This window comes from Bacillus litorisediminis (assembly GCF_022808645.1).
GTDB classification, from domain to species: domain Bacteria; phylum Bacillota; class Bacilli; order Bacillales; family JC228; genus Bacillus_BF; species Bacillus_BF litorisediminis.
The window spans coordinates 1-57671 of record NZ_JAKZKT010000012.1; the positions used below are offsets into that span (position 1 = coordinate 1).

Sequence of the window (57671 nt, forward strand, 5' to 3'; positions counted from 1 at the left end):
CTAATATAAACTTAACCAATTTGAACACCTGCCTGGTGAAAAAAATTAATCAGTCAAAAATAGCTGATAACCTTATTATATCAGGCATTATGAGCAAGTTTATAAAGGATTTCGCTACGGATTCAGGTTCTCTTGAATATAACCCAAAACACGCTAATGTAGCACAGACCAATCTTGAAAGAGCAGGACTCTCTGATAAAGTTCAAATCCTGACTGGTCCAGCTCTTGACTCATTGCCAAAACTTCAATCCATGGGATATGATGCATTCGATTTCATCTTTATTGATGCCGATAAACCAAATAACCCAAACTACCTCAAATGGGCCCTTCAGCTTTCAAGAGTTGGAACTGTTATTGTGGGTGATAATGTTGTTAGGGATGGGGAAGTTGTAAATCAGAACAGTCAAAATCCAAGTGTAATAGGTACGCGGCAATTCTTTGACTTACTTGCGAACGAACCTCGAATTGAGGCAACTGCTATTCAAACCGTAGGGAATAAGGGGTATGATGGATTTGCTATAGGGGTTGTAGTTGGAAATTAAAAGACCAAACGCAGGGATAAATAGTTAGTAAGTTGCAGGAATTTTCTGCAGCTTTTTTTATGTCAAAAATCACTATTTTATATGTCTTAATTCAAAAATAGGCGAATAGAATGGAATGGGCAATAGAACTATTTTTCTAAAAGGGGTATGGAGATGAAAATTTTACGTTTAGGTCATGCGATGTATTGCTTTACCAGTAATTCTGGTACAAAAGTATTGGTGGATCCCTTCTTTGATATGAATCCGGGGTGTCCCCCTGATTACCAAACGGAAGAATTCATGAAATCGATTCAGCTGGTAGCACTCACTCACGGTCATTTTGATCATACAAGCGGACTCCATAAGATTGTGGCGGCCAATCCTGACGTTCTTATTATTGCACAATATGAGCTTGCTTTGATTCTCCTTGGAAAAGGAATGAAAAATGTCATTCCTCTCAATGTTGGCGGACAATTTGAGTATGAAGACCTTGAACTAACAATGGTAACGGCCCGTCATACGAGTTCCTATGGAGAAACAATAGGAGCACCGATGTATGCTGGTGAATCGAGTGGATATATTTTGGATTGGAAGAATGACCATACTATTTATCATTCAGGCGATACTGCAATGATGAGCGATATGAAGTTAATCCAAGAAGTTTACAAGCCATCGATAGCTATTTTAGCTGCAAGTGGCCATTTTACAATGAATCCAAAAGAGGCAGCATATGTTGTAAAAAATTTATTAGATGTCGATGTGGTGATTCCTTCACATACTTTTCCATCTGAAAAAACGGCTTCTTCTAAAGAAACTTTACAAAGTTTGCTGACTTCTTTCCCGGTCGTTGAGTATATGATCGACCGGGATAATGAACTGCAAAAACTGTTAAAGGATTATGAACGAACTAGAGTGGATATCTTGAGGTATGGGGAAGAAAGAGTCTATTAATCTAATAAAAATATTGGCCGAAGCGGAATGATTTTTATTCTGCTTGGCTTATTTATTCAATAATATGAGTAAATATATTCTTTACAAATAGATTTACTCCTTATTAAGATGGAGATATATACCAAGTCAGTTAAGACCCTAAAAGGGAAGGAGTTAATCAAAATGAAACCCTATATATTCAGGCAATTACAATTTGTTCGCAATCAGACGCTAAAAGAACTGGCAGATGTGGATGATCAGTCTTCTGAAATTATTCCGGCTGGCTCGAACAATCATATTAAGTGGAATGCTGGACACATTTGTTTGGTACAAGAAAAATTTGCATTCTTTCATGCTGGTGAACCGATGCAAATTCCAGAAGATTATAAGGAACTTTTCAGTCCCGGCACAAAACCAAATCAAGATGAGAAATATCCGCCTATGAGAGAAATCATCCATTTGCTTGAAAATCAAATGGAACGAATCGAACAAGTGTTACAGTATCGTTTAGACGAAGAAGTAAGCAGTCCCTATACTACTTCAAAAGGAATGTATTTATCTAGAGTAGATGAATTTCTAAGTTTTTGCCTGTACCATGAAGGGATGCATTTTGAAAAGATTAAAATGATTAAGAAATTGATTTAAAGTTAGAACAGAAATACTATCAATTTTTAATAAGGTTTATGTAATGGTACAAGACGACTGCTATCAAACGAGCCATAGGAGTTTGATAATCTAAATTATCGGGCCGTAGCAATTGTTGCTGTCGGTCTGCTTGTTCTATACCATTGATAACAAAAAATAAAAATTAAGATAATATCAATGGCATCTCCGCCGTAATACATTAGCATTGCACCAGTTTTTGCCTGGTCGGCGGGCACTCCATTTGGCGGATGAGCATACATATATTTTGCTAAAATTCCGTGGGCTGCAAATGCAATAAGAAAGACAATTGTACGGAAAACAAAGCTATATCGACGATGAGTAGGTTCCACATAGATTATTGAGACTGTAAAAAGATATCCAGCAATGAACACATGGAAGTGTACGATTAGATGAATGAATGGATTATGGTGCATCGCATTAAATAATTCAGTTGTATACAGAACCCAAAGCCCGCCTATATTTAATATTGATGCAACCATCGGATGACTATAAACGTGAACAGGCCAGCTTTTTAAAAGCCGTGAAAGCTTTCTGGCAGTCCGAACAGGGAGTGTCCTTAAAAGCAAAGTGACCGGTTGTGAAACAACAATCAGAAGCGGGGCCAGCATTCCTAGAAGCAAATGAACGATCATATGGTAAACAAAATTAGAATGAGCCTGAACAGCTACTGGCCCTATCGCCGCAATCATGACTGAAAAAATACCTAAAAACCAACAAACCATTCGATATCCTGGCCATTTTCTATAGCTTGCATTCGATTTAATGACGGCCAAACAATAAAATATAAAAGCAATTAGTAAGGGAATAGTTAATATTAGGTCGTGTGGTGTTATTAAGTGATTATGTTTCATTTACGAATTTCCTACTTTCTAATTGACCCCCGTTTCGGGTCCCTTTGATGAGGATTACACCAATCACAATCATGGCAGCTGCGATGATATTCCACACCAGATCGTAGGGGAGGATATCTACGTTATAGCGGATTTGATGAATTCGCATGAATTTATGCTGGATAATTCCATCATACAATTGAAAACCCCCTCCCCCCAGTAAAACGCCCCCAAGCCATCTTTTGAGCCAAAATGCGCGGCTGTGGTGCAAATCCGCCATCATAAAAGAGGAACCAATCGTCGAAAACCAGCTAAATGAGTGGAATAATCCATCGGAAACTAACCCGATTTCAGTTGTAGACTTATCATAAAAATGATGCCAATGAAGCAATTGGTGAAATACCGCTTCATCAATAAAAGCGACTAAACCGAATCCAAATAGAATTCCTGCCCATAAATTTCTCCCTGGATACAACGTGTGATTCGGATTCTTTAGATCAGTTGTTTTAGCCCCCATACAAATTCCTCCAGCCAATTTGATACTGTAATCTCATCCCATTTTTTCCAATTGGAAATAGTTATAAACAAATCTTAGATGCTATATAATTTTGAATATTGCGAAACACCTATTTGATATAACACATAGAAAAAGAAGCTGAAGCAAATGACGGATGTTAATAAGAATAACAATTTTTTTACAGATATATGGTAACATAGGGGTATTAGGAAAGTATGTTACCTGGTTTATCATGTTAATAGTCTAGTTTAAAACATGAAAAAACCCTGGGATTTCCCAAGGTTTATACGGGGTCATTATCAGTATCTGTGTAGGATTCAATCGCTTGGTCAAGGGCGTTATATGCTTCACCAAAAGCTGCAGAAGAAGAAATGTCTCCAGCATTTTCGAGCTGAACTGTTGCATTTCTAGCATTGGTTAAGGAACGGATTAAATCGTCAATCATGGTCCCTTTGTCGCCATATTGTTCCTTAGCGGCCTGAAGTCTTTGGATGCTGCTGTCTAAATCAACGGATCCTGGACGATCATATGCCTTCTCTAATTCTTGCTTGACTTGCTGTAAAAGTTCCTTCATGATTTCCCTCATTTCTTCTTTTGTTTCCACTGGATAGTTTTTACATTCAGGTAATTTCTATACAACCTATTTTTTCGAGAGGTGTTCTATATAATATGAAGTTAAATCGAGGAAATCAGTACATAAGAGAGGTTTACTTACGCGAGGATTTAATCACTAGTTATAAACATTATCCGTTTAATCTTCCAGTTATCCGTCATTTTCAACACATTCTTTTTCATCCCAATGTCACCTATATTATTGGTGAAAATGGAATGGGGAAATCGACATTACTTGAGGCTATTGCAATTGCATTAGGCTTTAATCCTGAAGGAGGTTCATTAAATTTTCGTTTTTCGAACTTTGATTCACATTCTAATTTATTTCAATATCTCCGTACGGTAAGAGGCGTAAATAAGGCAAAGGATGGGTTCTTCTTAAGAGCTGAAACCTTTTATAATGTCGCAACCAATATTGAAGAACTAGACAGAGAGCCAGGGGGAGGCAGGAGAATCATTGATTCCTTTGGAAGCAAATCCCTGCATGAGCAATCTCATGGGGAAGCTTTTTTTGCAGCCTTTATTGAACGGTTCCAAGGCAATGGCTTGTACATTCTGGATGAACCTGAAGCAGCTTTGTCACCCTTGCGGCAAATATCAATGCTGGCCAGAATCCACGACCTTGTAGAACAAGGCTCACAATTTATCATTTCAACCCATTCTCCTATAGTAATGGCTTACCCTGATGCGAAAATTATCCAGCTTACAGAAGAAGGCATGAGTGAGACAACATTGGAAGATTCCAATCATTATTTCATTATGAAGCAAATTTTCGAGGATAAGGAGAGGTTACTGCATCATTTATTTAATTAAAACCTTAGGAACAGGTATAGGTATAAAAATTTACGGAGAACAACTGTCTTTATTTCTTGAAATAAGAAAAAAAGAAATCGTAAAGAGAAAGTATGATTGAAGAATTTGATAAAGATCCATTTCTTTGCCCATGTTGTTAAGTAGAGATGGAGTTAGTAGAGATTTAGATTGATTGCGGAAAAGAAGATGAGGTTCCTGAATATGTTGCCGAAAAGTTTGGAATGGATTTAGAGGATGACAAAGAAGTAAAAGTTCTATGCCTATACTGTGAAGTGCCACGCGACAAGCGAGAAATGTCCCAAGTGATTAACATACACTTGGGAAGTAATTAAGTCGCTTTAGCGATATGATTCCGCGTTAGGAAAGCATAAATTGTCAGCTCAGAAGTTGATTCGACGTAGTTGCCAATTATAGGAACCAAGTATAAGTGCAATAATTTACTAGGACCTTTCGTTTCTATCAGTTTTTAGTATTTTGTCACTTTTTCCTTGGAAACCAACAAGAAGACTCCCTTACTTCTTCGGCGTGGCTTGTTATTGCATGCATCCCGCCTTGAAAGGGTATATTGTTTGGAGGCAGTGTACCGAGACGTATCTCTTCTTCCAGCAAAGCTGCTGCGTTGTCATCGGGTTTATAACCGATCAGATCCTCCAGATAGCCGATATCGTAGTAGTTGGATGTGTTCGCCGAGGTTCCATACAGGCAGAGAAAATCGATAGACGGATCAGCTTCGATGCAGCAAACTGTCAGCTGGACCATATCCCGGGAGGAAATCCAGATGTGGGACGCTCTCTCAGAAAGAGGGCGGTCAGTTCCAGAAAAGTTGCCAATCCGGATATTAATCGAGGAGATGCCGTATTTATCGGCGTAATACCGTCCGAGCAGCTCAATATAGCATTTACTAAGCCCGTAAAAGCTGTCCGGCCGATAAGGGTCTTCAGGCTTGACCTGCTCCCCGACCCTATAAAATCCGGTGACATGGTTGGAGCTGGCAAAGATGATGCGTTTCACCCCGTTCTTGCGTGCCGCTTCGTATAAATGATACGCACCGGTCACGTTAAGGGGCAGTACTTTTCCGAGAAAGTCCTCTTTGTCTTTCGCCCACGCAAAATGCAGTACCGTATGCACCCCGATGGTCAATGCTTCAAGCCTGGCCGCGTCCGTTACGTCGAGCTGCACTACATTGTGATCCCGGTTAGGCTCGATGTCGGTGGCCAAGATGTCGTAAGACCCACTATTTTTCAGCGCCTTGTGCAGTAGGCGGCCAATTTTGCCATTCGCTCCGGTGAGCAAAAGTTTCTTTTTCTTTTGCGTATCATAATCGATCATATCGTCTAACCTCCGTATATATACTGTATATCGCCGTATTACCTTCCACTAAACTGAAATACTCTTAAAGAGAATCTTCCCCGAGCTATTCTTTATATAAATTAAATGCAAAATAAAACAATTTGAGTGGATAACTTCATCAAATATTTAAATAAATTTAAAAAAACATGCTGAAGGTTGTGTCCATACAGACAACTTAAGATTTATTTTTTTCAATCGCAGCGGAATAAAGATTTTCCAAACGTACCGCTACATGTTCAAACCCAAAATTTGATTCAACGAATTTCCTGCCAACTTTTGCTATTCTTTTAGCTTCTTGTTCATTGGATAATAAGAAGGATATGGCATCTGCAAAAGATTTTGGATTCGCATAATCTTCGATAAGGATTCCGTTTTTAAGATGTTCAAGAATCTCTTCGTTTCCGCCCCGTTTGGTTGTTATAACAGGTAAACCAGCACCCATGGCCTCATAATGGACTCTCGCTAAGGGCTCTTGCCATTGAGAACTGCATACAAATATATCACCAATTAAGTAATGCGATGGAATGTCACTTGGGGGGACAAACCCTGTGAAGATTACTTTGTTCTCTCCTAGTGATTCGGCAAGCTGACGAAGGCTTAATCCGTATTCGTCAATCATATCATTGCCAAACCATTTGCTCCCAACTATAACCAATACCGAATCAACGTATTTTTGGATTACTTGTTTCATTGCATGAATAAGAATATCTGGACCCTTTGTCTTACTTAAGCGTCCGACGAATAAAATTACATTTTTGTCTTCTACACCATATTTTTTTCGCAGTTTATTCCTAGTTTCCTGAGCTTCCTTATCCCATATAGGTTTATATCGATTTAAATCAATTCCTGAATAAACAACCTCAACCTTACTTTTAGCTAATGGAAACCTGGCAATGAGCGTTTCTCTGATATACTCGCTTATCGTCATGATCTTATCGACCGAGTTAATGGCCAAATTCCCCATTTCGGAGGAAATTTCCCCCTCCCGGAACATTTCATTATGAAGGCTAATAATGAACCTGCTCTCTGGCATAGCCGCCTTGTAAATTGGTAGATTGCGTGGGCGATTAAAGACATGGATAACATCATAATACTCTTTGTTTTTAGTTTTCTCTGACAGCTTAATCCCTACATTGTATTCGTAATTCTCACGAGGAACACGAATGTACTCGACCCCATTTACCACTTCATAATCAGGAAGGTCCGGGTCTGTTATACAATAGATAGTTAGTTGATGCTTTTTACTTAAATGAGGGGTTACTCCATCAACTAATACTTCAACAGCTCCCCCTCTTAGGGGGGGAACGGTCAGCTTGTCCGTACCAATCATTGCGATCTTTATAGGAAACAACTCCTTTCAAATGAGATTTGGTCAGGCAATATGAAAGCTTCAAACTTATTGCTAAAATATGTTTAAGTTACTATTAAGCAACGGCGAATCTACTAATAATTGTCCAAATAAATGTGGATTAGAGGAGATTAAGTGGTATGAATAGTTGCAAGTATTTAACCTAAAAGATCTATTTACGCGAATTTCAGGAATATGACTGGCAAGATGTACACAAGTATGCCTCCCAAGAAAGAGTTTGCCAATATCAGATCTGGGGTCCAAAATCTATTCATGAATTAAAAAAATGGCTCCCGTTTGCTCAGGAAGTACCGAAAGTTGAGGAAACTGAGCTTAATATAAGACAAGCTCATATCAATTATCTAAAGAGAGGAAAGTTATCGTTTTCTAATTTTTCATAAGAAAACCGAGGGGTTTGTTGGAGTTTGCAGTATTCAAGGGATGGATTGGAAAATTCCAAAGGTGATATTGGGTACTGGATTCATACTAAAAATTGTGAAATGGCTACATGACGGAAGCGGTTAGGGAGGTAACAACCTTGGCATCAACCAGCTTCATTTTAAAAGAATTCAAATCCAATGTGAATCTGTAAATCTAAAAAGCAGAGCTATTTCAGAAAAATTAGGGTAAAACTCCGCTCAGGTTTTCCTTTTAGGGTAACTCAAACTAATCTTGATATTCCTCCATACGAGACTGGAGTTTATTCCATTAATTTTTCTAGGGAAAGGAGAAAGCTGGATCCTCCAAATCCTTAATAGGGGGAGTGAATCTAACAGTCAATTGTAATGGTGAAAAGTGGAGATTAATGATAGTACTTGATTATTTACTAAAAGAGCAGAAGATGGATTTGCAATTTTGTCTTGGGAAGATAGCAGTTTGAGTATCAATTAATATACATGGGAATTCATCCCGAGAAAAGATTTTCTAAAGAGCGATTTTATTAATACCGCTGAATTTTTTCGTGAATATGGATGGTAGTTTGGTTGAATTAAAATATCCTTTATTTAAGCGCCTCCACAATCAGGAAGGCTTTTTTATTTATCTTTAAAAACGCAAATCTTGTCAATAATCTTCTGAAATATTAGAATTGTACTTATTGTTCCCATAGGTTATTTTTCACAGTTTCTTGTATAGTAGTATAAAATTTTTTATCACTACATAGGGGAAGGGTCAAAATGGAAATCAAAACAGTATCATTTATTGGATTAGGAGCTTTAGGAATTTTATTTGGCCATCATTTATCTAAAATACTGCCAAAAGAAAATGTAAGAATCATAGCGGATGAAAATCGGATTCAAAAGTATAAAAGTGAAGGTGTTTATTGCAACGGAGAACGTTGCAATTTTAACTATATGTCGCCTGAAGAAGAGTGTGAACCTGCAGACTTGCTAATCTTTTGTGTAAAGATAAATGGATTGCGCAAAGCAATTGAGGCTGTCAAAAATCAAGTTGGAGAAAATACGATTATTTTATCTGCCTTAAATGGGATTACAAGTGAAGCTATTATCGGTGAGACTTATGGCATGAACAACATTTTATATTGTGTTGCCCAAGGTATGGATGCAGTTAAGGTTGACAATAAGCTTGCATATGACAACATGGGAATGCTTGTTTTTGGTGATAAGGAACCAGACATCATTTCTGAAAAAACTAAAGCAGTTGCAGACTTTTTTGAAATAACGGGTGTTCCCTATCAGGTGGATACCAATATGTCTAAACGGTTGTGGGGAAAATTTATGCTGAATGTAGGGGTGAATCAAACCGTCGCTGTATACCAAAGCAATTACGGTGAAATTCAAAAAGAGGGCCTTGCAAGAGACATGATGATTGCGGCCATGAAAGAAGTCATTGCAATTTCTGAAAAAGAAGGTGTCTATTTATCAGAAGAAGACCTGCATTATTGGCTTGATGTATTGAGCACTTTAAGTCCAAACGGAAAACCATCGATGGCGCAGGATGTAGATGCAAAACGCTATAGTGAAGTCGAGTTGTTTGCTGGAACCGTGCTTGAATATGGAAAAAAACACGGGATTGCTACTCCTGTAAATCAGGAATTATATGACCGGATAAAAAAAATTGAAAGTGAATATTGATTTAAGAAAAATTGGAGTGAATCGTTCTTTTTGCAAAGAAAAAAGAAAGGGTGTTTAGTGAATCCTTGTAAGTCCCTTTTAGTGAATGGGTTTAAGTGCTATGGAGAAACTAATGTAAAAAGGGACGAAGTGCATGGGTGAAATTGAACAGAAATTAATTGAATTACAAAATGAATACGCTCAATTAGCTTTAAAAAACTGGTTCACTTCATCTTTGTTTACATGGGACTGGTGGTTCCTTGTTTAAGGTTTCATTGTACCATGGATCATTTTTTTTATCCTGTTAGACAGTAAAAGGGCTCTTCAAATCTGGTGTTTTGGATTAATCGTTATGGTTATCACCAGTTTTGCTGATGATCTTGGCAGTGAGATGGGGGCCTGGGTTTATCCGATTAAGCTTGTTCCATTTGGACTTTTGGCATATCCTTTCGATTTTACCATTATTCCCATAACTTTTATGCTGATTTATCAATATTGTAGTAAATGGAGAACCTATATTATTTTTTTATTTTTTACTGCCTTTATATTTTCATTTATTGGTGAACCCCTTTCTGTTTCTCTTGGTTTCGTTACATATGTAAAATGGAGATACGTATGTTCTTTTGCCTTCTATATTGTAACTGGATTAGTATCCAGGCTCTTTATAGAGAAAATATCAATGTAAAAGAAGAATAGGAGATGGTTAAACATGTGTGGGATTTGTAAGTAAGCATATTGAAAGGGATTCTTTATTACCAAAATACAGAAATGAACTTCTGCATAAAGCAGTAGCGGATTTAAGTTCAGATCCTCATGTTTTGGCAATTTATTTGCATGGCTCGTTGGCTAAAGGAAATGAAGACCTGTATTCAGATATTGACTTACACACCATCGTTAATCCAGAGAAGAAAGCCGATTTTATTAGGGATAAACGGAATCGATCAAGCAATTGGGGAGAGGTTTTATTTTTTGAAGGTAATTTAACATCACCAGTTATTGTGACTCACTTTCAATGTTTTGTAAAAATGGATAGCTGGTAGCATTCACCTGAAGAAATAGAACCTTCCATCTGGTTAAATGGGATTCAAGTTCTTTATGATCCTAAAAATATCTTAAACTATGTGGTAAAGGAATCAGCAAATATCGTTTATAAACCAACACCTGACGAGGTTGAATTTTGGCGAGGAAAAGTTCTTGCCTTAATACACGAAACCTACCGTGCCGTTATGAGAGGTGAACTCTACTACGCGTATTTTAACGTAGATCGAATCCGCTGGCTCATTGCTTATGGGTGGTATATGGAGATGGAGCAGCATTTAGATACTTCATATGGAGTTTGGTCCAAAGTTGAGGGGAAGAGAAGTAAATTAAGCAATCATCAATTGTCCTTATTAGAAAGTTGGGATTGCAGCAGAAACCCTAACGACATAATGAAAACTATCAAATATATGATTCCGGAATTCTATAGATTAAATAAAGCTCTGAGTAATTTAGTGAATATGAATGATAATGAAGAGCAAATTAAAAAAATTTTTCAATTAGTTATTTAAAATTTCAAAAGAAAATAAAGAGGGTAAAGTATTCATGCAGCCAGATGCTTTTTAGGGTTGAATCTTGTAGATTAATAGAGGAAAACAGTGGATAAAGCCGAATTAAATAGATGGTACATAATAAAATGTGAGAAAGCAGGTAATTAGATGGGAAGAGTGATTGGATTTGAGCTCAGCAGTCAGGAACCTGAAAAAGCAGTGAAATTCTATTCTGAAGTGTTTGGCTGGGAATTTGCAGAACCGCACTGGGACTATTGGGCGGCTACTACTGGGAATGATGAAAAACAAGGTATAAATGGAGGAGTAGGAAAGGGACCTATTGACCACCCTCATGGAACACGTATTCAAATTGAAGTAGATTCAATTGATGAAGCCATCTCAAAAGCTAAAGCAAATGGTGCCTTGGTTGTTCGAGATAAAATGGAATTCGACGAATTTTATTTGGCGTATTTAGTCGATCCTACGGGTCTGGGATTTGGTCTGATTCAGAAAAAGTAACTTTATCTTCAAAAAAAGGTCCTTTAGAGAAATTTACGTTAACCAATCTTTTGTAGGTACATGAAAAATTATTGTTAGACGGAAATTAAATCAAAGCAATGTTTAATAAAATGGAGCACCGCTGGCGAAGTGGTGCTTTTTTAGTTGTAAAAGTGACGTTTTTAAACTTTTTTAAATACATATAATTCGCAAAATATGGAAGTATAGAGATTAGAAAAATAAAAAAAATTTTTTCGTTTAAAGGAGGGAATGTCGTTGGAGCAAGATGGAAAGGTGATAAAACTGACGGCAGCTGAAATATCTCAACTTTGGTCTGCCTACATGAATGATTCAGCATCAATATGCCAGCTTACGTATTTTTTAGAAAAAGCCGAAGATCAGGAAATTCGCACGGTGATTGAACAAGCATTGAGACTGGCACAATCGCATATCGATAAGCTGACGGAGATTATGAATAAAGAAAATTTTCCGATTCCATACGGTTTTAAATTAGAAGAAGATGTAGATGTAACGGCACCCAGATTGTTTTCTGATTGTTATGTATTAACTTATCTATCTCAGATGGGCAAGATTGGTTTAAGTGCCTATAGTTTGGGAGTTTCCTTAGCAGACAGATCCGATGTCTACAGTTATTTTGCAGAGTGCCTAAAAGAAAGTACAGACTTGCATAGACAAGCAAATGAGGTTTTACTGTCAAAAGGTCTTTATATTCGGTCTCCTTACCTCGAAATTCCGGAAAATATCGATTTTGTTAAAAAACAAAGTTTTCTTTCAGGCTATTTTGATAAAAGAACATTGACTGCATTAGAAATCACTAATCTATTTGCTAATTTTGAGAGGAATGCTTTAGGAAATGCTACGCTTATCGGCTATAGTCAGGTAGCAAAATCTGATGAAGTAAGGAAATATTTCAAACGAGGGAAAGAAATCGCAAAGAAGCATTGTCATATTTTTGGAACAATTCTTCGAAATGAAGACTTGCCTGCTCCTACTACTTGGGATACTGAGGTATCTGATTCTACAGCATACACATTTTCAGATAAATTAATGATGTTTTATACAACAGCCTTAATTTCTCTGAGCATTGGATATTACGGCGCAAGTGTGGCCGGAAGCCCAAGAAGAGATATTGGCACCAAGTATGCCGACCTGACAAGGGATATTCTTTTATATGCGGAAGATGGAGTCAATATTATGATAAAAAACGGATGGCTTGAAGAACCGCCAAGGGCATTGGATCGGGATGAATTGGCGAAAAAAAAATAGTGTATATTCTGATAACCACCTGAACTGCCCTAATTCTTAAATTAGAGGCTTGAGAATACACGGTCCCAAGCCTTTGTCTTCGTGGTCATTATCTTTTAATCTTACTTAAATCTTCCATGAATATTTCCATACTTATAAGTTGGATTTACAAATTCATAAAGCTCTAGTGAAAGGGTGAGATACCTTTTTTCAAGCAGAGGGGAAAAGTGACCCTTTAATACTTCAAACATTTCGTCACAGGCAGCTTTTTTATCAACACTCGATCGTCCATTTCCAATCTTTAGTGTGACATGGACAAAAGCATCGTCCTCGGTGCCATCTGCGATTCGGTAATTAGTCAATTCAAAGGCTCTTGAACGGATTCCCCCGATCGGGAAGATAGTTGGACGGGCAATCAGAACATCATGAAGCTTTTTTAAAAGTTCTGGGATTTGAGCTTCATCTTTTATGTTGTCAGTGTATTCAACTATAATATGTGGCATACAATCAACCTCCCTATCTTTGAAAACAGTCGTCACTCACTATCGTATTTAGTAAACGGCCAATTCCTTCAATTTCTGATATTACTTCATCACCGGCATTCACTTTTGTTACGCCTTCAGGTGTACCGGTTAGAATAACATCTCCGGGATACAACGTCATAAAACTGCTTAAATATTCAATCAAGGAAGGAATATCAAAAATCATATCTTTAGTATTTCCTTGTTGCTTCAACTCTCCATTTACATATGTTCGAAGAGAAAGATTCATAGGATCTTTAATATCATCACGATCGACTAACCAAGGTCCAATCGGGGTGCCAGTGTCTCTATTTTTAACTCGGAGGTTAGGACGGTAATAGTTTTCAAGATAATCACGTATCGCATAATCATTGGCAATGGTATATCCGGCTACATAGTCATAAGCATTTTCTTTTTTTACCTTCTTAGCATATTTGCCTATTACTACGGCAAGCTCACATTCATAGTGCATATGGGTAGCATCACTTGGTTTCTTGGTTTGCCCCAAATGACCGACCAATGTATTCGGGCCTTTCAAGAAAACAAGAGGTTCCTCAGGTGCCTGAAATGTTAGTTCTTTTGCATGATCTGCGTAATTTAGCCCAAGGGTGAAGACTGTTTGTGGCTCAACTGGGGGAAGCCATACAACATGTTCCTGCTCAACGATCCGTCCATCATTTAGCTGCAGCTTTCCATTTACTTCGACTGCATCATGAATGGCCCCAAACACTGCCACTCTTGCCCGTTTCATAGATTTACACCCCCAATTAATTGTCCCTCGGAAACAATCCGATTTTCCAAAGCGCCGATTCCCTCAATTTCAATTCGAACAAGATCGTGATCTCGAACAACAGGAGCATTTTCCGGAACCCCAACTAAGAGTACATCTCCTTCATAAAGGGTCATAAATTCGGTGACATCTTGTATAAGCTGAGGGATCGGACGAATTAAATTAGCGGTATTATTTTCTTGTTTAAGTTTACCGTTTACATACACCCGAATCGAAAGTGCGTCTGGATTTAAAATTTCATGTTGTTCCACAATCCAAGGACCGATTGGGCAAAAACCGTCTCGTGCTTTTTGCTTGACGGCTGGTCGGAAATAGCTTGTATGGGGAACACTGATATCGTTAACAATGGTATAGCCTGCAATATAGTCAATCGCTTTTTCTTTGCTCACCCGAGTGGCCGTTTTTCCAATTACGATTCCTAATGCAGCCCCAACTTCAAGCTCTTCTAAATCAGAAGGAAGTGGGATATTTACCCCAGAGCCAAGCCATGTGTTTTTTGGTTTAATATAAAGAATAGGGGCTTTAGGAGGTTGGATGTAAGGCTCTTGAAAAAGTGTATCTCCTAAAGTCTCAATATTCCCCTGATAGTTTAATAGAGTTCCATACACAGTTCCTGAAGTAGGAACATCCCAGTTAACCTGATCCAATCTATAAGTTTTTCCATTTAATTCAAATTCTTCATTAATAGGATCTACAGAAGCCTGTATCATTTGTAATCTGCCCGCTAATCGAAATATAGCTGTGGTCAATTGGATTCACTCCTTATGACTTATTAGAAAAATCCTGTATAAAATCATATGAGATATAAAAGGATGATTCGAATTATTAGTAAAATTATGATTGATTATTTTTCTTAAATTTAGTAGACAAAGATTTAGAAAATGGACACTCCCAAGATTTACAAGCAAGTTTTTTGAGTCTCAAATGTTTTTAATAAAAATTGGGCACTCTTCGAAAGATACCGGTCTTTTAGCCAAATGACAGCTGATTCAGATAAAAGTGCAGAATCATAGATTTCAACGGTTATTGTTTTTTTAGTAGGAAACGTATAAAGAGTTGATTTTGGAACAAGGGTAACTCCTACACCAGCGTCGACCAGTGCCAAGAGCATCGCAGCATCCGGACAGTCACAAGCGATTGTCGGATAAAATCCATGCCGTTTACATTCATTAATAACCATTTCAAATTGTCCGAACCCGTTAATCCGATGAAGCAGCAATAATGGAAATTTTTTTAGTTCTTTCATCGAAATGGCTTTGGCAGAGGATAGCTGATTTTCCCATTGTTTCGGAACAACGGCAACATACGGTTCATTTGGAAGTGGAATCATGGAGAATTCCTGGGTGTTTAGCGGAAGTCGTACAATCGCAAGTTCAACTTCCCGGTTGCGAAGCAGTTCACTTACATAGAATGTGTCACCTTCACGCAATTGAAAGGATACATTTGGGTAGAGCTCCCGAAATTGCCTAATCTTATCGGGCAGATGGGAAAAACAAGTTTTGACAGAGCCAATGGCCAATACCCCGCGAAGTCCTTCGCCCGTTTCTTTTACTTCTTGTTTCGTTTCTTCCAATTGAGTGAGAAGATGACGGGCACGCTGGTATAGGAGCTTTCCTGCTTCCGTTAATTCCAGGCTGCGGCCATTTCTTTCAAGGAGGGTCACACCCAATTCTTGTTCGAGCTGTTTTAATTGTTGACTGAGAGGGGGCTGTGCCATATGGAGTTTTTTTGCGGCTCTGGTGATTTGTCCTTCTTGGACAATCGTACAAAAATAAAACAGCTGTCTAATGTCCATAGCAGACCTCCAATCCATATATATTTCATATGGAAAACCAACAAAATAGATATTTTTTATATAGAGTATCACATGATACAGTAAAAATGAAAGGGTTTTCATAAAATTTAAAATTATCATTCATTACAAAAATGAATAAAAGGAGTGCTTTGAAATCATGGAAAGATATGAGGAAGCAAAGCAAAGATTGAGAGGCTCAATCGCCCCTATTGTTACGCCGTTTTTTGAGGATTTTACACTGGATTTAGAGTCCCTTGAAAACCTGATCAGCTGGCATATTGAAAGTGGGAGCCACGGCATTTCAGTTACCGGTACGACTGGTGAACCAAGCTCGCTAACATTAGATGAACGGATTAGGGTGATGGAAAGGGCATTAAAGGCAGTGGATGGCCGTGTTCCTTTCGTCCCAGGAACAGGTTCAACCAACCATGAAGAAACCCTTTATTTAACGAAAAAAGCTGAGGAAATGGGCGCCGATGCTGCTCTCGTGATAGTTCCTTACTACAACAAACCTTCTCAACACGCTCTCTATAAACACTTTAAAGCAGTGGCTGACTCCGTAAGTATTCCCATCATTGTCTACAACATTCCTGGCCGTACAGGTACCAACCTCGAAGTTAAAACATTAGCTCGTTTAGCAGAAGATTGTCCGAACATCATCGGTGTCAAAGAATCAAACAAAGACTTTGAACATGTAAATCGCGTGTTATTAAATTGTGGCCGTAATTTCAACTTGTATTCAGGCATTGAGCTTTTATGCTATCCGATGCTTGCTATTGGCGGAGCAGGTTCTATAAGTGCAACAGCTAATATTGTACCTGATAAAGTGGCTGAACTCCATGATGCCTGGTTTAATGGCAATCATAAAAAAGCGCTGGAACTGCACTATGAACTTATGCCTTTAAATGATGTTCTCTTTAGAGATACGAATCCGGCCCCTGTTAAAGCCGCATTAGGCATGCTCGGAAAAATTAAACCTGTTTTACGATTGCCGATGGATTTACCTGCAAAAGAAATACAGGCAGAAGTGCGTCAAGTATTAAGCCAATATACAGAAGTTCCAGTAGAGTAAAAATCTTCATTTCGAAGGAGGGAGCATAAATTGCAGAATCAAATTATCAAGGGAGCGGACCGGTCTATACACAAGCAAGTAGAGGATATCAAACTCTATATCAATGGTGAATTTGTGGAGGCAAAGTCTGGAGGGACAATCGATAATATAGATCCTTTTACAAATGAAGTGATCAACCGAATTTCGGAAGGTCGTGCTGAAGATATTAAAGTTGCTGCGGCAGCGGCTAAGGAGGCATTTGAAAAGGGTCCGTGGGGTTCGATGAGGGTAAAAGAACGAATGAACTATATTTACCGGATTGCAGATTTAATTGATGAACATAGTGAAGAACTATCTTATCTAGAATCACTGGATACAGGGCTGCCAATCAGCCAAACGAAAAAAATGGCAGGACGGTCTGCGGAAAACTTCCGATTTTATGCCAGGATGGTTGAATCTAAACTTCACGGGGATGCCTATCCGGTTGATGGCGAATATATCAATTATACAATCTATCAGCCTCTTGGCCCAATTGGACTGATTACCCCTTGGAACGCACCTTTTATGCTGACAACGTGGAAGGTTGCTCCAGCTCTTGCAACAGGAAATACAGTCATTTTAAAACCAGCTGAGCTATCACCATTAACGGCTAATAAACTCGCAGAAATCATACATCAGGCAGGCGTGCCCAAAGGGGTATTCAATGTCGTTCACGGATACGGGGAAACAGCAGGGGCTGAACTTGTGGCACATCCTGATGTAAAAGCGATATCCTTTACAGGTGAAACCGTAACAGGTTCTACGATTATAAAAAATGCAGCTGACTCACTAAAGAAAACATCGATGGAACTTGGAGGGAAATCTCCTCTGATTGTATTTGATGATGCTGATTTTGAAAAAGCGGTCGATGCAGCCGTTTGGGGGATATTTAGCTTTAATGGCGAGCGTTGCACAGCCAATTCACGTGTGTTTTTACACAAAAATATCAAAGACCGATTTATCTTTGCTTTAAAGGAAAGAGTTGAAAACATTGTGATCGGTGATCCTTTGAACCCTTCCACACAGCTCGGGCCTCTAATCGATAAAGGACATTTTGAAAAAGTAAGCTCTTATATTGATTTGGCAAAGCAGGAGGGATGTGAAGTCATTCAAGGGGTAGTTCCAGCGGAATATTCCAAAGGGAACTTCCTGCCGCCAACCCTTCTCTTAAACGCAAAGAATGATATGAAGGTCTGCCAGGATGAAATCTTTGGTCCCGTGATGGCGGTGATTCAATTTGAAACAGAAGAAGAAGTGATTCAGGCAGCGAACGATGTGAAATATGGCTTAGCCGGTTATGTGTGGACCAATGATATTAAAAAAGGACATCGCGTGGCACAAGCGGTTGACGCTGGCATGATCTGGGTAAACTCTCACAATGTTCGTGACCTCCGGATTCCATTTGGCGGCATGAAGCAAAGCGGAATCGGCCGCGAAGGCGGACATTATGCTTTTGAATTTTACACCGAACCGAAAGTGATTCATGTTGCAATTGGAGATATTCATATTCCTCAGTTTGGAAAGAAAAAGCAAGAGAAGGATTGAGTGTGACGGATTTCTGATAAATAGTGCAGATTCGACGATAAAGACAGATAATTCGTTGAAAATGGTTGATAAACCCTACGAATTCGTTGATAAAACTAAAACTTGTTGAAAAACGCAATGGATCCGTTGATAAAAACTGAAATTCGCTGATAAACCAAAGAATCGGTTGATAAAAACAAAAATTCGTTGATAAACCCTACGAATCCATTGATAACCACTACAAATATGTAGATTAACGGCGAATTTCCAAGGAGGGAGAAACGAGTATGCCAGCCAAAACGGGGCAGCAATATATAGATCGCTTAAAAAAGGCGAATAACAACGTTTACATTCATGGAGAAAGAGTTCAAGATGTGACCGAACATCCGGCTTTTAAGAACGTTATTCAATCAATGGCTCATTTATATGACCTTCAATATGAAAAATCGGATAAAATGCTTTACACGTCTCCGACGACGGGGGATAAAGTAGGCATGACATTCCTGCAGCCTACCACAATTGACGAGCTAATCAAAAGAAGAGAAGCGATCCAAGAGTGGGCGTTAACTTCTGGAGGAATGATGGGACGCTCTCCGGATTATCTCAACGCTGAGGTAATGGCAATGGGAATGAACAATGAGATCTTTGCAGAGGCAGACCCAATGTTTGCCGAGAATGCTAGAAAGTACTATGAGTATGCCAGGGAAAATGATATTAGTCTGACACATACGCTTATTCATCCGCAAGTTAACCGCGCAAAGGCACAGCATGAACAAAAGGATGCAAATGTTGCGTTGCATTTAAAAGAAAAGACGAAAGATGGAATTTATGTAGATGGAATTCGCCTTCTTGCTACCCAAGGGGGTATTACCGATGAGATACTTGTTTTCCCGTCAACTGTAAAAAAAGCAGGAGAACTCGATGACCCTTATTCACTTGCGTTTGCGATACCGAATAATACACCCGGACTTAAATTTATCAGCCGTGAATCCTTTGATTATGGAAAAAGTACATGGGATCATCCATTAGCTTCTCGCTTTGAAGAAGGCGACGCAATCGTATCATTTGAAAACGTGTTTGTACCATGGGAACGGGTTTTTGTTTGCGGCAATTCATCGATTTGTAACCGTACCTTCCGTGAAACCAATGCCGTTGTGCATATGGCTCACCAAGTTGTAGCAAAAAATGTCGTTAAAACAGAATTCATTCTTGGCGTCGCCCTCTCTATCATGGATGCGATTGGAATTGAGGGGTTTCAGCATGTTCAAGATAAAGGCACTGAAATCATGCTGACCCTTGAAACGATAAAATCGCATTTATTTAGGGCTGAGCATAATGCGAAGCTTGATAAATCAGGAACTATGACCCCCGATTTTGATGCATTAAATGCTGCACGCAACTGGTATCCGCGGGTGTATCCAAGATTAATAGAAATAGTTCGTGTACTTGGGGCATCTGGATTAATGGGAATCCCGACAGAAGCTGATTTTCACCACGAGGAAATTGGTCCCATCATCCATCGCGGTCTTCAGGGGAAAAATCTCGAGGGCTATGAGCGTGTACAGCTCTTCCGTTTAGCCTGGGATTTAACAATGAGTGCTTTTGGAAGCCGTCAGACGCATTATGAATATTATTTCTTTGGTGACCCGGTCCGGATGGGAATGGCCTACTTTGAAGGGTATAAAAAAGAAGAGTTTAAACAACGGGTCAATGACTTCTTGAATCAAGGCAGCAATAAGCCTTTTTCAACTGTGTAAGGGGTGAAAAAATGAATTTTAATATCATACGTGCAGCTAGAGCAGTTTTGCATGTTACAGATTTAGAGGCATCCCGCAAATTTTATGTGGATACGCTAGGGTTTGTAGTAACTGAGTCCGATGACAATCATCTTTATTTACGCGGATTAGAAGAACAAAGCCATCACTCTTTATTATTAAAAAAAGCAGAAGGTCCTGCCCTTGAGGTCTTAAGCTACCGTGTCCACTCAGAAGCAGACCTCGATGTTCTGGCTGAATTTTTTACAGATAAGGGGTTTAAAACAAAGTGGCAGGAGGCTGGTACGCAAAAAGCAGTTGGCCGAGCCTTGCGCGTTGAGGATATTTCAGGGCTGCCGCTCGAATTTTATGCAAAAATGGATTCTGTTGAGAGATTGCTTCAGCGCTATGACCTTTATAAGGGAGCAAAGGTGCAGCGAATCGATCATTTTAACTGTATGGTTCCGGATGTAGAAAAGGCTTATCATTTTTATATAAAAGAATTAGGGTTTGCCTGCTCGGAATATACTGCTTCTGAGGGAGATCGGATTTGGGCTGCCTGGCTTCACCGGAAACCCAGTGTTCATGATGTGGCGTTTATGAATGGGAAAGGTCCGCGTCTTCACCATATCGGATTCTGGCTTAGTGATCCAATGAGTTTAATTCATGCTTGTGACGTGTTAGCTGCAAGCGGATATACGGAAAGTATGGAAAGAGGACCTGGCCGTCACGGGCTTTCCAACGCATTTTTCCTATATTTGCGCGACCCGGATGGCCATCGGATTGAACTGTATAATGGAGATTATTTAACGAGTGATCCCGATTTTAATCCGATACGCTGGGATATTAACGATAAAAGACGTCAAACCTTCTGGGGACATGAGGCACCAGATAGCTGGTTTAATGAAACAACTCCAGTTTTAGACCTAGAAGGTCAGTCATCAATCCCAACCTCAGAACCAACTCTGAAACAGCATAAACCTACCTTTGTTATTTAAAACCATATAAACTAAAATAAGCAAATATTAAAAACGGGATGATCTATTCAAAGGTCTTCCCGTTTCCCTTACAATCAAAATATATGGTTTAATAAGTACGGGGAGTGACGCAAATTGACCATTGAAAGAAAAAAATTATTTATTAACGGGGAATGGGTTGAGGCAAAGGAGTATCAGAGGCTAACATCCCCTTATACGAATAAAGTGATTGCGGAAATTCCAATGGCAGATGCTGATGAAGTAAATCAGGCAATTGAAGCGGCACATAAGGCACGAAAAGTAATGGCAAGGCTTCCGATTCATAAACGATCTGATATATTAGCTAAATTAGCACAATTACTTGAAGACCGATTCGAAGAGGCAGCTAAAATAATTGCTTTAGAAGCCGCTAAGCCAATCGAGACAGCGAAAGCAGAGGTAAAACGGACGATTCAAACGTATAAATTCGCCAGCTTCGAAGCTAACAGGATTGGCGGAGAAACGATTCCGTTAGACGCAGCTCCAGGCGGAGAAAATCGGTTAGCTTATACAATTCGTGAGCCACTTGGTGTGATTGGGGCGATTACCCCGTTTAATTTTCCGATGAATCTGGTTGCTCACAAAATTGGTCCTGCCATTGCATCAGGCAATACAATCGTTTTAAAACCAGCTTCGCAAACACCGCTCTCATCTTTTTTTATTGCTGAACTATTACAAGAGGCCGGTTTACCTGATGGCGCATTAAATATAGTAACTGGCAGCGGCAGTAAAGTAGGAGATCAGATTGTAACAGATAACCGTGTTAAAATGATTACCTTCACCGGCAGCCCAGCAGTCGGGATTGGTATCCGCAACAAAGCCGGATTAAAACGCGTGACACTAGAACTTGGTTCGAATTCTGCTGTGATAATAGATCAAGGCGTTGATCTCGATAAAATTATAGAGCGTTGTGTAACAGGGGCATTTAGCTTCCAGGGTCAGGTCTGTATTTCGCTTCAGCGCATTTACGTTCATGAAAAGGAATACGAGCGTTTCGTACAAAAATTCGTAGAAAAAACGAAAATGTTAAAAATAGGGGATCCATTTGACCCAGAAACTGATGTATCAGCCCTTATTTCTAAAAAAGATGTTGAGCGTGCTCTTTCCTGGATTGAAGAAGCGGTAGAGGGTGGTGCTAATGTTTTAACTGGTGGAACGGTTGAAGGAAATATTTTATTTCCAACAGTGCTGACGGATGTGGATGCTTCATTAAAAGTTTCGTGCCAGGAAGTCTTTGCTCCTATTGTAATTATCAATAAAGTATCCTCAATTGAAGAAGCATTTGACCATGTCAACGATTCCCGCTATGGACTGCAGGCAGGAATTTACACAGATCATATAAATTTAGCTCTCAAAGCAGTGGAGACATTAGAGGTCGGTGGTGTTATGATAAATGATATCCCGACTTTTAGAGTAGATCACATGCCATATGGCGGAGTCAAAGAAAGTGGAACAGGGAGAGAAGGAATTAGATACGCGATTGAAGAAATGACCGAGATGAAGCTGGTTGTCATCAATCGTAACTAAGGGGAGTGACCTAATTGGATGATCGTACTTTTAGAAACGCAATGGGGAAATTCGCAACCGGAATAACGGTTGTTACAACAGAAGTGGATGGAAACATCCACGGAATGACGGCCAATGCCTTTATGTCAGTTTCCCTCAATCCGAAACTTGTACTGGTATCGATTGGACATCATGCAAGAATGCATGACATTATTCAAAAAGCAGGGAAATTTGCTGTCAGTGTTCTGGCTGAAAATCAGGAAGAGTATTCTGTAATTTTCGCGGGACAAAAGAAAGATGAACATAGTATTCATTTCAAGCGTTTAAATAATATGCCTGTAATTGACGGTGCATTAGTGAATCTAACCTGTAACGTATATGACGCCCATTTAGCAGGAGACCATACCCTGTATATTGGTGAAGTAACAGATTTAACTATGCAAGACGGAGATCCGATTCTTTATTTTGGTGGAAAATACCGAAAACTAAACACAATTTAAAAAGGGTGGATAGCCACCCTTTTATTATACGTACTAAATCCCTTATAGCTTTCAAGATGCCAAAAAAGAGTTATATATTGAACAACATACCCCGAGGATATAAAATATTACTTGCAGTGTTTGCCTATTTAATGAAAGGGGGCTGGGATAATGATTTATATTTTGATAGTGCTTATAAGTTTTATTTGTTTAAAATTTTATAATAGATATGTTCCCATTTATGGGGTAAAGTGTTCTTCAACACAAGAGGTAAATGAAAGTACTACACAGATTATCGATGTAAGAGATTATAATCAAGCCTATAAGGATCCTGTGCATGGCGCCATTAATATCCCCATAGCCTATTTAAAGAGATATCATCATCAATTAAAGAAACATAAACTCTTTATCGTCGCGTCCAGTCCTTTAGAAAAAAATCTTAGTATCCGTTATTTAAAGAGAAGAGGTTACAAAATTTTAGGCTATAGATTGACTGATTGTAAATGTAAAGAATCGCTAAAACGTACATTTGCTTAGTTATTCAAGTTACTTAAGAAAGGGGCATATTATGCCTCTTTTTTTAGAAAGTACTCCTATAAAGTAAATACTGAATTGGAGGATTAATGTGAAAAAATTTGTTGTTTTATTAAAAAATAAAAAGCCAAATCAACTTACTGCTCAACTACTGAATAAACATGTAGATCATTTAAGAACATTAGATAAAATGGGGAAACTATTTCTATGCGGGCCATTTGAAGACAATAGCGCTGCCATACAAATTATTGTAGCTGAGAACTATGAAGAGGCTAAACAATGGGTGGAAAAGGATCCTTTCGTGGAGGAAAAGTACTATCAAACTTATGAACTGAATGAATTAATCGAAGCAAACGAACAAAACAATTGGCTACTGGATATTCCTCAAACAAAAGGTAATTTATCATGAAAAGAAAGGTAGCAGTATGTACGGAGGAAATATCTATCCTCCAAAAGCAGCCTGGTGCTGCAAAGGTCTTACGGAATGCTCGTCCAATATCATAATCTTGGATGAATATGCCTTGTGAATATCATAGGTGACACGCAAATCTTCGTAAAAGCGTCCAATAGAACGTGCATCTTCTATATTTTTCTTTGAAAAAATCCCAGATCTGTTGATAACAATATTTTCATATTTTTCTGCGAGTCTTTTTGCCTTTTTTAAAAATTTATAGGCATCACTCATTTTGATGACATCTCTGCCTTCTCGATAAAGAAATAAGATATCATCTTTTATAGCTTTTGACACGGACGCATTGATTTTTTCTATTTCATCTGGAACTTCATTCAAAATATATTGCTTTAGCATAATCAAGTCAGAATTTAAACGTTCGTTTAAGAAACAAAGATAGATTTGCAGCGTATTGTAGGCATCCCACATTGGATTATGCTTATCTCCAATAAACTCTTTTCCGTACAATTCCAATGCATTTTGTACTGAAAAATGTGCTTTCGTCACCCTTTTTGAAAAGATTGCCTGAAAGTCTACATATCGTTTCTCAATTTTTTGAATGGTTCGAGACGGCAATTCATTGCGCGCTGCGTCTATTTTTAATCTGGCTAAGTCGCTTTTGGACCACGAGAAGAACTGAGAGCGTTTCACTCCGCCGACCCAATATAAAAATTCAGCAAACACTTCTTTGAAATCCTGGGCATTGTTTAAATCATCATCGGTTATTCCCGTTAATTCTGTACAAAATGGAGTTAACTTCTTTTGATTTTGAGGACGAATAAAACGATCGAAATAAGAAATTTTCTGTGTTTGCAGATCATATTTAACTGCACCCAAACGGATCGCTTCCATCTCTTCAAATTTCATTCCCCGATTGGAACAAAGCATTTCAAAATCAAAGAAAATATATTGCTGTAGATCTGCCATGGTTTCTCCTCCTTTCCCAACCGCACATTATATCAGGAAAAGAAGCTGAAGAGAAGGCGTAATTTATGGCAATTCATGCTCTTTTTGTCTTTTACCAAGGCTGTTTTCGCATGCATTTGTGTGAAAACAGTCTTACCAAACATTCCTTTGCATTTTCTATGGGAATTCAAAGTTTTAAGTACTATTTCCTTAATTTAAGACCATAAACTAGGAACAAGGGGTGAAAGCAAATGACCGTACATGTTGTCCAACCTGGAGAATCCTTATGGCAAATTGCAAATCAATATCAGCTTCCGGTATCATCTATTGTTGAAGTAAATGGTTTACCTTCTGCGAATGCCATAATACCTGGTCTGGCGCTTTACATTCCAGACGAAGCAATTGTTCAGGTAAGACCTTATATGCTTAAAGCAGGAGATACGCTTTGGCAGCTGGCTAATCGATTTAATACAACGGCAATAGCTATACTGCAAGCCAATCCCGGAATAGATCCGAGTCAATTAAAGATTGGACAAAGGCTTTTGATTCCAACTCCGTTAAAACCCCAAATAGAAACGCTAGGATTTATGATTCCATATTCACCACAATCCGCTTTACCCACTCTTCGGACTTTATCAAATTTGCTTACATATGTGGCAATTGTATCTTATTCGTTTACCGCAGAGGGCTATGCCTACATGTTATTAGATGATACTGAGATCGTCAGGGAAAGCAACGGGCTTGGCGTTACACCTCTCTTAATGATTCGTAATTTTACATCCGAGGGTTTTGATGCTGAATTAGCAGGGAATGTGTTTGCTAATCCGCTTTATCGGAGAAATTTAATAAATAGTTTATTACAGTTTGTCAATGAAAAAGAATATGGCGGAGTCTCACTGGATATTGAATTTATTCCTCCAGCACGAAGAAGAGATTTTAATACATTTTTGAACGAATTAAAAGCTGCTCTTGGTACGCGCATACTACATGTTAATGTCCATGCAAAAACCGAAGATTTGCCAACGAATCGGATCGTAGGTGCCTATGACTATCAGGTGATTGGTGAAATTGCAGACGTGGTAGCGGTTATGACGATTGATTATGGATATCCAGGAGGTCCGCCTGATCCGGTAGCCCCGCTGTGGTGGATGTACCAGGTTGTCCGGTATGCAACGAGTTTGATTGATTCTCGCAAGGTGCAAATTGCATTTCCTTTGTATGGGTATGATTGGAGAGTAATCGATTATACAACTACTGCTTTATCCGTAAATGGGGCACAAAACCAGGCAATTTCTGCTAGCACAGTGATTGAATACGATCAGGCAGCTGCCTCACCATGGTATCGGTATTGGAAGGGAATGGAGGAACATATTGTTTGGTTTGAAGATATTAGAAGTTATCAGGAAAAATACAATTTAGTCGATCAATATCGATTGTTAGGTATCACCTACTGGCAGCTCGGATTACCGGCTCCACAGAACTGGACTTATTTACAGAACAGATTTATTGTAACATAGAGTAATCAGAGATCCGTTAAGTCTTTTTTATTTTCACAGAGGAATTGAAAGAGGTAATTCCGAATAGTTAGCAATATGAATGATGAACGTCAGGAGCTGTTAAATAATGCACAACCTCTGGATTACCTTTGATTTAGATGGAACGCTCATGCAAAATCCGTTTGTGGACTGGGTGTTTCCTGAAATTGTAACAACCGTCCTTGAAAAGACAACACAACCTTTACATGTATTAGAAGATATTATTGCTGAACATAACCGAAGAATGCATAGCAATCAATTTTTAGAAGCCTATGATTGGGACGATATTGTAGCTCAATATTTAGCACAGCATGAATTATCAATAGACATGAATGTTGAAGAACTAGTCAAAAAGCATTCGATTCATTCAAAAGTTTATCTTTTAGAGGATTCAGTGACAGAAGTGTTAAAAGGGTTAAAAGCAAAGGGATTTTCATTAGCTGCGGCTACAAATGGATATTTAAAATATCAGGCACCGGTAATGGATGTACTAGGGCTGAGTGACCTCTTTGATATCGTTATCACCCCAGAAATGGCGGGTTATGCGAAACCGGATGTAAAAATGTTCGATTTGCTTCGGAACAAGGGAAAAATTGTGGCTCATGTCGGGGACCGGATTGACCATGATGTTAAAATAGCCAAACATGCGGGAATTCCATCGATACTTGTTGATCGGCGTTTGCCAGCATCCGTAAAACAAATGATTCCGACAAAAAGGAGTCATGAACCTGCATATATTGAACTTATGAAGATAAAATGGAAAAAGGAAACGAAGGGTCGAGTCGGTGAATTGCCAGAGGAATTAATTCCAGACATGGTGATTTATTCAATTGAGGAACTTGATGATTGTATAAGAGAGCTAGTAATTAGCCAAAAGATGCCTTGAACTAATTCGAGACATCTTTTCTTTTTTATAGTGATTTTTCTTTGCTTTCTTGGTAAATTACATTGATTTTTTTCTTTTGTCCTCTTTTTTTGAAATAAAATCCAATGAGAAGCAGAACTGCAATTCCACCCATCACATAAGTCAGTTCTTCTTTGACAAAATTGGCTGAAGCTTCTCCATAAAAATAGAAAGCAAAGCCTACCACATAGAATTTGACAGCACGGCCAATCGCAGCATAAGCAAGTAATTTCCATAAAGAAAAATGGAAACATCCGGATAAAACCGTAAAAACTTTAAATGGGATTGGTGTAAAAGCTCCAATTAATATTGCGGCTTCACCATTTCGATGAAACAAAGCGGAAGCCGATTCAATCCATTTTTCCTTTAGGATTTTATATAAAACGGAGTCACCCAAAACCTTTCCAATTAAATACCCGATTGGTGTTCCCAGCAAACAAGCGATATACCCAACCGTTGCTAACCAAATTGCATTTTGGGGATCAATAATACTTAAAGAAACTTGAAGGAAAAAGGCGGGGATTGGAAAGATAATCGCATCTAAAAAAGAATGAAGGAACATCCCGATCAAACCAAATTCTTTAAAAAACTCAACTACAGCATCAACCATGTATGTGACTCCTCAGGTAATCAGACATAATGAAATCAAGTACCATTTTATTAGAAAAAAAACCCTTCTTTTTACCTATTTTATTGTATTTAAAGCCTTACTACTACTATTTGTTTCATTTTTTTAAAAATTTTTACGAAACTACAGGAATATTTCTATTTTGATTGAGCTGATTGGTCATAATAATACAGACAATTTTAACTGGAGGCTTTATCATGCCAGAATTACCGGAGATGGAAAACTATCGTCAATTGTTAGAGCAAAAGTTAAAAAACCGTGTCATTACACAAGTCGAGATTAACCGGGAGAAGTCGATTAATGTTACACCTGATTATTTTTCTAAATTGGTGATTCAAACGAAAGTAGTAAGGATTGAACGGAGAGCCAAGCATCTTCTTTTTCATTTAAACAATAACCATGTGCTCCTTCTGCACCTTATGCTAGGGGGACGGATGTTTTTCGGCCGCGAAGAGGAACGGCCCGAGCGGACGGTTCAAGTGCGTGTTTCTTTTGGGGAACAACATCTCTATTTTATAGGATTGCGTTTAGGCTACCTTCATTTATTTACAAATAATGATATTGAGAAGGAGCTTTCTCACTTAGGACCAGAGCCACTGGCTGATTCATTTACAATGCCGTTATTTATAAAACTGATCAATAAGAAGAGAGGGCGCTTAAAAGCAAAATTGGTCGATCAATCCTTTTTGTCTGGGATTGGTAATTGTTATTCAGATGAAATTTGCTATCAAGCTAAATTACTTCCAACGCGGGATTTGAATAACCTGAATGAAAATGAAGGTGCAGAGCTTTATTATTCGATTCGGAGTGTTCTTAGTGATGCACTTCGGCAAGGCGGGTATATGGAGCTTCCATTGTTTAAGGGGGATACGAAAACAGGAGGCTATCAAACTAAAGTGTATGATCGGGAAGGAGAAAGGTGCGGAAGATGCGGATCTGTTATCGTTAAAGACAACATTTCTTCCAGAAAAACCTTCTATTGCAGAGGGTGCCAGAAATGAATTGGGGAGAGCAAGCATATGAGGCTTGGATGCCATATTAGTATACGCAATGGCTATTTAGGAGCCGCGAAGCATGCAATTTCATTAAATGCTTCAGCTTATCAATTTTTTCCGAAAAATCCTAGAAGTTTATCGGTAAAAGACTATGATTCATTAGATGCCAAGAGCTGTAAAGATTTTTGCAGAGAGAGAAACCTTATTTCGGTAACCCACACTCCATATCCCACCAGCTTAACTCCAACACCAGATAAGAAAAAAGCGGTTATTGACTCGCTATTGAATGATCTGGAAATTTCAGAGGCATGTGGTGCGATAGGGACTGTTGTTCATTTTGGCAGCCGGATCAACCCAAAAGATCCATTATCGAGCTATCAGCTAATGATTGAAATGTTAGATGAAGTGCTTTCCCAGTGGGAGGGAGAATGTAAAATTCTGTTGGAAAATAACGCAGGTGTTCGGGGTTCAATGGGCACATCTTTAGAAGAGCTAGTCCAGGTAAGAAATCTTTGTGATTACTCAGAGAAAATTGGCTTTTGTCTTGATACGTGTCATGCTTATGCATCGGGTCTTTGGAACGGTGAAAATTGGGCTGAGGTTGCAGAAAAAGGGGGAGAGCTTGGTTATTTTGAACATTTATATGTGATTCATCTAAATAATTGTAAGTATCCATCAGGAGAAGGCAAGGACCGGCATGCTAATATTTTCGGCAAAGGCTTTATCCAAGAAGACCAATTTACTGAACTCATACAGTCCTTCGTTGTAAATGATATTCCCTTTATTTTAGAAACTCCCAATGAAGAAGGGATAACAAAAGCAGAGGAAATTGAGCAGCTGCTTAAAAAATGGGGGAAATAAGGATTGTCATCTGTAATCCCGTCGATTATCAGCAAAGCGTAAAAGACCAAATCGTATCGATTTAAGTGGTATTTAATAGTGTTTTTTCACACTTACTGAGTGTTCTATCTAATTTGGAAAGATATATATTTTAAGAAACTGTCTGTTTCCTGCGGCGAACAATGGAAAACAATACGACTGTCACAAGTAAGAGAGTAATACCAGTTATCCACCAAACACTTGCTGATGCAGCACCTGATGTTTCCTCAACTTCATTATGGGTTGCTGCATTAGGGGATACGTCCTCTGAACTAGTCCCGGTAGTTAAAGTTACAGCTTGCTTCCCTTCAACAACTTTTACAAACTCCGCACCAAATATTTCTGTAAGATACTCTGCATGTTCCTCTGAATAAGGTGAAATTCCGATTTCGACATACGTTTCAGTTGGGGAGGTATGAGTTACGTGAATCCCCATTTCCTCCAATTCATCAAGATAATCGACAAACAGATATTGATCAATTTCAGTCTGTTTTTCCAGGATTTTCTCTGTATTGGCAAATGATGGCTGTATCAAAATAAACGATAGTAGGAACCCCCCCATTAAAATAAATAAAACTTTTGTTCTTTTTACCATTTTCATTTCCTCCCTTTATTTTATTGAAGTCCCTCAGCCACTTTGATAACCTCATCCTTATTGATTAAACCGCTGATCATATAATGAAAATCATTTGCGTAAAAGTGCAGCTCTGAATCATAAGTGGTTGTGTACAAATATCCTGTTTTTTGATGAATCTGTACTTTTTCAAAATTGGTGAAGAACTGTTGGTTTTCTGCTTTTTCAATCATGATTAAATATGATTGATCTGCAGAAACGTAGGTGAAGATTACCTTGTTTTCGCCCTGAGCATTAATTTGTTCAAGTTCAAAGCCATCTGCAGTATAGGTAGGCAGGAGAATTGCATCACCTAAAACTTCTCTCACTTCGTTTGGGGAGCTCAATTCCTGTGATTCCTCTCCATGACCAGCGATCGGGTTTGTAATGTCATTGTTTTCATCAGCGTTTAAAGTTTGTGGCTCTTCTGATTGTGGATTAGGATATGTCACTGCCTGGTTGGTCATCGTAATGTACGATAAAGTCAATAAAGAAAAACAAAGAATCGCTGCTGCAGCCAGATAGAGAAATAGGTTATTCCATTTCCTTTTCTTGGAATGCTGTTCTGCCCTAGTATTTTGGCGGATCGTTTCTTTCATATCGGAGGTGAATTCAATTGTTTGAAACAAAAACTGATCTGCTTCTGACTTAAATTGTTTTCTTAAGTCATGAATCGGATCTTTCATTTGCTAATCCCTCCTTTTCTAACTGCTCTTTTAACATTTGCCGGGCTCTGTGGAGTCTTCCTCGTACGGTTCCCTCGGGTGCTTCAATCGCAGTACTTATTTCAGCTGTAGAAAAATCAAGATAATAGTAAAGGTACATAACCTCTTGATAGTGAGCTGGAAGCTCTAGAACATGTTTTAAAATTTCAGATTGCTTGATTCGCTGTAATACTTCTTCTTCAACATGTCCATACCCATTAACCTGCAGTAGAAAGGGACTAGTTGGCCGCTCAGCTGTTGCAGCTTTTATCCCGATTTTATCCTTGCAAAGATTAATCGCAATTCGAATTAACCAAGTTTTAACACTGCTGGCTCCACGAAATTGATTCCAATTTTTAAAGGCACGAATAAACACCTCTTGGCAAATATCCTCGGATAAGTACGGATCCTTTACATAAAAGAAGGCAGTCTTCAACACAAGGGAGCCGTATTTATCCATCATCTGTTCAAGTGCTTCAGCAGGATTTGATGAGAAGTGCAGGTCCGTTTTTTCTAGGAAAGGCCTTTCCATTTGACCACCTCCGCAATATTAGACTGGTCAAATGGCGGTTTCGCTACATTTTTGAAAAAAATTTCTGCTGAAAGTTGATTGAATGATTTTTTTACCACAATTGTCTTGAGTGAAAATAGTAGAACTTTGTATAAAATTGTTGAACGATTTATGAAGGACTGGAGGATAAACCTAGCTAAGTATAAAGTATGCAGAAAACTATTTCGGATTTTTGCATACTTTACATTTTTAGGAGGAATGGGATGAAAAAATTATTTGCAATCGTACTAAGTATTGCTCTATTATTTTCCTTCTTACCAGGGGTATCAGGAGCAGGATCAAGTACAGAAATGGGGTACTATTCCGTATTATTTAACACAAACAGTATTCCAGCAGATTTTGAAAAGCAAGTGGAGGATTTAGGTGGAGAGGTTGTTTATGCAGTACCTGAAATTGGCTTTGTACAAGTGAAAGCTTTAGCTTCTTCCTTTTCCAGCTTAAAAAGACTGCCGGGTGTAAGTATGGCAAACCCTTCCATTTCTTGGACTCTTCCTGAGGAACAAAGAATCGATGAAACTAGTTTTTCAATAGAACAATCACAAGGACAAAAGAAGCAGTCAGGTAAAAAAGCGGCTGAAAGCGGTGTGAATCCTGCGAATGCTGCATTGTGGAGCATGCAATGGGATATCCAGCGCATCACAAATGGCGGAGCTAGCTATCATTTAGGTACTGGTTCGCATGACGTAGTTGTTGGAATTATTGATACTGGAATTGACCGTGATCACCCTGATTTAGCAGGGAACTTAATGCCTGGTTCTGAGAACTTTGTACCAGCGGGCGGTTTCCGCGGAACTGAGCCATATGAAACGGGTGATCCAGATGCATTTGATGATATTCATGGCCATGGCAGCCATGTTGCTGGATCGATTGCTGGTAATGGAGCGATACTAGGGGTTGCTCCTGACACAGGTATCCGTTCGTACCGTGTATTTGGCTTAAGCTCTGCTGAATCAGCTTGGATTTTCGATGCAATGATAGAAGCTGCGAATGATGGTGTAGACGTAATCTCCATGAGCTTAGGTGGTTTTGATATCATTGGCCAGACTTTTTATGTAGATCCAGTTACGGGTGAAAAAATAAATCTAGGTAATGATGTTGCTGATTTTAAAGCCTACAAGCGTGTTGTCAACTACGTAACGGCAAAAGGCTCTCTTGTAGTTGCAGCTGCTGGTAATGATGGCATCAATGCGACAAATAAAAGTCAAGTTACTGACTTTTTAAATGCAGAATACGGTGGAGATGGCTTATACTTTGAAGGAGCGGGCTTCGAGGTGCCAGGCACGATTCCTGGAGTTGTGACGGTTTCTGCAACTGGTCCAAATGATGTTTTGGCAGCATACTCCAATTACGGACCTGACTTTATTGATATTGCTGCAGTAGGTGGAGATTACAGATTGTATATGCAGTACTTAAACGAAGGCAGATTGGATGAATACTTAGCTAAACGGCTATTTGAGGGTGAATTTAACTTAAGTGCAAGTGAAAGTGGCGGCTGGTATTGGTCAGTTGGTACTTCAATGGCAACGCCAAAGGTTTCAGCAGTAGCAGCATTATTAGTTGATAAATACGGAAAAATGTCACCGTCAAAGCTGCAAGACCTACTTTACAAGACAGCAGTGGATCCTGTAAGCGGTGATGCAAAATCTTATTTTGGACATGGACATTTGAATGCGTTTAATGCATTAAATTAAAGGGAAAAGGCTTAGAGACACTATGGTGTTTTCTAAGCCTTTTCGACATATTGTAACAGGTGTTGGTCTGGGGACTCTAATAGATTTTAAAATTAAGTAACAAAAGTAAGTTCAGAACTTTATTAAATTCTACTAAATTTCATCTTGCAATTATGTACCTTTAAGTTAAAATCAATAGAAGAAGGCACAATATTTTGTGTCTGCTCTTTAACTACAATACAATATACAGTGATATACCAATAAATAAGGTGTCCAGTTTGGACTTAATAGGGAATCTGGTGAAAATCCAGAACTGTACCCGCAACTGTAAGTGCGACGAAATAAGGGAAATGCCACTGTCTATATTTGGATGGGAAGGCCTTAAAGTAGGTAAAAGCACAAGTCAGGAGACCTGCCTTATTTAGAGCGTGTTATCTTCTTCGGGAGTTGGGAGGATAGAACGATGGTAGATTAAAAGATTTGGTTCCTATTTCTTTTTGTCTACAATAATATCGTTACTAAATCCCGTCATTTGATGGGATTTTTATTTTCTATTCCAACTTAAAACGACTGTATATTTCATTTGCGATCGGAAGGCGGGGGCATGCTCTAGAACCTAGACAATTACACGACTAAAGAATGAATAGGAGGAACATGAAAACCATGACTACTTTATTTACAGTGTCAGATGTAACATTGCCAAAAACAAATTCCTTAGAAGAATTGCAAACGAGTTTGAACCAATTTGCTCATAAATTTCCTGAATTAGATTTCACTGAATACCAGGAGAAAATGTTGCAGCTATTGCAGCTGGATTCAAATGGAACTGCCGAACAAATCATAGACTGGATGATTTTGTCCGCAGTTGAACGAATTACTGCAAAAGAGCCGGATTGGACGTATGTGGCAGCTGCCCTCTATACAAAAAACCTTTACCGGAAAGCTGCGCAATCACGAAAGTATGAGGAAGAACGGCAATATGGATCATTCTATCAATTAATTGAAGAGCTGATTGGCATGGGAATCTATGATGAATCCTTGCTGCAGCATTATTCGGTGGATGAAATCAAACAATTAGAAGACATAATTGATCCGGCTAAAGATGATTTATTTACATACATTGGGATCGTTACACTGGCAGAACGGTACCTAGCGAAATCACATGATGGAAAAATATATGAACTTCCACAAGAACGGTTTATGTTGATTGCAATGACGATTATGAAAAACGAGGCGATAGAAAAACGCATTGCACTCATTCAGGAGGCTTATTGGGCACTATCTAACCTTTATATGACTGTAGCAACACCTACTTTAGCCAACGCCGGAAAAAGCTATGGTCAGCTTTCGAGCTGTTTTATTGATACGGTCGATGACAGTTTAAGAGGAATCTATGATTCAAATACGGATATCGCCACCTTGAGCAAAAATGGGGGCGGAATAGGCGTTTATTTAGGAAAAATCCGGAGCCGGGGCAGTGACATTAAAGGCTTTAAAGGAGTAAGTTCAGGTGTCATTCCTTGGATGAAGCAGTTAAACAATACAGCGGTCTCTGTTGATCAGCTTGGCCAAAGACAAGGTGCGATTGCGGTTTATCTGGATGTTTGGCATAAAGATATCTTTGCCTTTCTTGATACACGTCTGAACAATGGTGACGAAAGACAGAGGACCCATGATCTTTTTACAGGAATATGTATTCCGGATCTTTTTATGGAACAAGTCCAAAAAAGAGAAGATTGGTATTTATTTGACCCTCATGAGGTACGCAAGGTAATGGGTTATTCGTTAGAGGACTATTTTGATGAAAACCCAGAGGGAGGCTCATTCCGGGAAAAATATTGGGAGTGCGTAAACCATCCGCTTATCTCCAAGGAAAAGGTACCCGCAATTGAAATCTTTAAGGCCATAATGATTTCACAACTGGAAACCGGCACACCATTTATGTTTTACCGTGACACCGTAAACCGGGCCAATCCTAATAAACACAAAGGAATGATTTATTGCAGCAATCTTTGTACGGAAATTATGCAAAATATGAGCCCTACGGTGGTTACTGAGGAAAAAGTAGAGGATGGCAGCATCATCATAATAAAAAAACCGGGTGATTTTGTAGTTTGTAATCTATCCTCGATATCTTTAGCGAAAAGTGTGATGGATGATGTGCTGGAAAGATTGATTCGCATTCAGGTCAGGATGCTGGACAATGTTATTGATATCAATTCCATCCCTGTGTTACAGGCGCAATTGACAAATCAAAAATACCGTTCCATCGGACTTGGCACATTTGGCTGGCATCATTTATTAGCCTTAAAAGGGATCCGCTGGGAGAGTGAGGAAGCGGTTCAATATGCAGACGAGCTCTATGAAGATATTGCCTATTTAACAATTAAAGCAAGTATGGAGCTGGCAAAAGAAAAAGGCGCTTACCCTTATTTTGAGGGGTCAGACTGGCAAACTGGTGCCTATTTCTCAGAAAGGGACTATGATTCTTCTAAATGGATGGCTTTAAAAGCGAAAATTAAGGAACATGGGATTCGGAACGGATATTTAATGGCGGTCGCACCAAACTCATCGACATCGATTATTGCTGGTTCAACTGCCAGTATTGATCCAATCTTCAGGCAAGAATATTCTGAAGAGAAGAAGGATTATAAAATACCTGTTACAGCACCAGATCTTTCGTCAAAAACGAGATGGTATTATAAATCGGCCTATCATATTGATCAGCACTGGAGTATAAAACAAAATGCAGAACGCCAGCGCCATGTGGATCAATCGATTTCCTTTAACTTTTATGTCTCAAACGAGATCAAAGCTAAAGCACTATTAGACCTCCATATGGATGCTTGGAGCTCTGGTTTAAAAACCACGTATTATGTCCGCTCCACATCAAGTGCTGTCATTGAGGAATGTGAAAGCTGCCAATAACGAAACTAAAAGGAGACGGTAATCGTGACAATCGTACAAAAAAGAAAACTGATGGATGAAACTGCTCCTAATGCTTCAACCGGGATCATTAATGGAAGAAGTTCAAACGTATTAAACTGGGACGACGTCCGTTTTCCATGGGCGTATCCTAAATATAAAACGATGTTAGCTAATTTCTGGACACCATTTGAAATTAACATGGCTAAAGACATTAAGCAATTCCCGACCTTATCGAAACAAGAACAGGACACTTTTTTAAAAGTCATTGGTCTCTTAGCTTTGTTAGATAGTATTCAAACTGATTATGCAGGTAAAGTAGCGGATTACTTAACGGATTCAAGCTTGCACGCGCTCATGATTATCCTCGCCCAGCAAGAGGTGATACATAATCATTCTTACAGCTATGTCCTTTCAAGTATTGTGTCTAAGAATAAGCAAGATGAAGTATTTGACTACTGGAGGAACGAGCCTGTTCTAAAGAAACGAAATGAATTCGTGACAAAAGGCTATGAAGACTTTACCGAACAGCCTAATGTTGAAAACCTTTTAAAATCCATTATTTATGATGTTATTTTAGAAGGGCTGTTCTTTTATTCAGGTTTTGCTTTCTTTTATAACTTGGCGCGAAACCAAAAAATGCTGGCAACCAGCACGATGATTAATTATATCAACCGAGACGAACAAATCCATGTTGGGCTATTTGAAAAAATTTTTAAAGAAGTCTTAAAGGAAAATCCTGAGTATGATACAGAGGAACTAAAGGAATTTGGAACCCTGACATTTAAAGCCGCAGCAGAACTTGAAATTGAATGGGGTCAGACCATTATTGGCAATAAAATCGCTGGCATTCTGATGCACGAATTAGAAGCCTATATTAAATTCATGGCCAATAAACGGGCGAAACAATTGGGATTCGCACCTCCTTTTGAAGGATATCGGACGAATCCCCTCAAATGGATCATTGCCTATCAGGAAGTAGATTTAGGAAAAACCGATTTCTTTGAACAAAAATCACGTCAATATACAAAAGCTTCAGAGGTAAACGGATTTGATGAATTATAAAAAGCAAGAGGAGTGGATTAGGGGCTGAAAACTTAGGTTTTCAGCCTAGTTATTTGCTGGAATGGTTAGAAAAATAGAAAATGCATTCGAATTCTATTTTAGACGATAGGCATAAGCATTTTGTACATTTGTTAATCGGCCTGCATTGATCCCGGATCAGACAAAGAATCCCTTATTTTTTAAAAATCATCCAGGAAGGTTGCAGACATACTTTTTTGTATAAATGTCCTCTATTTTCACATCCTAAAGAAATGAAGGTGCAATTTTACCAAACAAGACAAGGGGAGTTAACTTATGACTTTAACACCCGAACAGAGGATTCAGCTTCATGAATTTAATAACCTGACAAAATCTTTAAGCTTTAATATGTACGATATTTGCTATACAAAAACAAGGGAAGAGCGCGAGGCGTATCTCGAATACATTGACGAGCAGTACAACGCTGAGAGACTCACTCATATATTAAAACATGTGTCCGAAATTATTGGAGCCCATGTATTAAATGTGGCCAAACAAGACTTTGTCCCTCAAGGTGCGAGTGTTACTTTATTAGTATCAGAAGGACCGGTTGTGGAAGTTCCTACAGAGCACTTTGAAGAGTCCCCAGGACCTTTGCCTGAATCAGTTGTTTTACAGCTTGATAAAAGTCACATTACGGTTCATACCTATCCGGAATATCATCCCAATGAAGGAATCAGTACCTTTCGCGCTGATATCGATGTATCCACCTGTGGAGAAATTTCTCCCCTCAAAGCACTCAACTATTTAATCCATTCCTTTGATACAGATATCATGACAATTGATTACCGTGTCAGAGGATTTACAAGGGATATTAACGGAAAAAAATTATTTATAGATCATGATATTAACTCAATCCAGAATTACATACCTGATGAAATCAAAAGCCAATATGATATGATTGACGTTAATATTTATCAGGAACATATCTTTCATACAAAATGCAAACTCAAAGAGTTTGATTTGAATAATTACTTATTTGGCTATACGAAAGACAAACTGGATCAATCTGAACAAAAAGAAATAACAGCAAAATTACAGCTCGAAATGGATGAAATCTTTTACGGGAAAAATATGAGTTTTGAAATATAAATTGAGCGACCCTGTAGTCTATAGCTACGGGGTCGTTTTTCAACTGATTCTATGTTTTTAGCGCAGTGGATAAATCAATTTAAAGTATTTGAAATCAAATCATCTCTAATCTTGCGAGAACGGGTAAATGATCTGATGCATCGGGTACTATATCAATCACTTCCGCTTCGACGACTTTTATCTCATCTGTAATAAACAAGTAATCAAGCCGTTTTCTTGGCCGATAGGATGGATAGGTGTACCCGCCAGCCTTACCGGAAAGGTGCCACACATCTTGCATTTTCTGCGCTACTTTTTTCCAGCTCTTTGAACCCGGAATCATATTCCAGTCTCCGATTACAACAGTTGGGAGAGGAGTATGTTGAACAAAATCAAGGATATACTGAATTTGTTTTTTACGGGAAGATGGGTTAAAGCTTATATGGGTTACGAGTACTTGAAGAAGCTGCTTTTGATCGATTTCTATGGCCGTTTCGAGGATTGATCTGCCTTCTCTAAATTTAGAAGCAGCGTGAATCTGAGTGCTTTTACTTTTTAGAATCGGGAATTTAGATAAAAGGGCATTCCCATACTGACGAGCGATTTCACTATTTTTTGATTTCAAGGTAATCGAGGGGCTGAACACATAATCCATCTGTAATTGTTTGGCTAGAAGGCTAATTTGATCCTCATACATACTTCTTTTTGAAAAATAACGATCGACTTCATTTAAACCAATGACATCGGCATTACTTTTACTTATCACTTCAGCAATTCGATTTAGGTCAAGCTTACGGTCGATGCCTTTTCCATGATGGATGTTATAGCTCATTACATTGACTTCCATACATTTCACCCCATTCAATTGAAGTATGAACGAAATACGTGAAATAAATTACGATTCCCGTAAAAATCACTTGAACCATTGAAGGGATGACGACTCTATTTTTGGCAATAATAAGAGGAAAAGGATTTTGAGGGGAATGGGGAATCTATACTCTCTCATATGGAAAGGACAAGATACTCATGACATCTGGCAGCAATCAAAATAAACCAGTCATCATGCTTCTCATTGATACTTTGATGAATCCGCCCTTACAGGAAGCTTTAAAAAATGGGAAGGCTAAAGCATTTCAATTTTTTGCAGAAAATGGCCAGTACATTCCTGATATGGTGAGTCCGTTTCCAACGATGTCTGTGAATGTAGACAGTACCCTGTTGATGGGAGTTTATAGCGATCAGCATAAGGTTCCGGGATTAGTCTGGTATCACAAAAATGAAAATCGGATCGTAAATTATGGGAGTCATGTACGAGAGCTTTATAGACTTGGGACTAAACGGTCCGTTGTCGATATATTTTATCGTCTGAATAACGAACATTTATCGAAAGAACAAAAGACCCTCCATGAGATTCTAAAGGAACAGGGTAAGCCAACCGCTTCAATCAACACCCTCATATATCGCGGAAGTGAGCCGACACAATTAAAAATTCCATTTCTGCTTTCGCTCATAACGGGATTAAAGAGGAGATATGACGTTATGGCACCAACACATTTATCATATGGGTCTATGTCGAAACAGAACCCTCACAATCGGGCTTTTATTTGGCAGAAATATGGATTTAATAATCAATTTGCCGTCAATGAACTTAAATATTTAATTGAAAAAAAGAAACTTCCTGCTTATTCATTGGTGTACTTTTCTGATTCAGACAAAAGCTTTCACAAAAATGGACCGATGGATGTTACAGCTATAGAAAAAACAGACCAACAGCTTCAAACTTTACTAAATACTTTTCCTTCTTGGGAGAATGCAATTGAAGACTATGTTTGGATCATCATTGGAGATAATGGCCAGGCGTGGGTAGACAAAGAAAAAAACAAAGCCTTAATCGACCTTAGAAGTCTGTTGAGCTCCTATAAAATCCCGAAGCTAAAAGCAACTATTACCTCAGAGGATCAGATTGTGTTAGGTGTGAATGAAAGAATGTCATTTATTTATACACTCCATCCAAACCATATTACATTTAAAGAAATAGCTGAAATTCTCCAGCAGGATTCAAGAATTGATGTGATTGCCTGGAGGGAAAATGACAAAATCCATGTATGTTCTGGCATTCATAAAGGAGAACTCCACTTTAAGCCTGATGGAAATTTAATTGATCCATACGGCCAGGCATGGTCAGTTGAAGGGGAAAATGAGATTTTAAATCTATCTATTGAAGGAAATCAAATCATGTATGGGGACTATCCAGATGCATTGCAGCGGCTATATACAAGCTTTTTCTCACATGAAGGAGACTATCTGGTTGTGAGTGCAAAACCAGGGTATGAATTTATCGGGGAAGGATCTCCTACACATATTGGCGGAGCCAGTCATGGGGGATTGCATAAGCAGGATTCACTGGTCGCCATGATTGTCAGCGGAACAAACACATTGCCTAAATATAACCGTATCAAAGATATTAAGGATTGGGTCTTATCGATGCTGGCGTAAAAGATATGTATCGGAGTTAGGCCCAATCATGGGCAACTCCTGTTTTTTTATACCGCTTCTCCTGCACTTTCATCAGCTTCAATAGGAAGCATAATGTTGTGAATCGTAATTTCTGGACGGCTGCCCAAACGAATATTTAAAGCAGTTTGGCCAAGTCCTTCGCTGATATAAAAAATTTTGCCGTCATGCTGATGCAAGCCTTTGACCATATTCATTCTTACGAGTTTCCCCATTTTCACTAGATGATATGGTTTAGGCCAATGAATCTGACCGCCATGAAAATGGCCAGAAAGCAGGTAATCATAGTGATAATCCTTCATCCCAAGAACAACGTTAGGATCATGGGTTAACACAAGATTATATCCGTTTTCGATATTTTCATAGGATTTTTCGATTTGACTGCGTTTTGTACTATAGTCATCAATCCCGATAATATGAAGCTTGCTTCCATCAATCATGATTGTATCGTTTTCATTTTGCATTGTTTTGCAATTGTTTTCCTCAAGTACCTTCTTAAGCTCTTGGAAATTCTTATTTCTTAACACATAATCGTGATTTCCAAACACCGCGTATGTTCCGTATTGAGGTGCCAATTGATTCAATACTTGCAAGTATGGCTTTAATTTAGGAATCGTTCTTTTTCGGTCTAAAAAGTCACCAGTAATTGCGATTAAATCAATTGGTTCATCTTTTAAAGTTTCATAAAGTTCTTTTGGTGTAATCGATATATTTTCGAGATGAAGGTCAGACAAGTGTAGAATCCGGAACGGGCGAGAGCTAGAAGATTTTTTTGAAGAATCAATTGAAATATAGTTAACGGCTATATTTTTTGTATTTTTATAGCCTTTATAAAAGACAACAGTCAGTAATCCAACCAAAGAAATGGTTAAAATCCAACCAAACATAGTATCCCCTCCCTCACCTCATTATAAAAGGTTTGGAAGGGGATTGTTACCTGTAATATATGGTGTGGTTTCCAATTTAATTGGGGTTACCGTATTTATTGAAAAGTCCGTCTTTTGACATAAACAAATAGCTTGGACATGGTTTCTTATTTCCTTTTAAAAAGGATTGGGAGCTTGAAAGGAAATGAATTGGATAAAGGGTGATGAGTTTATACCATTTATAAAAAGGATTTATAATATCAACCTGTTCAAATCCTAATCGTTTAATCCCTTTATTAATGAAGGTAATGCCGATAATTCCTTTTATTTCACTATTTCTTTGATGTCTTTCGATATAGCGGGTAAGGTATGGCATTGATTCTTTTACCTGCTGGTAGATCAATAATGATTTTTTTACATCATTATTAATACCAGATAATTCCTTAAGTAAGCGTACATTATGCAAATGAATCTTCACTAAAATGTCATTTCGTTGAATTTGTGTCCCATCCGACAGTACAACATTTCTGCCTTTGTACTTGGTTAACCTCACCCGAAAGATTGGAGGTGAACCGGCTGGTGAATCAAGATATCTTAATCTCGTGAGATAATAATAAATCGGATCGATAATACTCCATAACGATATAAAATATAGTCTCAATCTCATAAGTAGTCTCCTTGATCACAATTGTAAACTAAACTTATTTAAAAGTATTTTGTCTCCGATTCGTTAAAATTATCGATGGAAATTAGAGGTGAAAGAATGATTTGTGCTCAAATACACACACTATAGTCGATAAAATAATGGGCTGGTGTGAAGTATGCGACGAGTATTATTTATGCCATTTTTACAGATTTCATCAGGGCATCATCATGTAGCTGATGGAATTATGGAATATTTAAAGGGACTGGAAGAGGAATTCGAATGTGAAAAAGTGGACATTTTATCCTATACCTATGGTGCTGCAGAAAAACTTGTCTCTTCTGCATATTTGAAATGGATTCATACTTTCCCTGATTTTTATAGCTGGTTATATAATCGCTCGGCTATTAAAACAAGGCCAGATCAGAAAAAAGCATACAGATTATTTAAGCTCTTGTTTTTATGGCGCATGACAAAACTAATAGAAGAAAAAAAGCCTGATCTGATTATTTGCACACACGCATTACCTTCTTTCCTTTTGAATGAAATGAAATTAAAAAAGTCACATACTATTCCTGTTATTAATGTGTACACAGACTATTTCATGAATGAAATATGGGGGACAGAAGCGATCGATTATCATTTTGTACCCAGTAAAGAAATAAACGAGGAACTAATTAGGAAAGGGGTGAATCCAGAACAAATTCATGTGACAGGTATACCTGTTCACCCCCATATCATGAAACATACATTGAAGATCAAAAATAGACCTATGTATTCAGTATTAATTTCAGGCGGAAACCTTGGTGCCGGAGCTATTAAAACTTTGATTCAAAATCTTAAGCCGTCTGGTCAAATTCAGTATTCTGTATTATGTGGCAAAAATGAGAAATTATATCAATTTTTGGAACAGTTGCATGACCCGTTGATTAAAGCGTTCCCTTACATTTCTTCTAAAAAGGAAATCAGTTCTTTATATGATGAGGCAGATGCAATCATAACAAAACCAGGGGGTGTGACGATCAGTGAATGTTTACTAAAAAAAATCCCCATTTTTGTGTATCATGCCTTACCAGGTCAAGAAGAAGTTAATTTCCAGTTTCTGATGAAAAAAGGGCTTGCCTATCAATTGAAGGATTGGGAAAAAAAGGGTCAAGTCGAAATTCAAATTTTAGAGGTGCTTCAGTCAGAACAGCAAAAAGAGCAATTACAAAAGCAGCTCCGTCAATATCACGCTGAATTAACCAGCGTTGATTTAACTGAAATATTAAAAAAAGTATTAGCAAAACTTCAAAATGAAAAAAAGGGCTAAAACAAGGAGTACCTTGAGCCCATTCTTTCTTATTTTAGAAGATTAGTAGATTTATGCCCGAGCCTTCCGAGGCGCAACAAAGTAGGTAATCGAGATCAATAAATCAATTCCGAGAACAACCGACCATTTTAAAATAATTCCGCTTAATGCAGCGGTACGGGATGTATCATCAATCAGATAGATAACAAGAACTAATAAACCCGAGCCGATTAAATAAGCCAATAAGTGTTTTAGCCAGCCCTTAAAGTAATGTCTGGCATATGGAAGTCCGTATAATTTTTCGGGCTTTGTTCCCTGTTTTAAAACATAGTATAGAAAACGAGAGTCTGCCCACTGAATCATACTTTTTCCAAACACAAGCGATACCGCGATATAAACAGCTGCGAGTCCATGAACCCAGGTAGCTGTTGCTCCATTCATTAAATCTATACTCGTTGCAATAAGTAAAACGAGATCAATGAGCGGTGTTAAGGCAAGAAGAAAAAGTCCTATTTTTTTTCGCTTCAAAATATATCTTGTTACTAGCCCGAGGCCAATAACAATCCAGAACGAAATTTCACACGCTACAATCAGCCAACCGATATAATTCATATTAGCACCTCTTTTTAATACAACTGTATTACAAAAAACAGTTTATCATTTTCGTTTTATTAATACAACTGTATTATAAAATTGCAATGCCCATTTTTATTGGATAGAATGAAAGTATGCCAAAACTAGTAGATCATGAAAAAAAGAAAAAACATATAGCGGAAGCAACGTGGCGTGTAATTGTAGAGCAAGGAATGGAAAGGGTAACCGTAAGGAATATCGCAAAAGAAGCCGGGATTTCACTCGGTTCGCTGCGTCACTATTTTTCAACACAAGAGGAACTGCTTTCCTATTCCATGAACTTAGTAAAAGATAAAGTGACAGCGCGGATTATGAAAATCGCCACTCAGCAGCTTCCATTAAAAGAAAAAGCATTAAAGATGTTGCTTGAACTCGTGCCTACCGATAAGGAATCAATGGCAGAAGCGGAGGTTTGGTTTACCTTTATTGCCTATACCAGGCACAAAGAGCAATTCGATGCAAATCAGGACGGTGTTTTCTTAGGGATCCAGCAGCTTATGCAATATTTACAGCAATATAATTTGTTAAAAACAGACATTGATTTAGAACTCGAAACGGAAAGATTATATGCGGTAATTGATGGACTTGCCTTACATGCCATGCTCAATCCGAAGCGGGTCAATAGAGACCTGGCTGAAAAGATATTAGTTCATCATTTGGAGCAGATATGTCAAGTGTAGGAGGGAGGCAAGAGTATGAAACCAATTCCAGATCGGATTCAAAAAAATTTGGATATCCTTTTTGTCGGTTTTAATCCCAGTATTCGTTCAGGTGAAACCGGACACCATTATGCCAATCCCAATAACCGTTTTTGGAAGATTTTGTTTGAGGCAGGACTGACGCCAAGGAAATATAGTCCTGAAGAGGATTTAAAGCTGCTAGAATACGGCTATGGATTCACCAATATTGTCGGAAGACCAACAAAAGCTGCTGATGAGATTACGAAAGAAGAATATCAGCAGGGGAGAGAAGAGCTGAGAAAGAAAATAGAAGACTACGCTCCAAATATCGTTTGTTTTGTTGGGAAAGGCGTTTATCAGGAGTATAGCGGTAAGAAATCAGTGCAGTGGGGAAGGCAGGAGCAATCGGTTGTTCCCGGAACAATTGATTTTGTAGCACCTTCGTCAAGTGGTTTAGTTCGGATGAGGTTTGATGATGTAGTGGCGATTTATCGAGAGCTTAATGATATACTTAGGATGTATAAGGAAAAGGATGAGTAGATAGACCGGGTTTAATTTGATTAATGTGGTTGAGTTCGGTTACTACTGACTGAGTTCGCTTAAACTGATTCCGACTACGGTTAAATTGAACTGAGTTCGTTTAATGTGTACATCAGTTCGGTTAAATGTGGCTAAGTTTGGTAAAATAATGTCTGTGTTCGGTTAAACCCGTGGTAAGTTCGGTAATACGGGATTGAGTTCTTTTAAACAGTGCTAAGTTCGATTAAAATATGCTAGCCACCTATGAAATGACCTAAATTTAGAAATTAATAGCTGAGCTCTTATAAAACTGGGCTGGATTATCCGATAAAAGGAGAACTTAATCCGCAACAAATCCTAATTTAACTAGCAAAACATAGATTAATAGATTAATATTCAAATCAACAAGGAGAGGCCAGTTATGAAACTAATTTCATGGAATGTAAATGGATTAAGAGCCTGTGTCGGGAAAGGCTTTCTTGATTATTTTAAAGAAATCGATGCGGATATTTTTTGTATTCAAGAATCGAAATTGCAGGATGGGCAGATTCAATTAGAATTAGACGGATATTATCAATACTGGAATTATGCGAAGCGAAAGGGATATTCCGGAACTGCAGTTTTTACGAAGCATGAACCTTTATCTGTTAGCTATGGTGTTGGGGATGCCGAAGAAGAGAATGAGGGTAGAATTATAACATTGGAATATAAGGATTTTTATTTGGTAAATGTGTACACCCCTAACTCAAAAAGAGATTTAACTAGACTTGCAGACCGATTGGTTTGGGAAGATAAACTGCGTGATTATTTGATAGAATTGGACAAGCTTAAGCCAGTTATCTACTGTGGCGACTTAAATGTAGCTCACCAAGAAATTGACCTTAAAAACGCAAGGTCCAATGTTGGCAACTCTGGTTTTACAGATGAGGAACGTGAAAAAATGACGAAGCTGCTGGAGTCAGGCTTTATTGATTCGTTCAGGCATCTGTATCCGGAGCAATCTGATTCATACACCTGGTGGTCTTACATGAACAAAGTCCGTGATCGGAATATTGGCTGGCGGATTGACTATTTTATTACCTCGAAGCGCTTAGCTCCATATATTAAGGATGCGCAAATTCATAGTCATGTAATGGGAAGTGACCATTGTCCGGTTATGCTTGAAATAGATATAAATAATGGATAAAAGAAGGATAGTCTTTCGATTTAGAAAGACTATCTTTTTTTTAGTGTGTAATTAAGCCCCAAGACTTATTTATAAACACAACCAGAGGCTAATTTAACCAAAGGCTGGAAGCGATAGAATGGAAATAGTTGACGTCAAGATTTTTTAGGGAGTAAAAAGTAGTACAAGCAATATAGGAGGGATGGTATGTGGTAAAGAAAGTGAACAATAAGGAAAGTATTTCTGGTATTATTTTTTCTTGTTTATCCATTTTATTGGTCGTTGGTATTGTGATTCAAATCTTTATAGCGGGGCTTGCGATTTTTGCGAATCCGGAAAATTGGATTAATCATCGAATTTTTGTTCATTTGTTCGAATTGATACCGGTTTTTATGCTGATTTTGTCTTTTATTGGCTCGATGCCACGATGGGCGATTGCACAAAGTGCGGGTGTATTAGGGCTTATATTTCTTATGTATTTTACTGCGAACGCTACTTCTATTTGGCCATGGGCTGCAGCAGCACACCCTATTATTGCGATGGTCTTGTTTTGGAGTTCGATTCAACTCTCAAAAAAATCCTTAACATTTATGAAACGAGAAGAAAACAAAAAGGAGTTGAAAGCAGGATGAAGCTTGGTACTTATGTAATTTTAGCCTTAGCAGGTGGCTACATTACAGGGATTGTTTTGTCTGAATTGATTGATGTTATTGGCTATCTTTGGTTTGATCAGGAGATTAACATCAAGTATTTACCGATTTTCACGACATTTATTACGGTTGTCGTGATGTTAGTCATTAATAATAAAAATGGTGAGAAAAAAGCAGAATCATAGTATAAAAGGAATGGATTGTTTCCATTCTTTTTTTCATGCTTTCTTATTATAATAAACGTAAACGATGGATAAGGAGTAAACAGGTTGGCTGATATCATCTTATCTCTTTTTGAACAGCATCAACAGCTGGCATTTTTCCTTAGTATAGTGATTAATATCGTGATTAGCACGCTTGCGGTAGTTCCGAGTGTTTTCCTTACTGCTGCTAATATTTTATTTTTTGGTTTTTGGGAAGGGACTCTGATATCGTTTGTCGGGGAATCATTTGGTGCCATGTTTTCCTTTTGGCTTTACCGTATGAGCGGGAGAGCATTGGTGAACAGAAAGCTCAACAACTATCCTCGCGTCCAAAATGTTCTTTTTGTGGAAGGAAAAGAAGCTTTTTTACTTATACTGTCATTAAGATTGCTGCCTTTTATCCCTTCCGGACTTATTACACTAACCGCAGCATTAGGTAAAGTCTCATTTTTTATATTTTTTCTGTCCACGGTGATCGGAAAAATCCCTGCCCTGTTAATCGAAGCTTATTCGGTTTATGAAGTGACAAGGTGGACAAATGAAGGTAAAATCATTTTATTTTTAGCTGGTTTATTTATGCTGCTTTCATCCATTTTAAAAATAAGACAGTCACGTTCTGCTAAAAAAGAGCAGTAATTAAAAAAGCCTGTATCGAAATAATCCTGCACGATACAAGCTTTTTTAGTTTTTAAGCTTTCGTATAATTTAAATCCCAAATAATTCCATATGGATCTTTTACCTTCGCATATTTGGCGCCCCAAAACGTATCTTGAAGCTCCATTAAAACGGATCCTTTTTCTTTTAATGCATCGTATGTCGCTTGGATTTCTTGTTCACTTTCAAGCTCAACCACTAATGAAATGTTAGTACCGATTTCAATACTTTGTCCTGGAAAAGCATCTGAGATCATTAGCAAAAACTCACCTTTTTGAAACTTAGCATGGATTAAAAGCTCATCAGCTTCTGGAGGGGTTGGATAGTCAGCCTCACCATAAGTTTGGCTTTCAATTACTTCGCCTTCGAAAACTTCTTTATAAAATTCTAGTGCTTCTTTTGCTTGACCATTAAACATTAAATACGGGGTTGCTGGGTTTTTCATCATTGCCACTCCTATTTGTTAAGATAATTATATCTTAGGAACAAATGTTCCTATTTGTCAAGCTGAAATTTATAAATGGTACTGAAAGAATGATTTCGAATCGGACATAGAATTCATAATTTCCATGACATCCTTGTTTTGATGATGCGCTAAAACATACGAACTGTTATTTGCATAAAAATGGAGCATATCTAAAAGTTTAAGGACGTGGGTTCCTTTATTTATGAATTTAGTTATGAAAATGCCCCGATTATCCCTGAATAACGGAACGTATGTCCGCTCACTCTGACAAAACTTAGATATTTCCACAAATAACGGAACAGTTCTCCGTTCCATCGCTGATGTTATACACATAAACCAAAAAGGCTTGTAACACCTTATATGCTACAAGCCTAATTCTATCCTATATTTGACTTCATTAAACCCCGCGTTTGTTTCCCCAAACAAGTGTGTGTAATTGCGGCAATACGCGTGCCTGATTCATTTCATCAGAACCCGTGACTTTTTCAATTAACCATTCGTACCTATTTAACAAATGCTGAAGCAGTCCAGTTGATTCCTGAGTCTTGTATTGATCATTTCCGACCTGAAGATAGAAGGGAACATCAGGATAGCGACCATAGATGTCCTTTGCATAATTAAAATCCTGATTGTCAAATACAACAATTTTCAAACTAAAATGTCCTTGGCGCCTTGCTTCTAAAAGTCTCTCAATGATGGAGTCTAATATTTCAAAATCTGTGTTCATTCCCGAACTAGGGGGCTTTGGCGAAATCGTAAGGTCATCAATCTTATAAAACCAATCCTGCCATCTGCTTCCTTGTGTTTCTAAACCAACCTTAATGTCATGTTTATGCAATAAATCAATAAGTTCATCCAAAGCAGATAAAAGTGCCGGATTGCCGCCAGAAATCGTGACATGGCTAAAGCGACCCCCGCCAAGCTTCTGCAGCTCTGTAAAGATATCTTCCGCTGTCAACATTCGAATTTCGTCTTTGGCAGAACCATCCCAAGTAAATGCGGAGTCACACCAGCTGCATGAATAGTCACAACCGGCTGTCCGGACAAACATGGTTTGAAGGCCGATCACCGAGCCTTCCCCTTGAATTGTTGGCCCGAATATTTCAAGGACTGGAAATTTCTTCGCCATTACCGATCACCAGCCTTTGGCCGATAGATTACATAGCTAGTTGGCGTCTCACGGAGAAAGACTTGTATACATTTTGGTTTATTAGGTAATGTATCGAGATGTGCCTGAACCAGTTCATAAATTTTTCTCGCCATCACCTCGGATGTAGGGAAATCATCTGCATGCTGATTATTAAATAGCTCTGTATCATTATTTAATAGAGAGTGGTCAAACCGATCATGAATCCATTTTTTTAATTGCTTAAAATTCACTAAAAAGCCTGTTTCATCAAGCTGATCTCCAGCCAATGTAATATTGATAAAATACGTATGTCCGTGGATTCTTTTGCAAACACCCGCGTCATCGTGGGGAATAAAATGAGCGGCAGCAATTTGCATGTCTTTATTTAATTCATAAGTGTAATGATGGGCTACTGAAGGGTAGATTTGTTGAATCATGCCTTAATCCCTTCTTTCATAGAAAGATACTCATCTAATCCTTTTTTGCGTAGAAGGCAGGCGGGACAGGTACCGCAGCCATCTGCAATGATCCCGTTGTAACAGGTCAAAGTTTTATTCCGTATATAATCCAAAACACCTAGTTGATCCGCTAATTTCCAAGTTTCTGCTTTATTTAACCACATTAATGGAGTATGGATAACAAACTGATAGTCCATCGCTAAATTAAGCGTGACATTCAATGATTTAATAAAAACATCACGACAATCAGGATACCCGCTAAAATCTGTTTCACATACACCCGTAATAATGTGGCGCGCCCCTGACTGTTTCGCTAAAATCGCCGCAAAAGATAAAAAGAGAAGGTTTCTTCCGTCAACAAATGTTGTCGGAAGTTCTCCATCTTTTTGTTCAATTTGAATATTATCCCGAGTTAAGGCATTGGGAGCCAATTGATTCAGTAATGACATATCCAAAATCGTATGTTTGATCATAAGTTCACGGGCGATACTTTCAGCTACTTCAATTTCAAGCCTGTGCCGCTGATTGTAATTAAAAGTAACAGCTTCAACTTCCTTAAAATGTTTAATCGCCCAATAAAGACAAGTTGTACTGTCCTGACCGCCGCTAAACACAACAACTGCTTTTTCATTTTCCATTTTTTTCATCACCTTTCATCTGTTTGAAGAAAGAGATGAGGCTAGAACCCTATGAGACAAACAAAAAAGGAGTCTAAACCCCGCCTCCAGAACTAATTGGCGAGAGTCAGACTCCTTAAAAGTCAGCCTCAGTCATTAGTTTTTTATAGAGGGTTAAGCTAGAACCTCTCCCGCACAGCGTGCAGAATTTCTTCTTCATTTTTCAGAGATTACTATATCACATTATCATTTGATCCTCCACATTATTATTTACTAAAGTCTTATTGTAGAAAATAACTGAATTTTCCGCCTATAAGTGCATGATATTTGTTTAAAATTCACATAGTTTTAATTTTCCGAAAATTATAAAGTGATAGTAAGGAATGATTTTGGGGAAGGATGAGGGTTATTGCCATTTCAAGCGAAAAAAATGGGGAAGATTCCGCCCTATATGTTTGCCGAGTTCGCCAGGAAAAAAGCAGAAATGACGAAAGCTGGGATTGATGTCATTGATTTAGGAATTGGGGATCCGGACTTACCAACTCCTGACCATATTGTCGATAAGCTGGTTGAAGAAGTGCGCAAACCGGAAAATTCAAAGTATCCAAGTTTTGTAGGACACATCGAATTTCGCAAGGCTGTAGCAAACTTTTATAAGCGGCAATTTAATGTGGAGTTAGATCCGGAAACGGAGGTATTGGCCTTAATTGGTTCCAAAGAAGGATTAGCACACATTGTACCAACACTGATTGATCCGGGAGACACCGTATTGATTCCAGACCCCGGATATCCTCCATATCGAATGGCGACTTATTTAGCTGAAGGTACTGTCTATTATATGCCTTTGAAAGAGGAGAATCATTTCAAGCCTGTCTTTGCTGATATTCCAGAAGAGGTATTAACAGCCTCAAAGCTCATGTTTTTAAATTATCCTGGCAATCCGACAGCTGCAACTGTTGATTTAACGTTTTTTAAAGAGGCGGTGAGCTTTGCTAAGTCCCACCAGATTGTCATTGCGCATGATTCTGCCTATAACATGGTCACGTTTCAAGGGTACCAGGCTCCAAGTATTTTACAAGTGGAAGGGGCCAAGGAGATTGCAGTTGAGTTCGGTTCCCTATCGAAAACTTATAGCATGACAGGCTACCGAATTGGCTATGCAGTCGGAAATAAAGAAGTCATTCAATCTCTGTCTGTTTATAAAAACAACACAGATACCGGACAATTCACCCCCATTCAATTAGCAGCAGCCTACGCTTTAAATGGTGATCAAAGCTGCGTCCAAAAACATAATGACATCTACTGGGAACGGATGAAGGCGATGATCGATGGGTTAAAGGCGATTGGTATTTTTGCAGAGCAGCCGAAAGGATCATTTTTTATCTGGGCTAAGACACCAAAAGGCTACTCATCTAATGAATTTGCTCAAAAAGTGTTAGATCAGAGCGGGGTCATTATTACTCCGGGAAATGCTTTTGGGCCATCAGGAGAGGGGTATTTTCGAATTTCCCTTTCCCTGCCAAATGAACGGTTATATGAAGCCATTGAAAGAATGAAAAATAATATTTCTTTATCTAAATAAAGGGAGAGGAGAATGAAAGATGAGTAATCAAACAGGTACACAAACAGGTACCTTTGTCCAAAATCAGGGCTATCCGAAAAAATATTTGAACTATATTAATGGGGAATGGGTGCCATCGGTTTCCGGAAAATTTACTGTTAACATCAATCCTGCCAACGGTGAAGTACTTGGTGAAGTTCCTCAATCTACCAAAGAAGATGTCAATCTTGCTGTCGCAGCAGCGAAGGCAGCACAAAAGTCTTGGCGTCTTGTTCCTGCCCCGGAAAGAGCCGAAATTCTTTTTGAGGTAGGCAGATTATTAAAAGAAAGAAAGGAATATTTAGCTCAAATATTAACTACCGAAATGGGGAAAGTCATTGCGGAAGGCCGCGGTGAAGTGCAAGAAGCAATTGATATGGCTTACTACATGGCTGGAGAGGGCAGGCGACTTTTCGGTGATACCGTTCCTTCAGAGCTGAGGAATAAGTTTGCGATGAGTGTGCGGGTACCGGTTGGTGTTGCAGGACTCATCACACCTTGGAACTTCCCGATTGCTATTGCTTCATGGAAATCCCTCCCTGCTTTAGTGGCTGGAAATGCGGTAGTCTGGAAGCCTGCATCAGAAACCCCTTTTATGGCAGCTGAATTTGTCAAAATTTATGAAGAAGCTGGACTGCCAAAAGGACTGATCAATCTTGTGTTTGGAAGCGGCGGGGTAGTCGGGAATGCCATTGTAGATCACCCGGACGTTGACATTGTTTCTTTTACAGGCTCCAATGAGGTAGGGCGCAAAATTAATGAACGGGCTGGCGGGCTGCTCAAACGTACTTCACTCGAAATGGGAGGAAAAAATGCAGTAACGGTTATGGAAGATGCTGATCTTGATTTGGCAGTTGACGGCATTGTATGGAGTGCATTTGGAACTGCTGGTCAAAGATGTACTGCTTGCAGCCGGATTATCGTTCATCAAGCCGTAAAAGAAGAATTGGAACAAAAGCTGTTAGAAAGAATTGCAAAATTAAAAGTCGGAAATGGATTAGATGAGTCTGTTGATGTGGGACCTGTGATTAATCGGTCTGCCCTCGAAAAAATAGACGAATACGTAAAAATTGGTTTGAAAGAAGGAGCCAAGCTTCTTTGCGGAGGTGAAATTTTATCTCATGGAGAATTGGCGAAAGGTCATTACTATGCGCCAACCCTCTTTACTGACGTGAAGCCTTCTATGACGATTGCCCAAGAAGAAATATTTGGACCTGTCACTTCCATCATCCCAGTTAATAGCTTAGAGGAAGCTATCGAAGTAAATAACGGCGTAGAGTTTGGTCTATCGAGCTCGATTTTCTCCCGTGATGTGAATCGTGTCTTCCGGGCAATGCGAGATTTAGACACAGGAATCGTCTATGTAAATGCAGGCACAACTGGTGCTGAAATCCATCTCCCATTTGGAGGAACAAAAGGAACCGGAAATGGCCATCGCGATTCAGGCGTAGCCGCGCTTGACGTCTTTACTGAATGGAAATCAGTCTATGTTGATTACAGCGGAACGCTGCAAAGAGCACAGATTGATAATAAATAAAAGTGAGGGGATCTGCCCCCCTCACACCAATTCATCACTTTTTAGATTCTTCATAGCACTGAATGGCCGTATAGAGCAGCATACAATGTTCAAAATTACTGGTATCCAATGTAGTTAATTCATTAATTTTCTCAAGCCGGTAAATTAGGGTATTGCGATGGATAAACAAATGTCTCGAAGCTACACTCATATTCATATTGTATTTGCAAAAGGCTGTAAACGTATGAGCAAGGACCTCATAATTGTCTTGTTTAATCAACGGTTTGACGAGCTTTAATAATTTGTTTTTATACTCATTGGATAGTTCATTAGGCAGCAATCTAAATAAGGTTTCTAATTCATTATAAAAATAGACTGTATTCTTCTGTTCAGATTTAGAGAAAATCGCCAACGCTTTTTTTGCATTACTGTAGGATTCAGCCACACCTTTGATCCCTGAATTGATATCACCGACAGCCATAGATGCGGAAACATTATATTTCGTTTCTAAAAAAGTATTTAGCCTTTCCAGCTTTTCACTCAAGTTTTCTTTTAAAAGGGTAAAGGCATGTTCCGTTGATAGTGATTTAATTATAATAAACCTTTCTATATTTAAAGAAGAAATAATATCGTTTTTTGATTCGTGAAAGAGTAAATGAAGAAAATCCAAGACCTCTCTTTGAAAATGCTGGAGAGGGAAGCTGCTGGTTAACGGCTCCTGATTTGGATTGTCAGAAGAAATGTTTTGTGAAAGTGAATGGATGTCTACCAGTATACAAACTTTATTTGTTTCTAACTCATATTCAAGCATTTTTGCATATTGTTCAATATGGTCGACATCATCATTTTCTTTATAATGGATCATTTGATGAACAAATACTTCAATCATTTTTTCCTTGAGGTCAGTCATTTCTTTACGAAAAGCTTCCTGACACATCATCTCAACATGATTTTTCACAAGCTGGACATATTTTTCGACTTCACGGGGTTCACCGACAATCCCAAGCACACCAATTACATTATTATTGAATTTTAAAGGGACTGAAATACCAGGAAGAATTTTTTGTTCCACCTCGTTTTTGCAATCTACCATTCTATCATTTTTGATTACATCTAAGGATGGTTTGTGAAATAAACCGATTCTGCTTTTATCCGTAGAACCAATGATGTAGCCTTCATTGTCGGTAATACTGATTGCAAATTGTAATACTTCACTAGTCTTTTCAGCAATGTCCTGAGCGATATGTTCAAGAATCTTCATTACAACCTTCCTTTCTATTTAGATCGGTAAGACAGTTGCCACACGTAATTAAAGGATGTAAGAATCACTACCAATATTAACAGTTTTTAGTCAATTTGCACATATAGTTTTTAGAATATTATAAATTTACCGTTATCTTGTTGTTGCAGGACCAATAGTTTCTCCAATTTAACAAAAAGGAGGTTATGTAAATGTCACAACCAGAAATTAGAGTCAGCGAAATCTTAAGTGAAGCGTATACGTTACCAGCATGTCTTTATCGGGATCCAGAGGTGTTAGAAGTTGAAAAAAGAGAAATATTTGCTAAGACATGGCAGTATGTCGGACATACAAGTCAGTTTAAAAAGCCAGGTGACTACTTAACTGCTGATGTCGTTGACCGGCCGATTATTGTTATGTATGGTCACGATGGAGAAATTCGCGCTTTCTATAATGTATGCAGTCACCGGGCTGCCAAGCTCGTTGAAGGTGAGGGAAATAAGTCGATCCTTACTTGTCCTTATCATGCTTGGACTTATCGGTTGGATGGTTCTCTTCATCGCGCACCGAATATGAACGGAGCAGAAAATTTTAATCCCGATGATTTTTGTTTAAAGAAGGTAAAGCTGGAAATTTTCGAGTCGTTTATCTTTGTTAATTTGGATGAAAATGCCCAATCTATGAGGACTTTATTTCCTAACCTTTTCGAACACGTGAGGAAATATAATTTGGAAAATTTCAAAAGAGTTCGTGTAAAGGAAACGATATGCAGGTCTAATTGGAAGGTAGGAATTGATAATTATTTGGAATGCGACCACTGTTCAATCGTTCACAAATCATTGGTTTCCAAACTTGATATGAAACAATACGAAATGAAAATTTATGAAAACTAATCCTATCAGGGCACCCCTTTAAAAGGGGTTAGTGGAGACTTTAGTTTAGGCCAAGGAGGAAGATACTACTGGTTATATCCAAATACATGGTTTTCGTTCGATCCAGGACCTGCTAATTTATCGATTCATCAATCTATCCCGATTGACTACCATACAACCAAATATGTATATACCACATTCTTCATGACTGATCAGTTAACCAAAGAAGAGGAAGAGTTAATGGCAATTGATGAATTAGTACGAAAAGAGGATTTAGAAATTTGTGAGGTGGTTCAAAAGGGGATTGAATCAGGAGCGTATACACAAGGAAGATTTTCTCTTACAGAAAATTGCGTTCATCATTTTCAATTACGCATCCAAAAAGATCTTGCATCTATTTTTCCCAAGCTTCCTGTAGACTCTCCATCTATTTAAAACAAAGCAGTACAGCTTTAATTTTTATCACCTTTGTAAAAGCTTCCTGTTGGTTTAAAAATCATGATCTAGGAAGATGGGTGAAAAGTTATGAGTAATAGTCAGGGTAATCAAACACAATTGCAGCGGTCCATGAAGAGCAGGCACTTATTTATGCTTTCCTTAGGCGGTGTGATTGGAACCGGACTTTTTTTAGGTTCTGGTTATGCGATCGGTGAAGCAGGACCACTCGGTGCGATTTTAGCTTATCTTGTTGGCGGACTTCTTATGTATTTGGCAATGGTTTGTTTAGGGGAGTTGTCTGTGATTATGCCAGTTTCGGGATCTTTTCAGGCTCATGCAGCTAAATTTATTGGTCCCGCAACAGGTTTCGTCCTTGGTTGGGTCTATTGGTTAAGCTGGGCAATGTATGTTGGTCTTGAGTTTGTTGCGGCAGGGCTTCTCATGGAAAGGTGGTTTCCTGATGTCCCAGTATGGATATGGTGTGCGATATTTATCGTGCTTTTGTTCACGATTAACTCCTTAACAACGAGGAGCTTTGCTGAAACCGAATATTGGTTTGCGGGAATAAAGGTACTAGCCGTGATTCTTTTCATCGTCATTGGTTTAGCTGCCATCTTTGGA

Annotated in this window: 61 protein-coding genes, 1 pseudogene and 1 riboswitch (1 of these 63 running past the window's edge); of the genes and pseudogenes, 39 read left to right on the top strand and 23 right to left on the bottom strand. The window is 38.5% G+C overall.

Going from position 1 to position 57671, the window contains the following annotated elements:
• The 3 genes from MLE14_RS08115 to MLE14_RS08125 all read left to right on the top strand — a co-directional run.
• On the top strand, window positions 1-542 hold a 542-nt coding region (locus MLE14_RS08115; protein ID WP_243297859.1), incomplete at its 5' end, for an O-methyltransferase.
• 153 nt (window positions 543-695) lie between these two features.
• Window positions 696-1472: a metal-dependent hydrolase gene (locus MLE14_RS08120; protein ID WP_243297860.1), complete on the top strand. Its 777-nt coding sequence runs from the start codon at window positions 696-698 to the stop codon at window positions 1470-1472.
• A gap of 162 nt (window positions 1473-1634) precedes the next feature.
• The gene (locus tag MLE14_RS08125) at window positions 1635-2096 is read left to right on the top strand and encodes a DinB family protein (RefSeq protein WP_243297861.1); all 462 of its coding nucleotides are present in this window, start codon (window positions 1635-1637) and stop codon (window positions 2094-2096) included.
• Between the two features lie 95 nt (window positions 2097-2191).
• Here MLE14_RS08125 and MLE14_RS08130 read toward each other — a convergent pair whose 3' ends face one another.
• The 3 genes from MLE14_RS08130 to MLE14_RS08140 all read right to left on the bottom strand — a co-directional run bounded on the left by MLE14_RS08130 (window position 2192) and on the right by MLE14_RS08140 (window position 4038).
• Window positions 2192-2968, bottom strand: coding sequence for a cytochrome c oxidase assembly protein (locus MLE14_RS08130; protein WP_243297862.1), 777 nt, complete (start codon window positions 2966-2968; stop codon window positions 2192-2194).
• The gene (locus MLE14_RS08135) at window positions 2958-3464 is read right to left on the bottom strand and encodes a DUF2243 domain-containing protein (protein ID WP_243297863.1); all 507 of its coding nucleotides are present in this window, start codon (window positions 3462-3464) and stop codon (window positions 2958-2960) included. Before MLE14_RS08135 ends, MLE14_RS08130 begins: the two co-directional genes overlap by 11 nt.
• A gap of 283 nt (window positions 3465-3747) precedes the next feature.
• Window positions 3748-4038, bottom strand: a complete 291-nt coding sequence (locus MLE14_RS08140) for a hypothetical protein (RefSeq protein ID WP_243297864.1) — start codon at window positions 4036-4038, stop codon at window positions 3748-3750.
• Window positions 4039-4133: 95 nt separating this feature from the next.
• Between MLE14_RS08140 and MLE14_RS08145 the strand changes: the two genes are divergently transcribed.
• Window positions 4134-4889 carry an AAA family ATPase gene (locus tag MLE14_RS08145; protein WP_243297865.1) on the top strand — a complete coding sequence of 252 codons (756 nt, stop codon included), beginning with the start codon at window positions 4134-4136 and terminating at the stop codon, window positions 4887-4889.
• Between the two features lie 477 nt (window positions 4890-5366).
• On the opposite strand, the gene MLE14_RS08150 is transcribed toward MLE14_RS08145, so the two are convergent.
• Both MLE14_RS08150 and MLE14_RS08155 read right to left on the bottom strand, forming a co-directional pair.
• On the bottom strand, window positions 5367-6218 hold the full coding sequence (locus MLE14_RS08150; protein ID WP_243297866.1) for an NAD-dependent epimerase/dehydratase family protein: 852 nt from the start codon (window positions 6216-6218) through the stop codon (window positions 5367-5369).
• 196 nt (window positions 6219-6414) lie between these two features.
• Window positions 6415-7569, bottom strand: a complete 1155-nt coding sequence (locus tag MLE14_RS08155) for a glycosyltransferase family 4 protein (protein ID WP_243297867.1) — start codon at window positions 7567-7569, stop codon at window positions 6415-6417.
• 1193 nt (window positions 7570-8762) lie between these two features.
• Between MLE14_RS08155 and MLE14_RS08160 the strand changes: the two genes are divergently transcribed.
• The 6 genes from MLE14_RS08160 to MLE14_RS08185 all read left to right on the top strand — a co-directional run bounded on the left by MLE14_RS08160 (window position 8763) and on the right by MLE14_RS08185 (window position 12973).
• Window positions 8763-9680 carry a ketopantoate reductase family protein gene (locus MLE14_RS08160; protein ID WP_243297868.1) on the top strand — a complete coding sequence of 306 codons (918 nt, stop codon included), beginning with the start codon at window positions 8763-8765 and terminating at the stop codon, window positions 9678-9680.
• A gap of 280 nt (window positions 9681-9960) precedes the next feature.
• Window positions 9961-10344, top strand: a complete 384-nt coding sequence (locus MLE14_RS08165; protein WP_313897743.1) for a CBO0543 family protein — start codon at window positions 9961-9963, stop codon at window positions 10342-10344.
• 28 nt (window positions 10345-10372) lie between these two features.
• Window positions 10373-10699 (top strand): nucleotidyltransferase domain-containing protein, encoded by a 327-nt coding sequence (locus MLE14_RS08170; RefSeq protein ID WP_243297870.1) that lies wholly within the window; start codon window positions 10373-10375, stop codon window positions 10697-10699.
• An 81-nt stretch (window positions 10700-10780) separates the two neighbouring features.
• Window positions 10781-11209, top strand: coding sequence for a hypothetical protein (locus MLE14_RS08175; RefSeq protein ID WP_243297871.1), 429 nt, complete (start codon window positions 10781-10783; stop codon window positions 11207-11209).
• 147 nt (window positions 11210-11356) lie between these two features.
• Window positions 11357-11707, top strand: coding sequence for a VOC family protein (locus MLE14_RS08180; protein WP_243297872.1), 351 nt, complete (start codon window positions 11357-11359; stop codon window positions 11705-11707).
• 255 nt (window positions 11708-11962) lie between these two features.
• Window positions 11963-12973 (top strand): DUF3231 family protein, encoded by a 1011-nt coding sequence (locus MLE14_RS08185; RefSeq protein WP_390628482.1) that lies wholly within the window; start codon window positions 11963-11965, stop codon window positions 12971-12973.
• Between the two features lie 101 nt (window positions 12974-13074).
• On the opposite strand, the gene MLE14_RS08190 is transcribed toward MLE14_RS08185, so the two are convergent.
• From MLE14_RS08190 to MLE14_RS08205, 4 genes are all read right to left on the bottom strand, one after another.
• Window positions 13075-13455 (bottom strand): 5-carboxymethyl-2-hydroxymuconate Delta-isomerase, encoded by a 381-nt coding sequence (locus MLE14_RS08190; protein ID WP_243297874.1) that lies wholly within the window; start codon window positions 13453-13455, stop codon window positions 13075-13077.
• Window positions 13456-13468: 13 nt separating this feature from the next.
• Complete coding sequence (locus tag MLE14_RS08195) at window positions 13469-14224, bottom strand: fumarylacetoacetate hydrolase family protein (RefSeq protein ID WP_243297875.1); 756 nt, start codon at window positions 14222-14224, stop codon at window positions 13469-13471.
• Window positions 14221-15012 (bottom strand): fumarylacetoacetate hydrolase family protein, encoded by a 792-nt coding sequence (locus MLE14_RS08200; protein ID WP_243297876.1) that lies wholly within the window; start codon window positions 15010-15012, stop codon window positions 14221-14223. Before MLE14_RS08200 ends, MLE14_RS08195 begins: the two co-directional genes overlap by 4 nt.
• Before the next feature lie 149 nt (window positions 15013-15161).
• Window positions 15162-16058, bottom strand: a complete 897-nt coding sequence (locus MLE14_RS08205) for a LysR family transcriptional regulator (RefSeq protein ID WP_243297877.1) — start codon at window positions 16056-16058, stop codon at window positions 15162-15164.
• A 157-nt stretch (window positions 16059-16215) separates the two neighbouring features.
• Between MLE14_RS08205 and hpaI the strand changes: the two genes are divergently transcribed.
• From hpaI to MLE14_RS08245, 8 genes are all read left to right on the top strand, one after another.
• Complete coding sequence (hpaI, locus tag MLE14_RS08210; protein ID WP_243297878.1) at window positions 16216-17130, top strand: 2,4-dihydroxyhept-2-ene-1,7-dioic acid aldolase; 915 nt, start codon at window positions 16216-16218, stop codon at window positions 17128-17130.
• Window positions 17131-17172: 42 nt separating this feature from the next.
• Entirely contained in the window at window positions 17173-18693 is a 1521-nt protein-coding gene (gene hpaE, locus MLE14_RS08215; protein ID WP_390628518.1) for a 5-carboxymethyl-2-hydroxymuconate semialdehyde dehydrogenase, read from the top strand.
• Between the two features lie 266 nt (window positions 18694-18959).
• Window positions 18960-20429: a 4-hydroxyphenylacetate 3-monooxygenase, oxygenase component gene (gene hpaB / locus MLE14_RS08220; RefSeq protein ID WP_243297879.1), complete on the top strand. Its 1470-nt coding sequence runs from the start codon at window positions 18960-18962 to the stop codon at window positions 20427-20429.
• 11 nt (window positions 20430-20440) lie between these two features.
• Window positions 20441-21424 (top strand): 3,4-dihydroxyphenylacetate 2,3-dioxygenase, encoded by a 984-nt coding sequence (hpaD, locus tag MLE14_RS08225; protein WP_243297880.1) that lies wholly within the window; start codon window positions 20441-20443, stop codon window positions 21422-21424.
• Between the two features lie 114 nt (window positions 21425-21538).
• A complete protein-coding gene (locus MLE14_RS08230; protein WP_243297881.1) occupies window positions 21539-22969 on the top strand; it encodes an aldehyde dehydrogenase family protein in 1431 nt (476 codons plus the stop codon).
• Between the two features lie 14 nt (window positions 22970-22983).
• Window positions 22984-23448 (top strand): flavin reductase family protein, encoded by a 465-nt coding sequence (locus MLE14_RS08235; RefSeq protein ID WP_243297882.1) that lies wholly within the window; start codon window positions 22984-22986, stop codon window positions 23446-23448.
• 150 nt (window positions 23449-23598) lie between these two features.
• The gene (locus tag MLE14_RS08240; protein WP_243297883.1) at window positions 23599-23964 is read left to right on the top strand and encodes a hypothetical protein; all 366 of its coding nucleotides are present in this window, start codon (window positions 23599-23601) and stop codon (window positions 23962-23964) included.
• Window positions 23965-24052: 88 nt separating this feature from the next.
• Window positions 24053-24370: a YciI family protein gene (locus MLE14_RS08245; RefSeq protein WP_243297884.1), complete on the top strand. Its 318-nt coding sequence runs from the start codon at window positions 24053-24055 to the stop codon at window positions 24368-24370.
• A 33-nt stretch (window positions 24371-24403) separates the two neighbouring features.
• Here MLE14_RS08245 and MLE14_RS08250 read toward each other — a convergent pair whose 3' ends face one another.
• Complete coding sequence (locus tag MLE14_RS08250; protein ID WP_243297885.1) at window positions 24404-25339, bottom strand: 3'-5' exonuclease; 936 nt, start codon at window positions 25337-25339, stop codon at window positions 24404-24406.
• 230 nt (window positions 25340-25569) lie between these two features.
• Between MLE14_RS08250 and MLE14_RS08255 the strand changes: the two genes are divergently transcribed.
• Entirely contained in the window at window positions 25570-26835 is a 1266-nt protein-coding gene (locus MLE14_RS08255) for a LysM peptidoglycan-binding domain-containing protein (protein WP_243297886.1), read from the top strand.
• A 106-nt stretch (window positions 26836-26941) separates the two neighbouring features.
• The gene (locus MLE14_RS08260) at window positions 26942-27739 is read left to right on the top strand and encodes an HAD family hydrolase (RefSeq protein ID WP_243297887.1); all 798 of its coding nucleotides are present in this window, start codon (window positions 26942-26944) and stop codon (window positions 27737-27739) included.
• 25 nt (window positions 27740-27764) lie between these two features.
• Here MLE14_RS08260 and MLE14_RS08265 read toward each other — a convergent pair whose 3' ends face one another.
• A complete protein-coding gene (locus MLE14_RS08265) occupies window positions 27765-28367 on the bottom strand; it encodes a YqaA family protein (protein ID WP_243297888.1) in 603 nt (200 codons plus the stop codon).
• 215 nt (window positions 28368-28582) lie between these two features.
• Here MLE14_RS08265 and MLE14_RS08270 point away from each other — a divergent pair, with 215 nt between their 5' ends.
• Together MLE14_RS08270 and MLE14_RS08275 are read left to right on the top strand one after the other, a co-directional pair.
• Window positions 28583-29386: an Fpg/Nei family DNA glycosylase gene (locus MLE14_RS08270; protein WP_243297889.1), complete on the top strand. Its 804-nt coding sequence runs from the start codon at window positions 28583-28585 to the stop codon at window positions 29384-29386.
• 18 nt (window positions 29387-29404) lie between these two features.
• Entirely contained in the window at window positions 29405-30241 is an 837-nt protein-coding gene (locus tag MLE14_RS08275; RefSeq protein ID WP_243297890.1) for a deoxyribonuclease IV, read from the top strand.
• A gap of 130 nt (window positions 30242-30371) precedes the next feature.
• Here MLE14_RS08275 and MLE14_RS08280 read toward each other — a convergent pair whose 3' ends face one another.
• From MLE14_RS08280 to MLE14_RS08290, 3 genes are read right to left on the bottom strand one after another with little or no spacing between them, the layout of a single operon-like run.
• Complete coding sequence (locus MLE14_RS08280) at window positions 30372-30854, bottom strand: hypothetical protein (RefSeq protein WP_243297891.1); 483 nt, start codon at window positions 30852-30854, stop codon at window positions 30372-30374.
• A gap of 20 nt (window positions 30855-30874) precedes the next feature.
• Window positions 30875-31558: a DUF4367 domain-containing protein gene (locus MLE14_RS08285; RefSeq protein ID WP_243297892.1), complete on the bottom strand. Its 684-nt coding sequence runs from the start codon at window positions 31556-31558 to the stop codon at window positions 30875-30877.
• Complete coding sequence (locus tag MLE14_RS08290) at window positions 31539-32108, bottom strand: sigma-70 family RNA polymerase sigma factor (RefSeq protein WP_243297893.1); 570 nt, start codon at window positions 32106-32108, stop codon at window positions 31539-31541. Before MLE14_RS08290 ends, MLE14_RS08285 begins: the two co-directional genes overlap by 20 nt.
• 242 nt (window positions 32109-32350) lie before the next feature.
• Here MLE14_RS08290 and MLE14_RS08295 point away from each other — a divergent pair, with 242 nt between their 5' ends.
• The 4 genes from MLE14_RS08295 to speD all read left to right on the top strand — a co-directional run bounded on the left by MLE14_RS08295 (window position 32351) and on the right by speD (window position 38917).
• Window positions 32351-33838 (top strand): S8 family peptidase, encoded by a 1488-nt coding sequence (locus MLE14_RS08295; RefSeq protein WP_243297894.1) that lies wholly within the window; start codon window positions 32351-32353, stop codon window positions 33836-33838.
• Between the two features lie 229 nt (window positions 33839-34067).
• Window positions 34068-34251: riboswitch (cobalamin riboswitch) on the top strand.
• A 220-nt stretch (window positions 34252-34471) separates the two neighbouring features.
• Entirely contained in the window at window positions 34472-36745 is a 2274-nt protein-coding gene (locus tag MLE14_RS08300; protein WP_390628491.1) for a ribonucleoside-diphosphate reductase subunit alpha, read from the top strand.
• 24 nt (window positions 36746-36769) lie between these two features.
• Window positions 36770-37807: a ribonucleotide-diphosphate reductase subunit beta gene (locus tag MLE14_RS08305; RefSeq protein WP_243297896.1), complete on the top strand. Its 1038-nt coding sequence runs from the start codon at window positions 36770-36772 to the stop codon at window positions 37805-37807.
• A gap of 294 nt (window positions 37808-38101) precedes the next feature.
• A complete protein-coding gene (gene speD / locus MLE14_RS08310) occupies window positions 38102-38917 on the top strand; it encodes an adenosylmethionine decarboxylase (protein ID WP_243297897.1) in 816 nt (271 codons plus the stop codon).
• 94 nt (window positions 38918-39011) lie between these two features.
• On the opposite strand, the gene MLE14_RS08315 is transcribed toward speD, so the two are convergent.
• Entirely contained in the window at window positions 39012-39743 is a 732-nt protein-coding gene (locus MLE14_RS08315) for an endonuclease/exonuclease/phosphatase family protein (RefSeq protein ID WP_243297898.1), read from the bottom strand.
• Between the two features lie 179 nt (window positions 39744-39922).
• Here MLE14_RS08315 and MLE14_RS08320 point away from each other — a divergent pair, with 179 nt between their 5' ends.
• Window positions 39923-41392 carry an alkaline phosphatase family protein gene (locus MLE14_RS08320; protein ID WP_243297899.1) on the top strand — a complete coding sequence of 490 codons (1470 nt, stop codon included), beginning with the start codon at window positions 39923-39925 and terminating at the stop codon, window positions 41390-41392.
• A gap of 47 nt (window positions 41393-41439) precedes the next feature.
• Here MLE14_RS08320 and MLE14_RS08325 read toward each other — a convergent pair whose 3' ends face one another.
• Together MLE14_RS08325 and MLE14_RS08330 are read right to left on the bottom strand one after the other, a co-directional pair.
• Window positions 41440-42297, bottom strand: coding sequence for a metallophosphoesterase (locus MLE14_RS08325; RefSeq protein ID WP_243297900.1), 858 nt, complete (start codon window positions 42295-42297; stop codon window positions 41440-41442).
• 76 nt (window positions 42298-42373) lie between these two features.
• On the bottom strand, window positions 42374-42943 hold the full coding sequence (locus MLE14_RS08330) for a YkoP family protein (RefSeq protein ID WP_313897741.1): 570 nt from the start codon (window positions 42941-42943) through the stop codon (window positions 42374-42376).
• Between the two features lie 172 nt (window positions 42944-43115).
• On the opposite strand from MLE14_RS08330, the gene MLE14_RS08335 reads away from it, so the two are divergent.
• Window positions 43116-44231, top strand: a complete 1116-nt coding sequence (locus tag MLE14_RS08335) for an MGDG synthase family glycosyltransferase (RefSeq protein ID WP_243297901.1) — start codon at window positions 43116-43118, stop codon at window positions 44229-44231.
• 51 nt (window positions 44232-44282) lie between these two features.
• Here MLE14_RS08335 and MLE14_RS08340 read toward each other — a convergent pair whose 3' ends face one another.
• Window positions 44283-44822, bottom strand: coding sequence for a hypothetical protein (locus MLE14_RS08340; protein ID WP_243297902.1), 540 nt, complete (start codon window positions 44820-44822; stop codon window positions 44283-44285).
• Between the two features lie 116 nt (window positions 44823-44938).
• Between MLE14_RS08340 and MLE14_RS08345 the strand changes: the two genes are divergently transcribed.
• From MLE14_RS08345 to MLE14_RS08370, 6 genes are all read left to right on the top strand, one after another.
• On the top strand, window positions 44939-45523 hold the full coding sequence (locus tag MLE14_RS08345) for a TetR/AcrR family transcriptional regulator (RefSeq protein ID WP_243297903.1): 585 nt from the start codon (window positions 44939-44941) through the stop codon (window positions 45521-45523).
• Window positions 45524-45538: 15 nt separating this feature from the next.
• Entirely contained in the window at window positions 45539-46063 is a 525-nt protein-coding gene (gene mug, locus MLE14_RS08350; protein ID WP_243297904.1) for a G/U mismatch-specific DNA glycosylase, read from the top strand.
• A gap of 400 nt (window positions 46064-46463) precedes the next feature.
• On the top strand, window positions 46464-47228 hold the full coding sequence (locus MLE14_RS08355) for an exodeoxyribonuclease III (RefSeq protein WP_243297905.1): 765 nt from the start codon (window positions 46464-46466) through the stop codon (window positions 47226-47228).
• 188 nt (window positions 47229-47416) lie between these two features.
• A complete protein-coding gene (locus tag MLE14_RS08360) occupies window positions 47417-47839 on the top strand; it encodes a DUF6220 domain-containing protein (RefSeq protein ID WP_243297906.1) in 423 nt (140 codons plus the stop codon).
• Window positions 47836-48042 carry a DUF5957 family protein gene (locus MLE14_RS08365; RefSeq protein ID WP_243297907.1) on the top strand — a complete coding sequence of 69 codons (207 nt, stop codon included), beginning with the start codon at window positions 47836-47838 and terminating at the stop codon, window positions 48040-48042. The genes MLE14_RS08360 and MLE14_RS08365 overlap by 4 nt, the downstream gene beginning before the upstream one ends.
• An 84-nt stretch (window positions 48043-48126) precedes the next feature.
• Window positions 48127-48696: a TVP38/TMEM64 family protein gene (locus MLE14_RS08370; protein WP_243297908.1), complete on the top strand. Its 570-nt coding sequence runs from the start codon at window positions 48127-48129 to the stop codon at window positions 48694-48696.
• A gap of 52 nt (window positions 48697-48748) precedes the next feature.
• On the opposite strand, the gene MLE14_RS08375 is transcribed toward MLE14_RS08370, so the two are convergent.
• The 4 genes from MLE14_RS08375 to queC form a co-directional block, all read right to left on the bottom strand.
• Window positions 48749-49159: a VOC family protein gene (locus tag MLE14_RS08375; RefSeq protein ID WP_243297909.1), complete on the bottom strand. Its 411-nt coding sequence runs from the start codon at window positions 49157-49159 to the stop codon at window positions 48749-48751.
• 418 nt (window positions 49160-49577) lie between these two features.
• Entirely contained in the window at window positions 49578-50309 is a 732-nt protein-coding gene (gene queE / locus MLE14_RS08380; RefSeq protein WP_243297910.1) for a 7-carboxy-7-deazaguanine synthase QueE, read from the bottom strand.
• Window positions 50309-50746, bottom strand: a complete 438-nt coding sequence (gene queD / locus MLE14_RS08385) for a 6-carboxytetrahydropterin synthase QueD (RefSeq protein ID WP_243297911.1) — start codon at window positions 50744-50746, stop codon at window positions 50309-50311. Before queD ends, queE begins: the two co-directional genes overlap by 1 nt.
• Window positions 50743-51405 (bottom strand): 7-cyano-7-deazaguanine synthase QueC, encoded by a 663-nt coding sequence (gene queC, locus MLE14_RS08390; protein WP_243297912.1) that lies wholly within the window; start codon window positions 51403-51405, stop codon window positions 50743-50745. Before queC ends, queD begins: the two co-directional genes overlap by 4 nt.
• 388 nt (window positions 51406-51793) lie before the next feature.
• On the opposite strand from queC, the gene MLE14_RS08395 reads away from it, so the two are divergent.
• On the top strand, window positions 51794-52966 hold the full coding sequence (locus MLE14_RS08395; protein WP_243297913.1) for an LL-diaminopimelate aminotransferase: 1173 nt from the start codon (window positions 51794-51796) through the stop codon (window positions 52964-52966).
• Between the two features lie 19 nt (window positions 52967-52985).
• Window positions 52986-54521, top strand: coding sequence for an aldehyde dehydrogenase family protein (locus MLE14_RS08400; RefSeq protein ID WP_243297914.1), 1536 nt, complete (start codon window positions 52986-52988; stop codon window positions 54519-54521).
• Window positions 54522-54555: 34 nt separating this feature from the next.
• Here MLE14_RS08400 and MLE14_RS08405 read toward each other — a convergent pair whose 3' ends face one another.
• The gene (locus MLE14_RS08405) at window positions 54556-55761 is read right to left on the bottom strand and encodes a CdaR family transcriptional regulator (RefSeq protein ID WP_243297915.1); all 1206 of its coding nucleotides are present in this window, start codon (window positions 55759-55761) and stop codon (window positions 54556-54558) included.
• A 191-nt stretch (window positions 55762-55952) separates the two neighbouring features.
• Between MLE14_RS08405 and MLE14_RS08410 the strand changes: the two genes are divergently transcribed.
• The 3 genes and pseudogenes from MLE14_RS08410 to MLE14_RS08420 form a co-directional block, all read left to right on the top strand.
• Entirely contained in the window at window positions 55953-56633 is a 681-nt protein-coding gene (locus MLE14_RS08410; RefSeq protein WP_243297916.1) for an aromatic ring-hydroxylating oxygenase subunit alpha, read from the top strand.
• 66 nt (window positions 56634-56699) lie between these two features.
• A pseudogene (locus tag MLE14_RS08415) lies at window positions 56700-57047 on the top strand (SRPBCC family protein); the annotation flags it as partial.
• 90 nt (window positions 57048-57137) lie between these two features.
• A protein-coding gene (locus MLE14_RS08420; RefSeq protein ID WP_243297917.1) for an amino acid permease crosses the window boundary here: on the top strand, window positions 57138-57671 show its 5' end (the start). 900 nt of this gene lie beyond the right edge of the window; only the first 534 of its 1434 coding nucleotides appear in the window; the start codon lies at window positions 57138-57140; the stop codon falls past the right edge of the window.

What these genes read in the sequence shown, in the direction of transcription:
- MLE14_RS08120 (WP_243297860.1), top strand. Translation starts at nt 696, where the DNA reads ATGAAAATTTTACGTTTAGGTCATGCGATGTATTGCTTTACCAGTAAT.
- MLE14_RS08140 (WP_243297864.1), bottom strand. Translation starts at nt 4,038, where the DNA reads ATGAAGGAACTTTTACAGCAAGTCAAGCAAGAATTAGAGAAGGCATAT.
- MLE14_RS08260 (WP_243297887.1), top strand. Translation starts at nt 26,942, where the DNA reads ATGCACAACCTCTGGATTACCTTTGATTTAGATGGAACGCTCATGCAA.
- MLE14_RS08250 (WP_243297885.1), bottom strand. Translation starts at nt 25,339, where the DNA reads ATGGCAGATCTACAGCAATATATTTTCTTTGATTTTGAAATGCTTTGT.
- queE (WP_243297910.1), bottom strand. Translation starts at nt 50,309, where the DNA reads ATGGCGAAGAAATTTCCAGTCCTTGAAATATTCGGGCCAACAATTCAA.
- MLE14_RS08405 (WP_243297915.1), bottom strand. Translation starts at nt 55,761, where the DNA reads ATGAAGATTCTTGAACATATCGCTCAGGACATTGCTGAAAAGACTAGT.
- hpaD (WP_243297880.1), top strand. Translation starts at nt 20,441, where the DNA reads ATGAATTTTAATATCATACGTGCAGCTAGAGCAGTTTTGCATGTTACA.
- MLE14_RS08255 (WP_243297886.1), top strand. Translation starts at nt 25,570, where the DNA reads ATGACCGTACATGTTGTCCAACCTGGAGAATCCTTATGGCAAATTGCA.
- MLE14_RS08365 (WP_243297907.1), top strand. Translation starts at nt 47,836, where the DNA reads ATGAAGCTTGGTACTTATGTAATTTTAGCCTTAGCAGGTGGCTACATT.
- hpaI (WP_243297878.1), top strand. Translation starts at nt 16,216, where the DNA reads ATGGAAAGATATGAGGAAGCAAAGCAAAGATTGAGAGGCTCAATCGCC.
- MLE14_RS08280 (WP_243297891.1), bottom strand. Translation starts at nt 30,854, where the DNA reads ATGGTAAAAAGAACAAAAGTTTTATTTATTTTAATGGGGGGGTTCCTA.
- MLE14_RS08180 (WP_243297872.1), top strand. Translation starts at nt 11,357, where the DNA reads ATGGGAAGAGTGATTGGATTTGAGCTCAGCAGTCAGGAACCTGAAAAA.
- MLE14_RS08300 (WP_390628491.1), top strand. Translation starts at nt 34,472, where the DNA reads ATGAAAACCATGACTACTTTATTTACAGTGTCAGATGTAACATTGCCA.
- MLE14_RS08240 (WP_243297883.1), top strand. Translation starts at nt 23,599, where the DNA reads ATGATTTATATTTTGATAGTGCTTATAAGTTTTATTTGTTTAAAATTT.
- MLE14_RS08345 (WP_243297903.1), top strand. Translation starts at nt 44,939, where the DNA reads ATGCCAAAACTAGTAGATCATGAAAAAAAGAAAAAACATATAGCGGAA.
- MLE14_RS08325 (WP_243297900.1), bottom strand. Translation starts at nt 42,297, where the DNA reads ATGTTTGGTTGGATTTTAACCATTTCTTTGGTTGGATTACTGACTGTT.
- speD (WP_243297897.1), top strand. Translation starts at nt 38,102, where the DNA reads ATGACTTTAACACCCGAACAGAGGATTCAGCTTCATGAATTTAATAAC.
- MLE14_RS08315 (WP_243297898.1), bottom strand. Translation starts at nt 39,743, where the DNA reads ATGGAAGTCAATGTAATGAGCTATAACATCCATCATGGAAAAGGCATC.
- MLE14_RS08160 (WP_243297868.1), top strand. Translation starts at nt 8,763, where the DNA reads ATGGAAATCAAAACAGTATCATTTATTGGATTAGGAGCTTTAGGAATT.
- mug (WP_243297904.1), top strand. Translation starts at nt 45,539, where the DNA reads ATGAAACCAATTCCAGATCGGATTCAAAAAAATTTGGATATCCTTTTT.
- MLE14_RS08410 (WP_243297916.1), top strand. Translation starts at nt 55,953, where the DNA reads ATGTCACAACCAGAAATTAGAGTCAGCGAAATCTTAAGTGAAGCGTAT.
- MLE14_RS08320 (WP_243297899.1), top strand. Translation starts at nt 39,923, where the DNA reads ATGACATCTGGCAGCAATCAAAATAAACCAGTCATCATGCTTCTCATT.
- MLE14_RS08205 (WP_243297877.1), bottom strand. Translation starts at nt 16,058, where the DNA reads ATGGACATTAGACAGCTGTTTTATTTTTGTACGATTGTCCAAGAAGGA.
- MLE14_RS08150 (WP_243297866.1), bottom strand. Translation starts at nt 6,218, where the DNA reads ATGATCGATTATGATACGCAAAAGAAAAAGAAACTTTTGCTCACCGGA.
- MLE14_RS08285 (WP_243297892.1), bottom strand. Translation starts at nt 31,558, where the DNA reads ATGAAAGATCCGATTCATGACTTAAGAAAACAATTTAAGTCAGAAGCA.
- MLE14_RS08125 (WP_243297861.1), top strand. Translation starts at nt 1,635, where the DNA reads ATGAAACCCTATATATTCAGGCAATTACAATTTGTTCGCAATCAGACG.
- MLE14_RS08135 (WP_243297863.1), bottom strand. Translation starts at nt 3,464, where the DNA reads ATGGGGGCTAAAACAACTGATCTAAAGAATCCGAATCACACGTTGTAT.
- MLE14_RS08375 (WP_243297909.1), bottom strand. Translation starts at nt 49,159, where the DNA reads ATGAAAAACCCAGCAACCCCGTATTTAATGTTTAATGGTCAAGCAAAA.
- MLE14_RS08290 (WP_243297893.1), bottom strand. Translation starts at nt 32,108, where the DNA reads ATGGAAAGGCCTTTCCTAGAAAAAACGGACCTGCACTTCTCATCAAAT.
- MLE14_RS08275 (WP_243297890.1), top strand. Translation starts at nt 29,405, where the DNA reads ATGAGGCTTGGATGCCATATTAGTATACGCAATGGCTATTTAGGAGCC.
- MLE14_RS08190 (WP_243297874.1), bottom strand. Translation starts at nt 13,455, where the DNA reads ATGCCACATATTATAGTTGAATACACTGACAACATAAAAGATGAAGCT.
- MLE14_RS08340 (WP_243297902.1), bottom strand. Translation starts at nt 44,822, where the DNA reads ATGAATTATATCGGTTGGCTGATTGTAGCGTGTGAAATTTCGTTCTGG.
- hpaB (WP_243297879.1), top strand. Translation starts at nt 18,960, where the DNA reads ATGCCAGCCAAAACGGGGCAGCAATATATAGATCGCTTAAAAAAGGCG.
- MLE14_RS08330 (WP_313897741.1), bottom strand. Translation starts at nt 42,943, where the DNA reads ATGAGATTGAGACTATATTTTATATCGTTATGGAGTATTATCGATCCG.
- MLE14_RS08155 (WP_243297867.1), bottom strand. Translation starts at nt 7,569, where the DNA reads ATGATTGGTACGGACAAGCTGACCGTTCCCCCCCTAAGAGGGGGAGCT.
- MLE14_RS08265 (WP_243297888.1), bottom strand. Translation starts at nt 28,367, where the DNA reads ATGGTTGATGCTGTAGTTGAGTTTTTTAAAGAATTTGGTTTGATCGGG.
- MLE14_RS08270 (WP_243297889.1), top strand. Translation starts at nt 28,583, where the DNA reads ATGCCAGAATTACCGGAGATGGAAAACTATCGTCAATTGTTAGAGCAA.
- MLE14_RS08295 (WP_243297894.1), top strand. Translation starts at nt 32,351, where the DNA reads ATGAAAAAATTATTTGCAATCGTACTAAGTATTGCTCTATTATTTTCC.
- MLE14_RS08130 (WP_243297862.1), bottom strand. Translation starts at nt 2,968, where the DNA reads ATGAAACATAATCACTTAATAACACCACACGACCTAATATTAACTATT.
- MLE14_RS08145 (WP_243297865.1), top strand. Translation starts at nt 4,134, where the DNA reads ATGAAGTTAAATCGAGGAAATCAGTACATAAGAGAGGTTTACTTACGC.
- MLE14_RS08335 (WP_243297901.1), top strand. Translation starts at nt 43,116, where the DNA reads ATGCCATTTTTACAGATTTCATCAGGGCATCATCATGTAGCTGATGGA.
- MLE14_RS08355 (WP_243297905.1), top strand. Translation starts at nt 46,464, where the DNA reads ATGAAACTAATTTCATGGAATGTAAATGGATTAAGAGCCTGTGTCGGG.
- queC (WP_243297912.1), bottom strand. Translation starts at nt 51,405, where the DNA reads ATGGAAAATGAAAAAGCAGTTGTTGTGTTTAGCGGCGGTCAGGACAGT.
- queD (WP_243297911.1), bottom strand. Translation starts at nt 50,746, where the DNA reads ATGATTCAACAAATCTACCCTTCAGTAGCCCATCATTACACTTATGAA.
- MLE14_RS08400 (WP_243297914.1), top strand. Translation starts at nt 52,986, where the DNA reads ATGAGTAATCAAACAGGTACACAAACAGGTACCTTTGTCCAAAATCAG.
- MLE14_RS08195 (WP_243297875.1), bottom strand. Translation starts at nt 14,224, where the DNA reads ATGAAACGGGCAAGAGTGGCAGTGTTTGGGGCCATTCATGATGCAGTC.